This window comes from Streptomyces sp. NPDC002640, from assembly GCF_053592575.1.
Map to the genome: position 1 here is coordinate 1 of NZ_JBSFVZ010000032.1, position 57,671 is coordinate 57,671.

Annotated in this window: 40 protein-coding genes and 3 pseudogenes (1 of these 43 running past the window's edge); 21 read left to right on the forward strand and 22 right to left on the reverse strand. The window is 70.1% G+C overall.

Features of this window, described 5'->3' with window-relative positions; translation table 11 throughout:
• Both ACWD3O_RS30745 and ACWD3O_RS30750 read left to right on the forward strand, forming a co-directional pair.
• The coding region (locus ACWD3O_RS30745) for an acyltransferase domain-containing protein (protein ID WP_451418149.1) at positions 1–1,008 on the forward strand (1,008 nt) is incomplete at its 5' end.
• A 150-nt stretch (positions 1,009–1,158) separates the two neighbouring features.
• A complete protein-coding gene (locus tag ACWD3O_RS30750) occupies positions 1,159–4,050 on the forward strand; it encodes an AAA family ATPase (protein ID WP_451418150.1) in 2,892 nt (963 codons plus the stop codon).
• Positions 4,051–4,188: 138 nt separating this feature from the next.
• Here ACWD3O_RS30750 and ACWD3O_RS30755 read toward each other — a convergent pair whose 3' ends face one another.
• Complete coding sequence (locus ACWD3O_RS30755) at positions 4,189–4,959, reverse strand: AfsR/SARP family transcriptional regulator (protein WP_451418151.1); 771 nt, start codon at positions 4,957–4,959, stop codon at positions 4,189–4,191.
• A gap of 451 nt (positions 4,960–5,410) precedes the next feature.
• On the opposite strand from ACWD3O_RS30755, the gene ACWD3O_RS30760 reads away from it, so the two are divergent.
• The gene (locus ACWD3O_RS30760; protein WP_451418152.1) at positions 5,411–6,160 is read left to right on the forward strand and encodes an SDR family oxidoreductase; all 750 of its coding nucleotides are present in this window, start codon (positions 5,411–5,413) and stop codon (positions 6,158–6,160) included.
• A gap of 554 nt (positions 6,161–6,714) precedes the next feature.
• Here ACWD3O_RS30760 and ACWD3O_RS30765 read toward each other — a convergent pair.
• The 10 genes from ACWD3O_RS30765 to ACWD3O_RS30810 form a co-directional block, all read right to left on the reverse strand.
• Positions 6,715–7,977: a sulfate adenylyltransferase subunit 1 gene (locus tag ACWD3O_RS30765; RefSeq protein WP_451418153.1), complete on the reverse strand. Its 1,263-nt coding sequence runs from the start codon at positions 7,975–7,977 to the stop codon at positions 6,715–6,717.
• Positions 7,978–7,979: 2 nt separating this feature from the next.
• Positions 7,980–8,918 (reverse strand): sulfate adenylyltransferase subunit CysD, encoded by a 939-nt coding sequence (cysD, locus tag ACWD3O_RS30770; protein WP_451418154.1) that lies wholly within the window; start codon positions 8,916–8,918, stop codon positions 7,980–7,982.
• Positions 8,915–9,475 (reverse strand): adenylyl-sulfate kinase, encoded by a 561-nt coding sequence (cysC, locus tag ACWD3O_RS30775; protein WP_451411855.1) that lies wholly within the window; start codon positions 9,473–9,475, stop codon positions 8,915–8,917. Before cysC ends, cysD begins: the two co-directional genes overlap by 4 nt.
• Before the next feature lie 50 nt (positions 9,476–9,525).
• Positions 9,526–10,872, reverse strand: coding sequence for an MFS transporter (locus tag ACWD3O_RS30780; protein WP_451411854.1), 1,347 nt, complete (start codon positions 10,870–10,872; stop codon positions 9,526–9,528).
• A 95-nt stretch (positions 10,873–10,967) separates the two neighbouring features.
• The gene (locus ACWD3O_RS30785) at positions 10,968–11,816 is read right to left on the reverse strand and encodes a class I SAM-dependent methyltransferase (protein ID WP_451418155.1); all 849 of its coding nucleotides are present in this window, start codon (positions 11,814–11,816) and stop codon (positions 10,968–10,970) included.
• Positions 11,817–11,900: 84 nt separating this feature from the next.
• A complete protein-coding gene (locus ACWD3O_RS30790; RefSeq protein WP_451418156.1) occupies positions 11,901–13,049 on the reverse strand; it encodes a hypothetical protein in 1,149 nt (382 codons plus the stop codon).
• 85 nt (positions 13,050–13,134) lie between these two features.
• On the reverse strand, positions 13,135–13,866 hold the full coding sequence (locus ACWD3O_RS30795; RefSeq protein ID WP_451418157.1) for an SDR family NAD(P)-dependent oxidoreductase: 732 nt from the start codon (positions 13,864–13,866) through the stop codon (positions 13,135–13,137).
• Positions 13,863–14,615 (reverse strand): sulfotransferase-like domain-containing protein, encoded by a 753-nt coding sequence (locus tag ACWD3O_RS30800; RefSeq protein WP_451411850.1) that lies wholly within the window; start codon positions 14,613–14,615, stop codon positions 13,863–13,865. Before ACWD3O_RS30800 ends, ACWD3O_RS30795 begins: the two co-directional genes overlap by 4 nt.
• 42 nt (positions 14,616–14,657) lie before the next feature.
• Complete coding sequence (locus ACWD3O_RS30805) at positions 14,658–15,881, reverse strand: transaldolase family protein (RefSeq protein WP_451418158.1); 1,224 nt, start codon at positions 15,879–15,881, stop codon at positions 14,658–14,660.
• A 133-nt stretch (positions 15,882–16,014) separates the two neighbouring features.
• Positions 16,015–16,695: an HAD-IA family hydrolase gene (locus tag ACWD3O_RS30810; RefSeq protein ID WP_451418159.1), complete on the reverse strand. Its 681-nt coding sequence runs from the start codon at positions 16,693–16,695 to the stop codon at positions 16,015–16,017.
• A 298-nt stretch (positions 16,696–16,993) separates the two neighbouring features.
• On the opposite strand from ACWD3O_RS30810, the gene ACWD3O_RS30815 reads away from it, so the two are divergent.
• The 6 genes from ACWD3O_RS30815 to ACWD3O_RS30840 all read left to right on the forward strand — a co-directional run bounded on the left by ACWD3O_RS30815 (position 16,994) and on the right by ACWD3O_RS30840 (position 23,820).
• Entirely contained in the window at positions 16,994–17,818 is an 825-nt protein-coding gene (locus tag ACWD3O_RS30815; RefSeq protein ID WP_451418160.1) for an AfsR/SARP family transcriptional regulator, read from the forward strand.
• Positions 17,819–17,900: 82 nt separating this feature from the next.
• Positions 17,901–19,265: an MFS transporter gene (locus ACWD3O_RS30820; RefSeq protein WP_451418161.1), complete on the forward strand. Its 1,365-nt coding sequence runs from the start codon at positions 17,901–17,903 to the stop codon at positions 19,263–19,265.
• 98 nt (positions 19,266–19,363) lie between these two features.
• Positions 19,364–20,587 carry a methionine adenosyltransferase gene (gene metK / locus ACWD3O_RS30825; protein WP_451418162.1) on the forward strand — a complete coding sequence of 408 codons (1,224 nt, stop codon included), beginning with the start codon at positions 19,364–19,366 and terminating at the stop codon, positions 20,585–20,587.
• 11 nt (positions 20,588–20,598) lie between these two features.
• The gene (metF, locus tag ACWD3O_RS30830; RefSeq protein ID WP_451418196.1) at positions 20,599–21,603 is read left to right on the forward strand and encodes a methylenetetrahydrofolate reductase [NAD(P)H]; all 1,005 of its coding nucleotides are present in this window, start codon (positions 20,599–20,601) and stop codon (positions 21,601–21,603) included.
• 56 nt (positions 21,604–21,659) lie between these two features.
• The gene (locus tag ACWD3O_RS30835) at positions 21,660–22,643 is read left to right on the forward strand and encodes a carbohydrate kinase family protein (protein WP_451418163.1); all 984 of its coding nucleotides are present in this window, start codon (positions 21,660–21,662) and stop codon (positions 22,641–22,643) included.
• 223 nt (positions 22,644–22,866) lie between these two features.
• Positions 22,867–23,820, forward strand: coding sequence for a transaldolase family protein (locus tag ACWD3O_RS30840; protein WP_451418164.1), 954 nt, complete (start codon positions 22,867–22,869; stop codon positions 23,818–23,820).
• A gap of 61 nt (positions 23,821–23,881) precedes the next feature.
• On the opposite strand, the gene ACWD3O_RS30845 is transcribed toward ACWD3O_RS30840, so the two are convergent.
• Positions 23,882–24,574: a methyltransferase gene (locus tag ACWD3O_RS30845; RefSeq protein ID WP_451418165.1), complete on the reverse strand. Its 693-nt coding sequence runs from the start codon at positions 24,572–24,574 to the stop codon at positions 23,882–23,884.
• A gap of 295 nt (positions 24,575–24,869) precedes the next feature.
• Between ACWD3O_RS30845 and ACWD3O_RS30850 the strand changes: the two genes are divergently transcribed.
• Entirely contained in the window at positions 24,870–26,903 is a 2,034-nt protein-coding gene (locus ACWD3O_RS30850; RefSeq protein WP_451411841.1) for a helix-turn-helix domain-containing protein, read from the forward strand.
• Here ACWD3O_RS30850 and ACWD3O_RS30855 read toward each other — a convergent pair.
• Complete coding sequence (locus ACWD3O_RS30855) at positions 26,843–28,042, reverse strand: IS701 family transposase (RefSeq protein ID WP_451418166.1); 1,200 nt, start codon at positions 28,040–28,042, stop codon at positions 26,843–26,845. The genes ACWD3O_RS30850 and ACWD3O_RS30855 overlap by 61 nt on opposite strands.
• A gap of 532 nt (positions 28,043–28,574) precedes the next feature.
• Here ACWD3O_RS30855 and ACWD3O_RS30860 point away from each other — a divergent pair.
• Both ACWD3O_RS30860 and ACWD3O_RS30865 read left to right on the forward strand, forming a co-directional pair.
• Positions 28,575–29,417 (forward strand): alpha/beta fold hydrolase, encoded by an 843-nt coding sequence (locus ACWD3O_RS30860; protein WP_451418167.1) that lies wholly within the window; start codon positions 28,575–28,577, stop codon positions 29,415–29,417.
• A 607-nt stretch (positions 29,418–30,024) separates the two neighbouring features.
• Complete coding sequence (locus tag ACWD3O_RS30865) at positions 30,025–30,609, forward strand: hypothetical protein (RefSeq protein ID WP_451418168.1); 585 nt, start codon at positions 30,025–30,027, stop codon at positions 30,607–30,609.
• On the opposite strand, the pseudogene ACWD3O_RS30870 reads toward ACWD3O_RS30865, so the two are convergent.
• Positions 30,588–31,424 (reverse strand): annotated as a pseudogene (locus ACWD3O_RS30870) (IS5 family transposase). The gene ACWD3O_RS30865 and the pseudogene ACWD3O_RS30870 overlap by 22 nt on opposite strands.
• Positions 31,425–31,534: 110 nt before the next feature.
• Between ACWD3O_RS30870 and ACWD3O_RS30875 the strand changes: the two are divergent.
• From ACWD3O_RS30875 to ACWD3O_RS30900, 6 genes and pseudogenes are all read left to right on the forward strand, one after another.
• Positions 31,535–42,097: a LamG-like jellyroll fold domain-containing protein gene (locus tag ACWD3O_RS30875; RefSeq protein ID WP_451418169.1), complete on the forward strand. Its 10,563-nt coding sequence runs from the start codon at positions 31,535–31,537 to the stop codon at positions 42,095–42,097.
• Positions 42,098–42,333: 236 nt separating this feature from the next.
• Positions 42,334–43,062: a hypothetical protein gene (locus tag ACWD3O_RS30880; protein WP_451418170.1), complete on the forward strand. Its 729-nt coding sequence runs from the start codon at positions 42,334–42,336 to the stop codon at positions 43,060–43,062.
• A gap of 163 nt (positions 43,063–43,225) precedes the next feature.
• A pseudogene (locus tag ACWD3O_RS30885) lies at positions 43,226–43,484 on the forward strand (IS3-like element IS987 family transposase); the annotation flags it as partial.
• A 355-nt stretch (positions 43,485–43,839) separates the two neighbouring features.
• Positions 43,840–44,597, forward strand: a pseudogene (locus ACWD3O_RS30890) (transposase family protein).
• 29 nt (positions 44,598–44,626) lie between these two features.
• Entirely contained in the window at positions 44,627–45,022 is a 396-nt protein-coding gene (locus ACWD3O_RS30895; RefSeq protein WP_451418171.1) for a hypothetical protein, read from the forward strand.
• 137 nt (positions 45,023–45,159) lie between these two features.
• On the forward strand, positions 45,160–45,405 hold the full coding sequence (locus ACWD3O_RS30900; protein ID WP_451418172.1) for a hypothetical protein: 246 nt from the start codon (positions 45,160–45,162) through the stop codon (positions 45,403–45,405).
• Between the two features lie 172 nt (positions 45,406–45,577).
• On the opposite strand, the gene exaC is transcribed toward ACWD3O_RS30900, so the two are convergent.
• Together exaC and ACWD3O_RS30910 are read right to left on the reverse strand one after the other, a co-directional pair.
• Complete coding sequence (exaC, locus tag ACWD3O_RS30905) at positions 45,578–47,101, reverse strand: acetaldehyde dehydrogenase ExaC (protein ID WP_356128190.1); 1,524 nt, start codon at positions 47,099–47,101, stop codon at positions 45,578–45,580.
• 63 nt (positions 47,102–47,164) lie between these two features.
• Positions 47,165–48,484: a GAF domain-containing protein gene (locus ACWD3O_RS30910; protein WP_451418173.1), complete on the reverse strand. Its 1,320-nt coding sequence runs from the start codon at positions 48,482–48,484 to the stop codon at positions 47,165–47,167.
• Positions 48,485–48,688: 204 nt separating this feature from the next.
• On the opposite strand from ACWD3O_RS30910, the gene rpmG reads away from it, so the two are divergent.
• Positions 48,689–48,853: a 50S ribosomal protein L33 gene (gene rpmG / locus ACWD3O_RS30915; protein ID WP_356128184.1), complete on the forward strand. Its 165-nt coding sequence runs from the start codon at positions 48,689–48,691 to the stop codon at positions 48,851–48,853.
• A 236-nt stretch (positions 48,854–49,089) separates the two neighbouring features.
• Here rpmG and ACWD3O_RS30920 read toward each other — a convergent pair whose 3' ends face one another.
• On the reverse strand, positions 49,090–50,277 hold the full coding sequence (locus ACWD3O_RS30920; RefSeq protein WP_451418174.1) for an ROK family protein: 1,188 nt from the start codon (positions 50,275–50,277) through the stop codon (positions 49,090–49,092).
• Between the two features lie 100 nt (positions 50,278–50,377).
• On the reverse strand, positions 50,378–51,805 hold the full coding sequence (gene xylB, locus ACWD3O_RS30925; protein WP_451418175.1) for a xylulokinase: 1,428 nt from the start codon (positions 51,803–51,805) through the stop codon (positions 50,378–50,380).
• 211 nt (positions 51,806–52,016) lie between these two features.
• Here xylB and xylA point away from each other — a divergent pair, with 211 nt between their 5' ends.
• Together xylA and ACWD3O_RS30935 are read left to right on the forward strand one after the other, a co-directional pair.
• Complete coding sequence (gene xylA / locus ACWD3O_RS30930) at positions 52,017–53,183, forward strand: xylose isomerase (protein ID WP_451411763.1); 1,167 nt, start codon at positions 52,017–52,019, stop codon at positions 53,181–53,183.
• Between the two features lie 273 nt (positions 53,184–53,456).
• Positions 53,457–53,636, forward strand: a complete 180-nt coding sequence (locus ACWD3O_RS30935) for a hypothetical protein (protein ID WP_356128172.1) — start codon at positions 53,457–53,459, stop codon at positions 53,634–53,636.
• Between the two features lie 313 nt (positions 53,637–53,949).
• Here ACWD3O_RS30935 and ACWD3O_RS30940 read toward each other — a convergent pair whose 3' ends face one another.
• The 4 genes from ACWD3O_RS30940 to ACWD3O_RS30955 all read right to left on the reverse strand — a co-directional run.
• The gene (locus tag ACWD3O_RS30940) at positions 53,950–55,335 is read right to left on the reverse strand and encodes a tannase/feruloyl esterase family alpha/beta hydrolase (protein WP_451418176.1); all 1,386 of its coding nucleotides are present in this window, start codon (positions 55,333–55,335) and stop codon (positions 53,950–53,952) included.
• A gap of 365 nt (positions 55,336–55,700) precedes the next feature.
• Entirely contained in the window at positions 55,701–56,582 is an 882-nt protein-coding gene (locus tag ACWD3O_RS30945; protein ID WP_451418177.1) for a hypothetical protein, read from the reverse strand.
• A 95-nt stretch (positions 56,583–56,677) separates the two neighbouring features.
• Positions 56,678–56,950 carry a hypothetical protein gene (locus ACWD3O_RS30950; protein WP_451411879.1) on the reverse strand — a complete coding sequence of 91 codons (273 nt, stop codon included), beginning with the start codon at positions 56,948–56,950 and terminating at the stop codon, positions 56,678–56,680.
• A gap of 147 nt (positions 56,951–57,097) precedes the next feature.
• Positions 57,098–57,671, reverse strand: partial view of a methyltransferase domain-containing protein gene (locus ACWD3O_RS30955; RefSeq protein ID WP_451418178.1) — the 3' portion only. The gene runs 71 nt beyond the window's last position; 574 of the gene's 645 nt are visible here — the last part of the coding sequence; the start codon falls outside the window, past its right edge; its stop codon occupies positions 57,098–57,100.

Below are 57,671 nucleotides of genomic sequence, written 5' to 3' on the forward strand. Positions count from 1 at the left end.
GCGATGCTGGCGGTGCAGGCCGGTGAGGACGTGGTGCGGCCGCTGCTGGAAGGTCTCGAGGAGCGGGTGTCGCTGGCCGCGGTCAACGGCCCGGCCTCCGTGGTGGTCTCCGGCGCTGCGGACGCGGTCGCGCAGGTGGCGTCGCAGCTCACGGAACAGGGTGTGCGGACGCGTGAGTTGGTGGTAAGTCATGCGTTCCATTCGCCGTTGATGGATCCGATGCTGGCCGAGTTCCGCACGGTCGCCGAGGGAGTCACCTTCCACACTCCGGTGATCACGCTGGTGTCGACGCTGACCGGTGAGGTGGCCTCCGCGCAGGAGCTTGCCTCCCCGGACTACTGGGTGTCGCATGCGCGTGGGGCGGTCCGTTTCCACGACGCCGTGCGGGCCCTGCAGGGTCTTGGGGTGTCGCGTTTCGTCGAGATCGGTCCGGACGCGACGCTGACCGCGCTCACCCGGACCGCCCTGGGCGACGACGCCGTCTGCGTGCCGTCCGTCCGCAAGGACCGTGCGGAGGACCTGGCCGTTCTGCAGGCGCTGGGTCTCGTCGGTGACGAGGCCGGTGTGGACTGGCGTGCCGTCTACGGCCCGAACGCCCGGATCGTAGACCTTCCCACCTACCCCTTCCAGCGCGAGCGCTACTGGCTGGAGACCGTCCGCTACGGCCGGGTCCCCGCCTCGGAAGCCCTCGGTGCCGCGACCGAGGCAGCGGAGCCGGCTCCGGTCCGCCCCTGGTCGGAGTTGTCGGAGGAGGAGATGGTGGGCCACCTCCTCGCGCTCGTCCGGGAGCACGCCGCGGACGTCCTCGGGCATGCCGATCCGGACGCCATCGGCGCCTCGGAGAACTTCGTCGATATGGGCTTCTCCTCCTTCACCGCCCTGGAGGTCCGTAATCGGCTGTGCGAGGCGACGGGGCTCCTCATACCGCCTGTGGCCATGTACGACCACCCCACTCCCGGCGAGCTGGCTGAATTCTTGCGGAACGAGGTGATGGCCGCCGCGATGTGACGGAGCGTGTCGATAACGCAGAACTACATTTCGGTCAAAGGTTCCCCATGGCCGCCAATCCTCTTCGCGTCGAACATACGATTCCCGTTGACCGGGCGTCCTGCGCTTGGGCCCGGTTCACGCGAGATGCACGGAGGGAGTTGGCGTCAAATGGCCGGAGCAGGTGCGCCCGGTACCAGGAGCGCGCGTCCCGGAGAGCGTCGCAAGCTGATCGAGGCGCTGACGGGCGCGCGCGAGGGCAGACGTTTCGTCGAACTGGTGGGGGACCCCGGGTCCGGAAAGACGAAACTGCTGGCCGAGCTGATGGAAGAGGCCAGAGCCCGGGGCTACGCGGTGGCGCACGGGCGGGCCACGGAACTCGACCAGGCGGTGACGCTGCACTCGATCACGGCCACCTTCGACTGTCGATCGGTACTCGAAGCCTCGCGTGACCTGCCGCATGACGCCGCGGCCCTGGTGCGCGCAATATGGGCGCAATCCAGCGTTCACACGCGCGATCGGAACGCCGATCCGGATGGCGCGGAAAAGGCGTGCGAGAAATCCGGTTCCCATGAGATGGAGTTGTCACGAGGTCTTCTCCTCCCCGCCATGCGCGGCCTTTTGGAGCGGATCGCCCGTGACCGCCCCACCGTGCTGATCCTGGACGACTGTCACTGGGTGGACCACTATTCCGCGGAGCTCATCGATTACCTCATCCGTTATCCCGTGAACGCACAGCTGCTGATCGTGCTCTCCCATCGGCCCCGGCAGATGTTCCCGTGGCTGAGGAGCGCCCTCGCGCAGGGCGTCGCGTCCGGTGTCGTCGAACGGATCACGCTCGGGCAGCTGACGCTCGGGCAGGCGGCGGGCCTGCTGTCCACGGAGGTGTACAGCAGGCGCTGCGTCGATCTGCACCGCGAGGGGCGTGGCGTCCCCCAGTACCTGCTGGCCTTGGCGGACGAGTCCCACGCAGAGGTCTTCGCCTCACTGGTCCAGGGTGAGGTCTCCCTGTTGCGCGGTGAGGAGCGGCGGATTCTGGACGCCGCGGCGGTGCTCGACGGCGGCTTCGACGTCACGGCGCTCGCCGCGGTGGCCGGAGTCGAACGGGACCGTGCCTGTGTCGCTGCCGGCGCTCTGCTGGGTCGCGATCTGTTACGCCGCTCCGATCCGGCCTCCGTGCTGGTGTTCCGGCACCCGCTGGTGCGCGACGCCGTGTACGGGGCGATCGACAGCTGCTGGCGCCGCGAGGCCCACCGGCGGGCCATCGACCACCTGCGGAGAATGCGGGCCCCCGCAGCCGCGCTGGCCGCCCACGTGGCCGCCGCCCCGGACGGGGCGGACCCCGGCGACGTGGACATCCTGCTGCGTGCCGCGGAGGAGGCGCTGCCGGCAGCCGACCAGGCGATCGCCTGGCTGGAGACAGCGCTGCGGATGCCGCTGCCCCGGCTCCTGCTGGGGGAGGTACTGCTCGCCCTGAGCCGCGCCCTCTGCACGGCCGAGAGGTTCGAGGACGCGCTGCCACTGCTCAGGGAGGCCATGGCACTCGGCTCGGCACTGCCACGGAGGACATGGGTGAAGGCCGTCGCGCGCGGCGCCATGATCGAGACCCTGCTGGGGCGCTACTCGGAGGCCGACGCGACGCTGGACGGGGCACTCGCGACCTTCGGTGACGAGGCGTCGCTGGAAGAGGTGGAACTGCTGGTGCGGCGCGGAGTGGTCGGCCTGTTCGACGGCCGCACGCTCGACCCGGAGACGGTGGCCCTGGCGGTCACGCGCGCCCGCGCGTACGACTGCCACACCTCGAAGGCCGCGGCGACGGCCCTGCGTGCGCTGGGAGCGGCGTCCTCCGGCGACATGCACACGGCGGAGACCGCCCTGGAGGAGAGCGCCGCGTGCATCGAGCAACTGGCCGACGCGGAACTCGCGGAGAGCCCCGACTGCCTGGCGCTGCTCGGGTGGGCACAACTGAGTCTCGCCCGCTTCGTGGACGCCGAAGCCACCATGCGCAGGGGAGTGGCGCTGACGAGGGAGTTCGGCGAAACCAGCGTGCTCCCCCTGTTCCTGACGGGGCTGAGCCTCGTGTACACCAAGCTCGGCCGCATCGACGACTCGCGGCGCGCGGCCGTCGAGATGAAGGAGTGGGCCCGCAGGGTGGGCGCCGACCAGGTCAGGGACATGGCACTGGCCCTGGAGGCCAACTGCGCGATCTGGCTGCGCCGCACGGACGACGGCAGGCGGGCCGTCTCCCGCGCCCAGCGGCTCATCAACGGGCTTCCCTCGGGAACGTACTGGTACAGCCTGGGTGCGGCCATGTGCCTGGCGGCATCCGTGGAGACGGGGGAGGACACCGAGTACTGCATGGCCCTCGTGCTCGACGCCGGCGGCGGTGCCGCGCTGCCCAACCTCACCCTGGTGCTGCGCGCCCAGTGCTTCGAGCTGCTGTGCGCGGCGGCGATCGCGCAGGGCAGCCCGTGGGCCGTCGAGTACGCGGAGCGGGCGATGAGGACGGCGGAGGCCGTGGGCCTCACCTACCAGCGGGCGTTCGCGCTCTCCGCACGGGGGCACGTGCTGCGGGCCCGCGGAGAGTTCGACGAGGCGACCATGCGCTACTGGGAGGCGGCGGACCTGTTCGCGGCGCACGGCGCGCTCGGATCACAGGCTCGCGCCTTGACGCTCGCGGCCGAGTGCGCGGCGGCCGCAGGCAGCCCGAACCATGCGGCGGAGATGCTTCGGCCCGCCCGGGAGCTGGCGATGCGATGCGGTTCGCCGGTCCTGATCGCCGCGACGAAGGGATCCGGGGGACGACGCCAGGGAGGCCAGATGCGGGACACCGCCGCCGACGAGCCGCCGGGCGGCCGGGATCACCTCCTCGACCTGTCGTGCCTGACCGACCGGGAAAGGGAGATCGCGGCGATCGCCGGAAGGGGCCGCAGGACCAAGGAGATCGCGGCACAGCTCTGCCTGAGTCCGCGGACGGTGGAGGTCCATCTGTCCCGCATCTACCGCAAGCTGAACGTGCCGTCACGCGCCGCGTTGGTCAGGCTGATGGCACAGGCCGCCTGACGGGTCGCCTTCCTCCGGTTCGGGAACGCCCGGCGACACGTCGCGTGCCGGGTTCCCTCCGCGCCGGAGCGGGATGTCCCGCCCGACGTGGAGGGAACCCGGCACGCGCGGCCCACCCGCCCGGATGTCCGCACCCGATCAGACGGCCGGCCGCAGCTGCAGCCGCTCGTCCGCCAGCAGGATGGCGTGCTGCAGCTCGAACAGCGCTGCGCACGGGTCGAGCCCCAGCTCGGCGCGGAGCGTGCTGCGCGCCGTCTGGTAGGTGCGCAGGGCCTCGGCGCGCCGGTCGCTGCGGTAGAGGGCGATCATCAGCTGCCGGTAGAAGGCCTCGTGGAGCGGGTAGCGGGCGGTCAGTGACTGGAGGGTGCTGACCGACTCCCGGTGACGTCCGAGCACCAGGTTGGACTCGATGAGCATCTCCAGGCTCTCCAGGCGTACCTCCTTCAGCCAGGTCACGAAACCGTTGGTGATGCTGCCGCCCTGGAGCCGGTCCAGCTCCTCCCCGTGCAACAGGTCGAGGGCGCTCTGCAACACCACCGTCGCCTCCTCGTGCCGCTGGGCCCGCGCGTGGGCGCGGCCCTGCTGGGTCAGCCGCCGGAAGACGTGCAGGTCCAGATCACCGTACGGCACCCGGATGAGGTATCCGGGGGGCTGTGTGAGGATCGGGTTCTCGTCGACGTCCGGGCGGGCGAGGAACTTGCGCAGCTGCGACACATAGACGTGCAGGGCCGCCCGGGCGCGACGCGGCGGGTTCTCGTCCCACACCTCGTACATCAACTGGTCGACGGACACCACCTCGTTCGCGCGGATCAGCAGGGCGGTCAGGACTGTGCGGACCTTGTGGGCGCTGGGGACGAGGTACTGGTCCCCGTCGAGGACGCGAAGGCTTCCCAGGATTTCGTACTTCACTTCTCCCCCATCGCGAGTGCGGCCGCGGGCGCGTCGTCGAGTCCGCAACTTCTGGTTCGAGCCTCGCAAGGCCGCCTTCGCCTCCACATCAGGGAAACCACGTACGTGCTCCCGGCCGGCGGCGCACCGCGCCGCCCGGTTGGAAGTCTTGGCCCAGAAAGCTCCGGTATGGGGCCTGGTCGGCCTCCATGTGCTGAACCTCCCGGTTCATCTTGCTATCCTGCCCGGTACAGAAACCGGGGCTTGGAGCGGCGCCCGATCCGCATCCGCGCGAGACCCCGTCGCAGGAGGTGCACGGCGCCATGCCGCGTGGGATCCCCCAGGCGTTCACAACTCTCGTCACCGATGAGGCACTGCCGTATGCCGGGCGCATACGGGAGCCGGGTCCAGCCCTCCGAGCAGTGGCCGGGCCCGGCGTCGGCGGAACCATGACACGGCGAGAGAGGCAACCATGGCGGTACTGGACGGAAAAGCGGCAGTGGTGACAGGGGGTTCCCGCGGCATCGGACGGGCGATCGTGGAGAGACTGGTGCGGGACGGCGCCCAGGTGGTGTTCACGTACGCGCGCGACGAGCGCGCCGCGGCAGAGGTGGAGCGGACGGTCTCCGCCCCCGGAGCCGGCCCGGGAAGCGCCCACGCCGTGCGCGGGGACCTCTCGCGGCACAACACGGCGACGCGGCTCATGGAATACGCCCACCGGAGGCTCGGCGCGCTCGACATCCTCGTCAACAACGCCGCGCACGCCAGCATGACCCCGATCAGGGAACTCGACTGGCACGAGTACGACCGCCTCATGACGCTGAACACCAAGTCGGTCTTCCGGACCGTGCAGTTCGCAGCACGGCACATGCGGGACCACGGCCGCGTCATCAACATCTCCACGGTCGGAACCCGCCGCGCCTGGCCGGGCAGCGCCGCCTACGCCGCCAGCAAGGGAGCCGTGGAGCAACTCACCGCCGTGGCCGCCCGCGAGCTGGGCGACCGCGGCATCACCGTCAACACCGTCTCGCCGGGCGCCACCGACACGGACCTGCTGCGTTCGGCCAACACCGACGAGACGCTCGCGGCCGTGGCCCGCGCGACGGCCCTCGGACGGCTCGGCCTGCCCGGTGACATCGCGGACGCGGTGGGCCTCCTCGCGGCCCCGGACGCCCGCTGGATCACCGGCAAGAACATCCGCGTGGACGGAGGCGAGGTCTGAGCACCGCCCCGCTTGACGCGGGCGAAAGTCCGAGAAAAGTCCCAGAGGACTCCCACGGACACCAGGCGTTCTTCCAGGCCATACGCATACCCCGCGCCAGCGGAGAGGACTGAGCTTCCTCGAGTTGGCCACGATCAGGCGACCCCGGCCGAACGCAACGAGCGAGGCCCCCGGGCTGTTGATCGAGATGTCTGACGTCTCAACCGCGCTGCTCGGGGGCCTCGTTGGTCATCTGTCGTGCCGCACTCGACTGTGCGCGGTAGGTCCCGTACAGCCGGCGCGGAACGCCATCGTCGGGCCCACCCGTCGGCCTCGTCGTGCGGCGAACTCTTGCGGCCCGCCGGGGGGCTTCCCGCAAGGTGCCCGGAGGTCCGTGGTTCGGCCGTGCCGTACGCCGGCCCCCGACCTGGCCGGGCCGCGGGGGTGGCGAGCTCGACCGACACCGGTCGTCCGGTGCGCCGGGCGGCGTCCGGCAGCCGTGCGGACACCAGGGTCCCGGCAGCGTGCGCGCCGACGACCGCGACCCCGCGGTGGTTCACCTGCCGGTTCCCCGGTCACGACGCACCGGCCGCTTCCGCCATGCCCGCGGCGAGGGTGGTGCCGTCGGCGGGGTCGATGAGGAGGAAGGAACCGGTGCGGCGGGAGTCGGCGTAGGTGTCGAGGGCGAGGGGTTCCGCGGTACGGACGACGACTCGGCCGATGTCGTTGGCGACCAGTTGTCCGGGCGCCGGATGTTGGGAGAGGTCGTCGAGGGTGAGCCGGGAGGGGATGTCCTTGACGATCGCCTTGACGGTGCGTGTGGTGTGCTTGAGCAGGACCCGCTGGCCGACCGAGAGAGGCTGGTCGGCGACGTGGCAGACGAGTGCGGTGACGTCCTGCGAGAGGGCGGGCGCCGAGCCGAGCGGGGCGATGAGGTCGCCCCGCGCGATGTCGACGTCGTCACGGAGCCGTACGGTCACCGACTGCGGGGCCCTGGCGAGGTCGACGGCCTCGCCGAGCGCGTCGATGCTCTCGATGGTGGAGGTGCGGCCCGACGGCAGGACGGTGACCTGCTCACCGACGCGGAAGGCTCCGGCGGCGATCTGGCCCGCGTAGCCCCGGTAGTCGGGGTGGGCGGCGGACTGGGGGCGGATGACGTACTGGACGGGGAAGCGTGCGTGGCAGGCGGTCAGGTCGTGGGAGACCGGCACCGTTTCCAGATGCTCCAGGACGGTGGGACCGCTGTACCAGTCCATGTGGGCGGAGGGTTCGACGACGTTGTCCCCGGCGAGGGCGGAGATCGGGATCGCGGTGATCTCGGGAACGCCCAGCTCGCTCGCGTACGCGGTGAGCTCCTCGGCGATCTTCGCGAAGACGGGCTCCGCGTAGTCGACCAGGTCCATCTTGTTGACGGCGAGGACGACGTGCGGGACGCGCAGCAGGGCGGCGACGGCGGCGTGCCGGCGGGTCTGCTCCACGACGCCGTTGCGGGCGTCGACCAGGACGACGGCGAGTTCCGCGGTGGAGGCGCCGGTGACCATGTTGCGGGTGTACTGCACGTGCCCGGGGGTGTCGGCGAGGATGAACCGGCGCCGAGCGGTCGCGAAGTAGCGGTAGGCGACGTCGATGGTGATGCCCTGCTCGCGCTCGGCGCGCAGTCCGTCGGTGAGGAGGGCGAGGTCGGGGGCGTCCTGGCCGCGGCTGCGGGAGGCGTGCTCGACGGCCTCCAGCTGGTCGGTCAGTACCGACTTCGAGTCGTGCAGGAGGCGCCCGACGAGGGTGGACTTGCCGTCGTCGACGGAGCCCGCGGTAGCGAAGCGCAGTGTGTCGATGGTCATGGTCAGAAGTACCCCTCACGCTTGCGGTCTTCCATCGCGGCCTGGGACATCTTGTCGTCGGCGCGGGTCGCGCCCCGCTCGGTGAGCCGGGACGCGGCGATCTCGGCGATCACGGCCTCCAGGCTGGTGGCGTCGGAGTCGACGGCCCCGGTGCAGGACATGTCGCCCACGGTGCGGTAGCGGATCAGGCGGGTCTCGACCGTCTCGCCGTCCTTGGGGCCGCCCCACTCGCCCGCCGTGAGCCACATCCCGTCGCGGGCGAAGACCTCGCGCTCGTGCGCGTAGTAGATCCCGGGGAGCTCGATCTTCTCGCGGGCGATGTACTGCCACACGTCCAGCTCGGTCCAGTTCGAGAGCGGGAAGACGCGGACGTGCTCGCCGGGCGCGTGGCGGCCGTTGTAGAGCTGCCACAGCTCCGGGCGCTGGCGGCGCGGGTCCCACTGCGAGAACTCGTCGCGCAGCGAGAAGACGCGCTCCTTGGCGCGGGCCTTCTCCTCGTCGCGGCGTCCGCCGCCGAAGACCGCGTCGAAGCGCTCCGCCTGGATCTTCTCGGTCAGCGGGAGGGTCTGGAGGGGGTTGCGGGTGCCGTCGGGGCGCTCGCGCAGCACCCCGCGGTCGATGTAGTCCTGCACGGAGGCGACGTGCAGGCGCAGCCCGTGGCGGGCCACGGCCCGGTCGCGGTAGTCGAGGACCTCGGGGAAGTTGTGCCCGGTGTCCACGTGCAGCAGCGAGAACGGGACCGCGGCCGGGGCGAACGCCTTCAGCGCCAGGTGGAGCATGACGATGGAGTCCTTGCCGCCGGAGAAGAGGATCACCGGCCGCTCGAACTCGCCCGCCACCTCGCGGAAGATGTGCACCGCCTCCGACTCCAGCGAGTCCAGGTGGCTCAGCGCGAGCGGACTGTCCACGCCCCGCGCGGCAGTTGCGGCAGTGGTCGTCATGCCAGACCCTTCTCGGTGAGCAGCGCGTGCAGCGCCGCCGCGGACTCGGTCACGGACTGGGTGTGCGAGTCGATGCGCAGGTCCGGATCGGCCGGCGCCTCGTACGGGTCGTCCACGCCGGTCAGTCCGGAGATCTCACCCGCCGCCTGCTTCGCGTACAGGCCCTTCACATCCCGCACGGAGCACACCTCGACCGGCGTCGCCACATGTACCTCCAAGAAGGGCGTGTCACTGGCCAGGTGCCGCTCGCGGACGGCCGCGCGGCTGTCCGCGTAGGGGGCGATGACGGGAACGACCGAGGTGATCCCGTTGCGCGCCAGCACCTCCGCCACCAGGCCGATGCGCTGGACGTTGGTGTGCCGGTCCTCGCGGCTGAAGCCGAGCCCGGCCGAGAGGAACGCGCGGATCTCGTCACCGTCGAGCACCTCCACGCGGCGGCCGTCGGCGCGCAGCCTGTCGGCGAGGGCGTTCGCGAGCGTGGTCTTGCCCGAGCTGGGCAGGCCCGTCAGCCATACCGTGGCACCTGGACGGCAGGTGCAGATCGCTTGGTCTTCCATCGGGAACCTTCCGGTTGCGTGGGCGTCGGCCGTACTGGTCGCCGGGGGTGTCAGCCGGCGGACGGGGCGGTTTCCGTACGGGTCTCCGGGGCCGGGCTCTTCTCCTTGCCCAGGGCGCTCTCCGCGGACCCCTCGCGGGGCAGTTGCAGGGTGAGGAAGCCGAGAACGACGGCGACCACTGCGACCACGACGTAGTACCACATGAAATCGCCGGTGACGTTCTTCAGGAATCCCGCCGTGTAATTTCCGACGATTCCGCCGACTCCCTGGGTCACGTTCGTGACTCCGAAGATGACGGTGGCGGCGGCGCCTGACGCGGATTTCGACACGTAGGCCGGGACCAGCCCGTAGATCGGGTAGAACGCGAGGGCGAAGAGGACCCCGGAGACCATCGGGAGGAATCCGACCGGAGCCAGCACGAGCAGGACGGAGGAGAGGAAGAAGAGCGTGTAGCAGATCACCAGGGACGCCCGGACGCCGATGCGGTCGGAGAGCCAGCCGACGGCGAATCCGGCGAACATTCCGATGACGCCGATGGTGCCCCAGACCTGCGCGGCGAAATCGATGTCGAATCCGAGACCTTCGCGCAGATAGGGCGACAGGTAGTTCTGGAACGGCATGCAGGCGAACCCGTTCAGGAACTTCATGACCCAGACGATGACCACCCAGCGCACCAGCACCATGCGCCAGCCCGCGCGGGCGCTGTTGTCCTTGCCGGCGGCGCCCTCCTTCCGGGAGTCGGAGTCCCCCGCGTCCGTGCCGTGTGCCGCGACGGGCGCCGCCTTCTCGTCGGAGCGGAACAGACCGAGCCGGTGGAAGGTGAAGGCGGCGACCGCGGTCACCATCAGGGTGCCGAAGCCGACCGAGTACCACAGGCCCCGCCAGTTGTCGTCCCGCACGAAGCCGGGGACGAGGACGCTGTTGACGACCACTCCGTAGCTGGTGCCGCTGGAGACGAGGCCGAGGACCTTGCCGCGGTGGCGGTAGTCGATCACCCGGCCGACGATCTCGACCAGCGGCACGTAGACGGAGGCGGCCGTACCGCCCATGATCGTCAGCAGGAGCGCGATCAGCACGATGCTGTCGGTCGTCGGCAGCAGCACCAGGCACAGCCCGCACAGAGCCACCGAGCCGATCGTCACCTGGCCGCCGCCGATGCGGGTGGAGAGCCACGTGCCGAGCAGGGCGAACACCAGGAAGCCGAGCTGGCCCGCCGCGGTGATGGTGCCGACCACCGTGTAGTCGAACCCGAGATCCTTGCGCATGTCGGTGACGAGCTGCGCGAACAGGTAGAAGCCGAATCCGTAGGTCGCCGCCACGAAGCTGGTCAGCAGCACGGTGATGACGAATCCGGCGACGGGCGAGGATCGCTTGCCGTTGGTTTGCTGGGTATTCACTGCCGTTGTGGCCTTTCTGACTGCTGCTTCTCTGCCTGCCCGGGACGCTTGCCGGGACCAGGTGCGAAGGGGTGCGGACGATTCCGCGACGCCTCTCAGGGTTTGCGGGCCACGTGGATGACGAAGTCGACTTCGTCGGTGTCGAAGTTCTCCTGGAAGTCGCCGAAGGTCTGGGTGGTGTCGAATCCGGAGTCGATCAGCAGCGTGGAGAGCTCCGCCGCGAGAATGGGATAGACCTCCAGGTGGTGCGTGCCGCCCTGCTGGAAGTCGTACCGGAATCGGCACAGTCCGGCGTCGATGTGCGCGACGCTCACGGTCGCCCCGGTTCCGCAGTAGTAGTAGTTGCCGCTGCTCCGGTAGCGGTGACGGCGGATGGCGTCGAAGTTGCGGTGGTCGACGATGAGGACGCCGCCCGGGTTCAGGGCCTCGTAGAACTGGGCGAGCACCGCGCGGCGGTCCTCCTCCTGGAAGAGGTGCGGGAACGAGCTGCCGAGGCAGACGATCGCGTCGTACCGCCTGTCGAGGTGCTGGTCGAGGCTGCGCCAGTCGGCGTGCAGGACGTCGAAGGTCTGGCCGTGCCGCACGGCGTTGCGGCGGGTGTGCTCGACCATCCGGGCACTGCCGTCGGCGGCGGTGACGTCGAAGCCGTCCTGCGCGAGGGTCACCGCGTGGTACCCGGTGCCGCAGGCGACGTCCAGGACGTGGCGGGCCTCGACCCCGTGGAGGAGCTCCGTGAAGAAGTCCTGCTCGCCCTCCCGGCGGCGGTCCCAGTCGATCAGCTGGTCCCACAGCTCCACGAGGGTGGGGATGTACTGGCCTTCGAAGTCGTCCGACACGATGTCCCGGGCGGGCGCCGTTTGCCGCAGGCCGGGGCCGCGCGGGGTGCTGGGCGTGCCGTCGGCGGCGGATGCCGAACGGTCGGCGCGTACGGCGGGCGTGGTCATGGTGGTCCTCCGGCTCAGGGTGACGGTGGGCGGGTCCGCGGGGACCCGTGCGGGCTGGGCGGGGTGCTCCCGGGGCAGTGCGGTTCAGCGGAACGTGTCCGCGAAGGCCGTGTACTTGGCGCCGAGTTCCTCGGCCCACTCGCCGGCGTCGCCGAGCTTCATGCTCTGGCACTCGTAGCCGAGCAGGCGCTTCATGACGGCCATCTCCGGCTCGGCGAAGTGCACCGTTCCGTCGTCGTCGATGCGGTCGATGCCGTCGGCCCGCTGGCACTCCTCGTTGATCCGGACGGCCTCGTCGCGGTCCAGGCCCTCGGGCAGGTCGAGGGTGGCGCCGCCGCGGTGGACGCGGACCGGGTAGCCGCCCGGCAGGCCGTCGGGCGCGGGGGCGTGGGCGAGTACGCCGCTGTCGGCGGCCATGCCCCGGAGCACGCGTACCGCGGAGGAGGCGGTCAGCAGCTGGCCGTCGATCCCGCCGATCCGCTTGAGCCGGCCGTCGAGCTGGGCGAAGAGAGCCGCGTGGTCCAGCTCCGCGGTGCCGGGCCGCCCGGTGACGCGCGCGGCGAGGTGGTAACTGCCCTTTCCCGCGTCGCCGAAGCGCGGCACGTAGTGGCTGAAGTAGTGCTGTGCGGTGAGCCGGAGTTCGACCTGCGACGGGTCCGCGTCCAGCAGGTGGGCGGCGCCCAGGGTCAGCGCCGGAACGATGTTGGCGACGTTTCCGACCCCGACCGTCGGGGCCAGGCCCACCTTGTCGAGGACCGGGCCGACCGCGTCGGGGAACGCCGCGTTCACCACCTTGGCGTCGACGCCGGAGTCGCGCACCGCCTTCATCAGCAGGTGGTTGAGGGTCAGGTGCATGGGCAGCCAGGGGCCGAACTGCGCCTCGTCGAGGTCCTCGAAGACCTCCTTGGGGAGCGCGGTGATGACCCGCCAGGACTGGAGCGAGGCGCCCATGAAGATGATGTCGGGGCGGACCCGCGCGAGGGTCTCGGCCGTGGCGTCGATGTCACGGAGGTCGACGCCGACGGTGTCGACGGAGCCGTGCAGGCCGAGGTTGGTGGCCGTGAACAGGGCCAGGTTGCCGCGCCTGCGGATGGCCTCGGTGTCCCGGCCGGCCAGGACGACCCGGTTGGTCGCCGCGTCCGAGAGGAGCATGGTGAGCACCTTGGCGCTCAGGTCGCCCATGCCCAGAAGCATGATCAGGGGCTTGCCGGAACGGTCGGTCGGGGAAGTCAAGGTGTGCCTCCATGGCGTACGGAGAGGGGGGCGGAGTACCGCCCTGCGCGGTGCGTGCGCCGTGCCGGCGTACGCACCGGGCGGGTCATCGCGGGTAGGAGCCGTTGTCGGCGCGCAGCAGCGCGCCGGTCAGGGTCCGGGACTCGTCGCTGAGCAGGTAGGCGCACACGTCGGCCACGTACTCGGGCAGGATGTCGCCGTCGAGCTGTTCCTGGCGCTTGTACTCCGCGTACCGGTAGTCCGGTATCCGGTCGGCGATGGCGGTGTTGACGATGAGCCCGGGCGAGACCACGTTGACCCGGATGTACGGGGCGAAGTTCATGGCGTTGGACTTGGTGAGCCCGATGACGCCGGCCTTGACCGTGCCGTAGAGGGCGTCGGAGCTGCCCACCTCGCCCGCGACCGACGCCAGGTTGACGATGGCGCCGCGCCGTTCGGCGGGCAGCAGGTGGTCGGCGAAGCGGCGGGAGAGCCACACCGGCCCTTTGACGTTCACGGCGATGACCCGCTCGATCGTGGCGTCGTCGTACTCCCAGACCGGCTGTCCGAGGTAGAGACCGGCGTTGTTGACGAGGCCGTCCACCTCGGGGTGCTCGGCTATGACCTGGTCCATGAAGGCGTCGCACTCCTCGTGCGAGGCGACGTCGGCGACGTGGGTCCGCAGGGGACGGCCCGCGTGCTCGTCGGCCAGCGACTTGAGACCCGGCTCGTCGATGTCGCAGGTGATGACGGTCTTTCCGGCGTCCAGCAGCCGGCCCACCAGGGCGCGGCCGACACCGCTGGCCCCGCCGGTGACGATGACGGTGGTCACGCTCACAGGACTGCCTCCTCGGCCGGCTGCAGCCGGTACTGGTCCAGGTGCTCGTAGAAGGGACGGCTGTACCGCTCGAACTCCCGCAGGTCGGGGCGCGTCTCGTAGGTGAAGCGGTAGGAGCGCTGGGGCGCGCTGATGCCGTTGCTCGCGGCGACGTCCGTGTGCCAGCCGGACCAGGTGGACCACTGGGGCTGCTCTCCGGCGCTCCAGTGCAGGGCCTCGGGCAGGAAGGGGATGCCCACCGCGTCGCAGTAGGCGGCGAGGGTCGCCTCCGGGCGGGTGGCGAGGTCCGCCGCGTTCACGACCACCGGGGTGGTGCCGGTCAGGTCGCGGACGGCGTCGAACGTGCGGGCCAGCTGCTCGTAGCCGAGCACCTCCCGGGTGAGTCCGGGGTGCACCGTGGCGTGCGAGAGGACCGCTTCCTCGGGGTCGCGGATCAGGAAGGTGTTGACCTGGCCCCGCAGGTAGTCGGGGTCGTCGAGGAGATGGTCGAGGCAGTGGTAGGGGAAGTCCTTGTGGAACACCGGGCCTTCGAGCCGCGCGTCCTCCATCATCCGCTTGATCTCCGGATAGGTGAGCGGGTGGCTCGGGTCCGGGTTCTTGTGCGGGATGGCGGCCCGTTCCTCGTGCATGAAGAACACGTAGGCGAAGGCCTCGTGGAAGACCTTGAAGTCGCGTCGTTCGATGAACGAGCGCTCCAGCGCGGTCGACATCGACCGGGGGTGGCTCCACAGCGCGATGGACTTATGCATGACACCTCCTTGGGGGTGGGGAAGTACGGGGGAGCGAGGGGGTCAGACGAGCAGCAGGGGGCGCGCCGGGGAGACGGCAGTCTGGAACTGGTGCGCCACGAAGTCGATCAACTTCCGCGTGTTGGACATGACTTCGGCGTACGTCGACACGAACGGCCCGTAGTGGGCGAACTCCTCCGGGCGCATGCCCTTGGGGTCGTAGGCCCGCTGGAAGGACGGAAGCCACATGAGCTTCTCCAGCACGTCCGCGGGGACCTCCTGACCGATGGCCGTGGAGTCGAAGGCCGGCAGTTCGCTCTCCCGTCGCATGACGTCCGCGATGAACTGCGGCTTGCAGGTGTAGGCGACGGCCCCTCCGGCGCTCTGCTCCAGGTGCATGCTCAACGTGCTCCCGTGTCCGGGGTCGTCGACCTCCAGGCTGGACAGCAGCGGCTTGACGGGATGCCCGTTCTGCGCGATGAGCCGGTGGATGCGCTTGAGGACGGCGAGCTCGCCCCACCTCAGGTCGGAGGGCGAGAGGTCGATGTCGCGGATGGCGGCCTCGTACCGCAGGTCCTTGTTGGCGCCGAACCGGCCGATCATGTGCGTGAACACCCCGCGCCACCGGCCGGTGTCGATGCCCCGGGTGTGCGCCTCGGCGAGGCCCGACTCCACGGCCTCGGCACAGGCGATGAACTGCGGGACCGTGTACGAGAGCGTGGAGTTGACGGAGACGCCGCGTGCCACCAGCTGCCGGATCACCTGGTAGCCCTGCTTGGTGCCGGGAACCTTGACCATGAGGTTGGGGGCGATCCGGGCGATGCGCAGGGCCTGTTCGAGCATGAGGTCGGCGTCGAGCATGTGGCGGGGGTCGAGCTGGCCGGACACCCAGCCGAACCGGCCCTCCGTGGCGTGCCACATCGGCAGCATCTCGCGGGCGGCGCGGCGCAGCGCCTCCTCGTAGACGAGCGCGAAGGTGCTCTCGATTCCGGGGGTCAGCTGGTAGCGGATGAGTTCCTGGATGTCGTTGCGCCAGCTCTCCGGAGAGGCCAGGACGCTCTGCGCGACCAGGGAGGGGTTCGTGGTGACCCCGCGGACGAGGGACCGTTCGGGCGTCGCCGGACACAGGAACCGGTCCAGCTGCTCACCCCAGCGGCTCCGGGTGTCGTCGTCGGGTGCGGCGGCCAGCTGCTTGCGCCGCCAGTGGGGGAAGTCGAGGGGCGAGGAGTCCCACCAGATCTCCGCCGACTCACCGGCCTGCTGCAGCTCGTGAAGAACACTCGGCATACGGATCGTGCCTTTCCGTCTTGGTCTCTCTGGAGGGCGGGTCGCGATGGGGCTCTGTGGCGGGCGGTCGTCCTGGAGGGGGCTCGAAGGGGCAGGGCGGAGGGGGGAGTGGGGAAGGGGGGGAGGGGTCCGGTCACGCGGCGGTGGGGTCGTGCAGGAGTCCGGCCGCCCACTCGTCGAGCAGTCCCGGCAGCTCCGCCATGCAGCCGAAGGCGGTAGCCCCCTCGGCGGCGAGGAGGGCGGACGTCCCGCTGTGCGGCGGGGCGTAGGCGAACACGGACATGCCTGCCGCGATGCCGGCCTGCACGCCGACCAGGCTGTCCTCGACGACCGCGCAGCGCCCGGCCGGTACCCCGCGGTCGGCCGCCGCGTGCAGGAACAGCCCGGGGTCCGGCTTCCAGGCGCCGACCTCGTAGGCGCTGTACACGCGGTCCTCGAAGTGCGGCAGCAGGCCGGTCAGCCCGAGGGTGTGAAGGATCTTCTCGCGGGGTGCGCTGGAGGCGGTGCAGAAGGGCAGTACGAGCCCTTCCAGGACCTCCTGGACCCGGGGGACCGGCAGGAGGTCGGTGGAGAAGAGCTCCGAGCATCCCTTCCGGAACGCCGGGACGAAGTCCGCCGGCAGCGGCCTGCCGAGCATGGACTCCAACTGGTCCACCCATGCGGCGACCTTCCGGCCCCGGATGAATTCCAGCGCCTGTTCCGGGGAGAAGTCAATACCCTCCTCGGCGGCCATTCCCCGCATGATCCGAGCGCTCAGGGGTTCGCTGTCGACCAGAACCCCGTCGCAGTCGAAGATGACCAGACCCTTCGTCATGAAGAAACCTCTCCTTGTCCTGGGGGTCGTCCTGGGCGCGGTGCCGAAATGCATCTTCGAGGGCGACCGGCGTTCTTTCCACGCTCTTCGGCGGCGGGACCCGACCAGTGAAGCAAGGCGTTCTTACGATTCGCTCACTGCTCGATACCGGACCCCTTCCCCGGCCCCGCAAAACGTGTCAAATCGGGCGTGGATGACAGAGTCTGCCGGCCTTTGTGGGCACGGTCCGGCGACGGGGATACGTTCCTCGTGTGGACACGGACGGCAGCTCACCAATGTGCACGTGAGAGGGAGTTCAATGAAGTTCGCAGTTCTCGGCCCGCTGTCCCTGACGGGCCCCGGGGGTTCGTTGCTCCCGACTCCGCCCAAGACCCGGCAACTGCTGGCGCTGCTGGTGCTCCACGCGAACTCCCTGGTCACGCTGGACACCTGTGTCCGGGAGCTGTGGGGCGACTCGTCGCCGCGCAGCGCCGTGCAGAGCGTGCACACGCGCGTCTTCCAGATCCGCCAGGCGCTGTCCGGCGACCTCACCGGCCCGACGACTGCCGAGAGCAAGCGCACTCTCGAAACGCACCACCAGGGTTATTCGCTGCACATCGAGAAAGGAAATCTCGATCTCGACGTGCTCGACGCGCACATGGCGCGGTTCCGGCTGGCCCGTCCGCGGAACGACGACCTCGAGATTTCCACGGAGCTCCGGTCAGCACTCGGACTCTGGCGCGGGCGCCCACTGGTGAACATTCAGCAAGGGCCGTGCATCCAGGCCCGAGTGGCGGGTCTGGAAGACCTGCGCATGACGACTCTGGAACAGTGCATCGAGGCGGAACTCAGGCTCGGAATGCACCACAGGTTGCTTTCGGAATTGAGGACGCTCGTCTCGCAGTACCCGGTGCACGAGAACCTGCACGCCCAGTACATGGTCGCCCTCTACCGTTCGGGCCGTACCGCGGAAGCCCTCGGGACCTATCAGCGGCTCCACCGGACCCTCACCCGGGAACTCGGCATCGAACCCTCGCACCGGATGCGTCAGCTGCAGACCGCGGTGCTCACGGAGAGCGAGGTGCTCGACGTGGCCACGCCGCACCGGGCCGTCCTGTCCGTGGACCTCATGGCGAGCCCTTGAGTCCCGCGGGCGCGGGCGGCGTGGAATCCCGCCGCCCCGGCATCGCTTCCCCCCGCCCCGTCATCGACCGAGGAGAACCCACGTGTCAGCCGTGGAAGCCCACGCGTCGCCGAGCCGCGGCACCGGAACCGGCCCCACCGGAAAGGACGCCCGACGGGTCCGCCGGTTCGAGACCAGGATCGCCGTCTGCGCCGGCGGCGGCGAGGTCTGCGACGGCTGGGTGCTCGGCGTCGTCGGCGCGGCCCTGCCGCTCGCACGCGAGGACCTCCAGCTCACCTCCGCGTGGGCCGGACTGATCGGCGCCGCTTCGCTCATCGGCCTGTTCTTCGGCGGCCTGATCTTCGGATGGCTCACCGACAAGGTGGGCCGCCAGAAGATGTACCTCATCGACCTGCTGGTCTTCCTCATCGGTTCGTTGCTGCAGTTCGTGGTCCAGGACCCCGTGCAACTGCTCGTCGTGCGGCTGGTGATGGGAGCGGCGGTGGGCGCGGACTACGCGATCGCCGGTGCGTTGGTCGCCGAGTTCGCACCGCCCGCGCGACGCGGCCGTCTGCTGGCCTCCCTGATTGTCTTCTGGTACGTCGGCTACACCCTGGCCACCGGGTTCGGCCTCGCCATGACCTCCCTCACCGACGACCCGACCGCCTGGCGCTGGATCCTCGCCAGCAGCGCACTGCCCTCCCTGGTGGTGCTGCTCGCCCGGCTGGGCACCCCGGAGTCCCCGGCCTGGCTGGCCGGAAAGGGCCGGATCGCGGAGGCCGAGGAGATCAGCCGGCGCTGGCTCGGCCGGGAGCTGGAGCGGCCCGCACCGGACGGTGCGACCGTGCACACCCGGCACAGCACCCTGTTCGCCCCCGCGTATCTGCGCCGTACCGCCTTCACCAGCCTCTTCTGGCTCTGCCAGGTGACCCCGTTCTTCGCCGTCTCCACCTTCGCCCCACAGGTGCTCGGCCTGCTGGGGGCTCCGGGCGGCGGAGTGGGCGAGCTGCTGCTCAACGTGTTCCTCCTGGTGGGCTGTCTGACGGGCACGGTCGTCATCAACAGGGTGGGACGGCGGGCCCTGCTCCTGTGGCCGTTCTGCGTCACGGCCGCCGCCCTGCTGCTCCTCGGCCTGTGGCCACAGGCGCACCCGGCGGTCGTGGCGATCGGCTTCGGCGTCTTCGCGTTGTTCCACGCCGGGTCGAGCGTGCTGCAGGCCGTCTACCCCAGCGAGGTCTTCCCCACGGAGATCAGGGCCACCGGCATCGGCTTCGCCGCGGCGGTGAGCCGGATCGGCGCGGCCCTCGGCACCTTCCTGGTCCCCCTGGGACTCGACGCCTGGGGGGTCGGCGCGGTCATGCTGCTCGGCTGTGCGGTCTCCGTACTGGGCGCCCTGGTGACCGCGGCCTGGGCCCCGGAAACCGGTGGCATGGAACTGTCCCGGGCGAGCAGCCCCGGAGCCTCCTGACAGGCGTACCGCCCCTGTCGCCCCGACCAGGTCCTGACGGCCGGCCACATCCGCCCGCCGAAACCACTCTCGTCTCTCTTTCCTTACTGAGGAGTGTCATGTCCCGTCGTCTGTTCACCTCGGAGTCCGTGACCGAGGGCCACCCCGACAAGATCGCTGACCAGATCAGCGACACGATCCTCGACGCGCTCCTGCGGGAGGACCCGGCTTCCCGGGTCGCCGTGGAGACCCTGATCACGACGGGCCTCGTGCAGGTCGCGGGTGAGGTCACCACGAAGGCGTACGCGCCGATCGCGCAGCTCGTGCGCGACAAGATCCTCGAGATCGGTTACGACTCGTCCAAGAAGGGCTTCGACGGCGCTTCCTGCGGTGTGTCGGTGTCCATCGGCGCGCAGTCCCCGGACATCGCGCAGGGCGTCGACACCGCGTACGAGAAGCGTGTCGAGGAGTCCGCCGACGGTGAGGAAGGCGACGAGCTGGACAAGCAGGGCGCGGGCGACCAGGGCCTGATGTTCGGCTACGCGTGCGACGAGACACCGGAGCTGATGCCGCTCCCGATCCACCTCGCGCACCGTCTGTCGCGCCGTCTGTCGGAGGTCCGCAAGAACGGGACGATCCCCTACCTGCGTCCCGACGGCAAGACCCAGGTCACCATCGAGTTCGACGGTGACAAGGCGGTCCGCCTGGACACCGTGGTCGTCTCCTCGCAGCACGCCTCGGACATCGACCTGGACATGCTGCTGACCCCCGACATACGGACCCACGTCGTCGAGCACGTGCTGGCCGCCCTGGAGAGCGACGGCATCAAGCTGGACACCGAGGGCTACCGCCTGCTGGTGAACCCGACCGGGCGCTTCGAGATCGGCGGCCCGATGGGCGACGCGGGTCTGACCGGCCGCAAGATCATCATCGACACGTACGGCGGCATGGCCCGCCACGGCGGCGGCGCCTTTTCCGGCAAGGACCCGTCCAAGGTCGACCGTTCGGCGGCGTACGCGATGCGCTGGGTCGCCAAGAACGTGGTGGCCGCGGGTCTCGCCGCGCGCTGCGAGGTGCAGGTGGCGTACGCGATCGGCAAGGCCGAGCCGGTGGGCCTGTTCGTGGAGACCTTCGGCACCGCCACCATCGACACCGACAAGATCGAGCACGCCATCGCCGAGGTCTTCGACCTCCGCCCGGCCGCGATCATCCGCGACCTCGACCTGCTCCGCCCGATCTACGCGCAGACCGCCGCCTACGGCCACTTCGGCCGCGAGCTGCCCGACTTCACGTGGGAGCGCACCGACCGCGTCGAAGCGCTGCGCGCCGTCACGGGGGTGTGAACGTGGTGCACATCCGGCAGCAGACGGCGTCCGGCCCGCCGCCGTTTCCGCGGCCCGGCGCACCGTACACCTTCTCCTTCGAGTTCTTCCCAGCGAGGACAGCGGCGGGCGACCGGGCGTTGTGGCGGGTGATCCGGCGCGCGGAGGCGCTGTCGCCAGCGTTCGTGTCCGTCACCTACGGAGCAGGGGGCTTCTCCCGCGACCGCACCGTCGACGTCACCCGGCGCATCGCGGCGGAGACGACGCTGCGCCCCGTCGCGCACCTGACCGCGGTCGGCCACTCGGTGGCCGAACTGCGGGCCGTCGTCGGCCAGTACGCGGACGCCGGCATCCGGGACGTCCTCGTCCTGCGGGGCGACCCGCCGGGCGACCCCATGGGCGAGTGGACTCCGCACCCGCAGGGCTTGCGCCACGCCGGTGAACTCGTCGAACTGGTGCGGTCCCTGGGCGACTTCACGATCGGCGTGGCGGCGTTCCCCGAACGTCACCCCCGGTCCCCCGACTGGGACAGCGACATCCGCCACTTCGTCGCCAAGTGCCGGGCGGGGGCCTCCTACGCGATCACACAGATGTTCTTCGACGCGGAGGACTACCTGCGACTGCGCGACCGGGTGGCCGCCGCGGGCTGCGACATCCCGATCGTCCCGGAGATCATGCCCGCCACCGACGTCCGGCAGATCGCCCGGTTCGCGCAGCTCAGCGGGGCCACCTTCCCCGCCGGACTCGCCCGCCGCCTGGAAGCGGCCCGTGACGATGCCGAGGCGTCCCACCGCGTCGGCGTGGAGCACGCGACGGCGATGGGCCGCCGGCTGCTGGCGGAGGGCGCGCCCGGCCTGCACTACATCACCCTCAACCGCTCCGCCGCCGCCTTCGACGTGCACCGGGGCGTCCTCGCCGCGATCCGGGAAGGCACCGCCCCGCCCGCCGACGCCGCCCGGCCCGCCGACGCCGCCCGGCCCGCGGGCCGGGACGGCGGCCCCGTCCTCGCGGCCACCGGACAGAGGCCCGCCGGTTGAGCCCCCCGGGGCCCCGACCGCCCGCGACGACCACCGAGAGCACTCTGGGGAATGCTGTGCGCCTTGCCATCAGCGGTTCCATCGCCACCGACCACCTCATGACCTTTCCCGGCCGGTTCACCGACCAACTGGTGCCGGGTCACCTCGATCACCTGTCGCTGTCGTTCCTCGTGGACGACCTGGAAATACGGCGTGGAGGGGTCGCCGCGAACGTCGCCTTCGGTCTCGGCCGCCTTGGGCTCGCCCCCCGCCTCGTCGGCGCCGTGGGGGCGGACTTCGACGAGTACCGCGTCTGGCTCCGGGCGAACGGCGTCGACACCGATCACGTCCGCGTCGTCGAAGAGCGGCGGACAGCACGCTTCATGTGCACCACCGACCAGGACCAGAACCAGGTCGCCTCGTTCTACGCCGGAGCGATGTCCGAGGCCGTACGGATCGACCTCGCCGACCTCGTCGACGGATCGAGCGGCCCGGACCTGGTGCTCGTCGCGCCCAACGCCCCGGACGCCATGCTCCGGCACACACGGCAGTGTGCGGAGTTGGGCCTGCCGTTCGCCGCCGATCCCTCGCAGCAACTCGCCCGGCTCGGCCGGGAGGAGGCACGGCTGCTGGTCACCGGGGCGCGCTGGCTGTTCACCAACGCCTACGAGGCCGCTCTCCTGCGGGAGGTGAGCGGCTGGAGCGAGCAGGAGATCCTCTCCCGGGTGGGCACGTGGATCGTCACGCACGGCGCCGACGGCGTCCGCACGGCCACCGCCGACGGCGTGCGGCAGTCCTTCAGGGCCGTGCCGTCGCACAGCGTGGTGGACCCGACCGGTGCGGGCGACGCCTTCCGGGCCGGTTTCCTCGCCGCCACCAGCTGGGGGCTCACGCCCGACGCGGCGGTCCCGCTCGGATGCGCCCTGGCCACCGAGGCGCTGGAGACCGTGGGCTGCCAGCTCTACCGGGCGACTTCCAAGGACCTGCTGGCCCGGGTCACCGCGACGTACGGACAGTCCGTGGGCGACGCACTGGCCGTGCACCTGGGCCGGTGTCGGTGAGCGAGGTGGACGCCGAACGCCCCGACCGGTGCGCACGGACGCCGGCCGGGCGGAACGCGGACCGGAGGACGGGATGAGTGAGCACGCGCGGAACACCCGGGCGACACACACCGGTTCGGCGTTGGGGGCCTTGGCCCACGAAGGCGTTGCCGTGTGGATCCAGGGGCTTTCCCGCCGGTCGCTCGCAAACGGCACCCTGGCCCGGCTGGTTGCCCGGGGAGCCGTGGGCGGCGCCGTGCTGTCCCTGCGGGACCTGGGGCGGGAGACACGCGAGGGGACCGCGTACCGGGCGCAGATCGGATCGCTCCGCGCGCGTGGCGTCGGTGCGGAGGATGCCCTGAAGGCGCTGCACCGCTACGACACCCGGTGGGCCTGCGACGTGCTGGCGGCGCGTTTCGCGGCGACCCGGGGCGCGGACGGCTGGGTCTGTGCCGAGGTGGACCCGCGGTCGGCCGGCGACGCACCGGGCCTGCTCGCCGAGGCGAGGGCCTTGGCCGGCGCGGTGGCCCGCCCCAACCTGCTGGTCTCGGTGCCGGCTACCGCGGCGGGCCTGGCGGCGGCGAGCGACTGCCTGGCGGAGGAGATCGGCGTCAACATGACCCACCTGTACGCCCCGCGCCACTACCGGGACGCCGTTGACGCGTACTTCGAAGGACTCGGCCGGACACTCGCGGCGGGGCGTCCCCCGACGGGCAGCTCGGTGGCGTCCTTCGACGCGACCCGGACGGCGAAGGTCCTGGTCGGCCGGCCCGGCACGGCCGCACCGCCCGCCCGGCCCGCGCAGGCCCTCGCCCGTGCCGCCTACCTGCTGTACGAGGAGAGCCTTGGCACCCCCGCGTGGCGCAGGTTGCGGCACGCGGGCGCCCGGCAGCAGCGGCTGCTGTGGCCGGACGCCGGTGAGGCCGACCCCGCGGCCGCGGTTCACCTCGCCGAGGATCTGGTGGCCTGGAACACCGTCCAGGCGATGTCGGAGCGGACGCTGGACGCCGTGGTCCGGCAGGGCCACCCGCAGGGCGACACCCTCTCGCACCGGCCCGCCGACGCGCTCGAGCGCCTGGCGCAGTCCTGGGCGACGAGCGCCGACGTGGAGCGCGTCGCCACGGCTTTGGCCGCCGCGGAACTGCGCGAGCGCGCGCGGGAGACCGAGGCACTCACCGGTGACTGGCGGAACCTGTAGGAGCGGGCCGCGGTGTCCGGGGAAGGGGAGTTCCGCTGGAAGCCGATATCCGCGGCGCGTTTCAGACGGGTTGCCCGGCGCCGGAGCAGCACCGCCTGCTCCCCACCGGAACCACTTCCAGCAGGGAGTGCTCGATCGGATCGGTTCCCTCGAGCACCGTGCGGCGGCGCAGCACCCGCAGCTCACGGCCGCATTCCCGCGCGATCTCCGCCAGTGCGCCAGCGTCGCCCCGCTCGCAGAAGTGCAGCAGAGCGGAACCGTCGTCGGTCAGATGGTGCACCGCCTGTTCCAGATACCGGCGGTGGGTCCGGTACCCCGCGTCCATGTAGGCGCGCTCGTGCATCGAAGCGTAGGAGAACCGGTCGGGAGCGAGCACGTAGTTGGAGCTCCAGAAGACGCGGTCGAAGCGGGCGTCGTCGTCGATGGCGTCGAACAGGTCGCTGTGCAGCACCGTCAGACGATCCGTCACCCCGTGTCGTTCGGCATTCATGCGGGTGTTCTCGACGGCGCTGCGGTTGATGTCCGTCGCCAAGGTCGTGCAATTGGCCAGAGCGGCCTGGACGGAAATGACTCCCGCTCCACTGCCGATCTCCAGCAGGGAGGACGGTGCGGCTCCGGGGTCGGGATCGGTGAGCCCGAGAAACTCGAGGGCCGTTGCCGTGGACGGCGAATAGACCGGTGCGAACACCTCGTCCAGCAGGTCCCATTCACGGCCCGCCATCGAGAAGACCCGGGGGCGATCCGGATCGGTCATCGAAAGCCTGCTGCGGTCACGGGACTTGAGGTGGCATTGGACGTGGGACATCGGACCTCCGGGCGACGGGGGCGAGTGGTGTCTCGTGGTCACACTCCTACGGCTCCGGTCTGCCGGGAAGGTGACCCAGTGACATGCCGGGCCCTGCCGATGGTGGCGGGAACACCACCCATGACATGTGACGCTCGCCACAGTGGGGGATATCCGTGCCGGTCGGGGCAGGGGCTGAAGCTGAGGGCTGATGCCGACGTGCGTGAACGGCAGTTGCGCACTTCCTGACGAGGTAGCCACATAGATGGAATCAAGTGAGCATTCCGGCATAAGTGAGATCCTCGGCGTTCTGGAACTGCTCGCCGCGGAAGCGCCGTTGACCGAGATCGAGGAGCGGCTCCGACACGCTCGCGCCACGCTCCCGGGCACGGAGGCGGAACACCTGGAGCGTGCGGGCCGCATGGCTGCCGGCATCCACGCCCTGTTCTCGCGCCGCCAGCAGCGTGAGACCGAGCTGTCCGGGCTCGTGGACACCGCGCGCGACCTCACCCTTCCCTACGACCTGGACTCCCTGCTGTCGACGATCACCCGTCGCACCCGGACGCTGCTCGGCCTGGACATGTCGTACATCACCTTCCGCGACCCCGACGCGGGCGACAGCTTCGTCCGCACCGCCGATGGCCACGCGTCCGCACTGACCGTGGGCTACCGCGTCCCGCACACCGCGGGCCTGGGCGAAGAGGCCATTCAGCAGGCCGTGCCGATGTGGAGCGCCGACTACCTCGCCGACAGACGGATGCGGCACTCCGAGGTCCTGGACGAGGTGGTCCGCGCCGAGGGGCTGAAGGCCATCATCGCGGCTCCGTTGAGGTTCGGCGACGACGCCTTCGGCGTGCTGTACGCGGCGGACCGCAACGTCCGGCACTTCACGGTCGGCGAGGTCTCCCTGATGAGTTCACTCGGAGACATGGCCGCGGTCGCCATCGAGAAGACACGCACCCTGGAGCGCAGTCACGACGAGGTACTCCACCTCCAGTCCGACACCTGCCGCATCGCCGCCGAACTGCGCGAACTGCGGAGCCGGGCGGAGCAGCACGCCGCGCTGGTGGACCGAGCGCTCGGCGGAGGCAGCCTCGGCGCCCTCGTCGACGACGTCGCCCGGGTCTTCGGCGGCGCAGCGTCCGTCTGGGACATGGCGCACCGGCCGCTGGCGGCGAGCGGCACCGTGCCCTCGGCCGTGGAGCAGGAGATGGGGGAGGCGACCCGTACCGCCTTCGCACGGCGCACACCGGCAGCCCTCTCCACGGGCGCCTGGGCCGTGCCCGTCGTCGCGGGTGACGAGAGCCTCGCCGTCCTCCTCATCCACCCGGGGGAGCCCCTGCGGGAAACGGAGAAGACCGCCCTGCGGCTGGCGGCCCAGTCGGTCGCGGTGCTCCTCCAGATGCAGCGGGGGGAGGCCGCCGCGGCGAGCCCCTTCCGGGACGAACTGTTCGAGGATCTGCTGGTCGCACCGCACCGGTTCACCCAGCAATTCGTCGAGCGGGCGCACCGGCTGCGCATCGACCTCGAACGGCCGCACGTGGTCGTGGTGGTGCAGGTGGAGGGCGGCGCCCAGGGCCGGGCGGCCGGCTGGGCCGCGGCGTACGCACGGCGGATGGACGGCTTACGCAGCATCCAGAACGGCTGCATCGCCCTGCTGCTGCCCGGCACCGACTCCAGCGCGGCGGCCGCCGCCGTCTCCGCCGAACTCGGCCCCCTGCTCGACCACCCTGTCACGGTGGGGGCGGCGGGCCCCGTCTCCAGCCCCGACCTGATCCAGCAGACCCACCAGGAGGCGCTGCGCTGCCTGGACGCGCTGGTCTCGCTCGACAGCGTCGGCACCCACGCCGCCACCGAGGACCTGGGCTTCCTCGGCGTGCTCCTCTCCGACAACCACGACGCCGCGAGCTTCGTCCACACCACCATCGGCCTGGTGCTCGACTACGACGACCAGCGGTCGACCGAACTCACCAAAACCCTGGACGCGTACTTCGCCGCGGGCGGCAGTCCGCGCCGCGCCGCCGAGGTACTCCACGTCCACCCCAACACCGTCTCCCGCCGGCTGGAGCGGGTCACGGAACTGCTCGGCGAGAACTGGCTCGCACCGGAGCGGGCCTTGGAGGTCCAGTTGGCCCTCAGGCTCCACCGCACGAGCGACGTCCTGCGGAGAAGGGACCCGCCGTCACGGGACGCGCCCGCCGGACTCGCAGCGCGGGCGGCCAATGTCCCGGAGACCGTTCACGCGGCCCGCGACGCGTTACCCGGCGCCTCGGACGATGCGAGTTCGGCCACTGCATAGGCGCAGGACGCCAGCGTGACGTGTCGGTGCCAGCCCTGGAGCGAGCGCCCCTCGAAGTCCCGAAGCCCCACGTTCCTGCCCCGGTCCCGCCAGCCCGCACCGACCTCGCGCATCAGCCGGGACGCACGCAGGAGGGCGGCCGGCGACGCGTCCCGGGCGTTGGTGAGCCACCATTCGTCCGGGACGCGTCGCGTGCCCCGCCACATGCCGAACAGCGTCACCCTCCCGGGGGAGCCCCCGGCGGCGGCGCCGTACGCTCCAGGCAGCCGTACGTGCGCCGTCGCCGTCACGGGCGGGAGCCCGCCGTGCCCGGCGTACGGCACACCGTCCATGTGTCGTGTCCGGCGGGCCGCGCCGAGCGCGTCACGCACGGGCACGAGACGCTCCTTCCGGCCCCCCGGCTGCCGCTCGTCCACGGCGAGCAGGGTATGACCACTGACGCGTACGGCGACGGGGGACGCTCCGCACAGCAGCCGGGCGACGTCCTCCTGCTCGCCGTCGCCCCGTACGTCCGTCACGCACAGGCTGGAACCGCCCTGCCAGGTCCGTACGTCGTCGAGCAGGCCGGCCACGCACTCCCGGGTCGTGGACGGGGCGCGGCCGCTGTCACCCGGCAGGGCCAGCCGCCAGCTGACCGGGGCGACCAGGTGCTCGGACGCGTACCACATGCCATAGGCTCGCTGCCCGACGACCCGGTGCCCGTCCTCCGCGGAGTAGTGCGGGGCCACGCCCACGGTGCGGCTGCCGGTCTTGGGGATCGACACCGGCAGCGCCACCCAGGCGGCGCTCGGGGAAGTCCCGTCGAGGAACGCCGTGAGCGCCCTGCGCACCGGGCCGACGGACCAGCGCGCACTGTTCACGAAGTGGTGCAGCCGTTGTTCGTCACCGGGCGTGCCGACCGAAGTGGCGATGTTGGCGATCGACTTGCGCCCCTCGGCGGTCAGCAGCCCGTCCATGTACTGCCGCGCCCTGATCCGCTGGTCGTAGCCGCGGAATCCGGCGAAGAGGGCGGTGCAGAGGTCGGTGACGCGATCGGTGCCGTGACCGGCGAGGCGGCGGACGGGAGCCAGGGGACGGCGGCCGGCCGGAGGCCCCGACGCGGGGACCGGCTCGTGAAGGGCTGTGCTGCTGCGGGCCATGGGGGCGCCTCCTGGTGCACGGGGAGTTCAACGCACTGACACCACATTCGGGGCTGCCGCCGCTTCAGGCGATGTGCGACGGAGACACCGCACCGGACGCGGATGGTGACGAGGTCACCATCACTTCCCCTGACGCCCCCATCGGGAGAGGACTCCGCGGGCTGGGGGTGGTGCTCGCGTCACCATGCCCGACTCGCCGCCCTGGGCGTCGACACCGACCCCGGCCGCGGCACCGGCACCGACTTCCGCCACTGCGACCCGAGGCTCCCGTCGACACACGGCCACCCCACCTCCGGCGACCCGCACCGCTTCGCCGAGGCTCCACGGCCACCTACCTGGGCATCTCCATGGCCGTTGACACGCGGCGAGAAGAGCGTCCGACGGGGCGGCAGACCGCTAGCATCCGCCGAGTGACCAGGCACAAGGTGAGTTCACCGTCCGGGCGCGGCGCTGCCGCCCGTGCCCACGCTGTCCGACCACGCCCGGCCCGAGCACCGCTTGACCGCTAGCACAGCCGAGAGGAACAGCACCCGTGAGCGAATGGCAGCTGGCCGAGACTTTCCGCAGCACGTCGGGCGACGTCCGCTGGGGCAGCCTCGGACAACCTGGCCAGGATCCGGTCGTGCTACTGCACGGAACACCCTTCTCCTCGTACGTCTGGCGTGCCGTCGCCCGCTCACTCGCGCGCGGTCACCAGGTGTTCGTGTGGGACATGCCCGGTTACGGGGCATCGGAGATGTCCGTCGGACAGGATGTCTCCCTGGCTGCCCAGGGCCGGGTCTTCACCGAGCTCTTGGCGCATTGGGGCCTGGAGGAGCCTCTGGTGGTCGCCCACGATTTCGGTGGGGCCGTCTCCTTGCGGGCGCATCTGCTGCACGGCGCCCGCTATCGCGCGCTCGCTCTGGTCGACCCCGTCGCGCTGGCGCCGTGGGGGTCGCCGTTCTTCCGGCTGGTCGGTGAGCACTCCGAGGTCTTCGAGCAGCTGCCGCCTGCGCTGCACCACGCTTTGGTGCGCGAGTACGTGGCGTCGGCCAGCAGCCCCGGCCTGCACCCGGCAGTCCTCGACCGGCTCGTCCAGCCCTGGCTCGGCAAGCCCGGCCAGGCGGCCTTCTACCGGCAGATCGCCCAGGCCGACCAGCTCCACACCGACGAGGTGCAGGACCGGTACGGTGAGATCGGCATCCCCACACTGGTGTGCTGGGGCCAGGACGACACCTGGATCCCTGCGGCGAAAGGACGGGAGCTCGCAGCCCGCATTCCGGGCGCGCGACTTGAACCGATCGCCGGTTCGGGCCATCTCGTCCAGGAGGACGCGCCCGCCGAGCTCACAGCCGCTCTCATCGTCTTCCTCCAGAACCACGCTCGGAGGTCCTGACAAGGGCGCTCCGCTGTTCCAGGTCGTGGACGGAAGGGTGCCCGACCTGCATTTCCCGCAGGTCAGGCACCCTTTTCGCGAGACTCTCAGAAGAGCCCGACCTCCTTGGCGGAGTAGGAGACCAAGTGATTGCTCGCTGGTCCGGGAATGGTCCGGATCTTGGTGCAGCCTCGGCCGAGACGGGGTCCTGGACGCGCCTGCTTGGCGTGCCGGCATGAAGGCGCCCGTTGCGATCACCCTGAGGTGCTCAGGACGGGGCCGACTCGATTTGATGCAGTGCATCTGCAATGGCGCGGGCCGACGGCCAGGCGTACTGCCTGAGACGTTGAGGGCTCCGGAGTGGGCGCGGAATCTTTCTCGAAGTGGGCCGCTGTTGGGGGAGTCGTCGAGAGTCGTCGCAAATGGTCATCAGGACGCCACGTTCGTGGTGGCTGAGGTCCGCCCAGGATGCCGCGTCCGTCCGACGGACGGTGCAGGTACCGAAGGGGCGCTGGTCACATGTCGCAGAAGAGACCAGTCATTCGACTGACCTAAAAGGTCGTCTTATTTGGTTGGGCGCAGTCCGAATTCGGTGGCTCTGGACTGGGCGTGGACGCATGATCGCTTCATGACGTCTCCTGCTGCCTTCCGGAATCCGACCAACTGGTCCGACGGCTTCTATGAGCTGGCGATCGAGGTCGGGGCCACCGATGATGCACGCTTGCAGGATGTACTGACTGCCATGTGGGCTGCGGCAGGCATCCAGGGGTGCTTCGGGCGAAACGACCTCGAGCCTGAGGAGCAGGACCCGGTGCCGTGCGGAGTCAGTTCTCTGACCGAGTACGGCCACCTTTTTGGTCAGGCCCGTCTGCCGACGAATCAGCTGGCCGTGTGTGGCTGTGTGGCCATCCGTGGCGGCGATGACAGCAGTGACTGGCTGGACTTCTACATTCCGGTGGGCGCCCTGGGCAATGCCGGCATTGCCTACTGGGATGGCCGGCCATTCTTCAGATCCGACGTGATGGACGACTGGCTGGCTGCCATCGCCAGGGAGACGTTCACCAGAGCCGCCTTCAGCCTGGGGGTTGTCGGGTTTGAGGTCTCCGGATGCGCGGACGCTGGAGCGTTGGCAGGGCACATGCCGCAGGAGCGGGGCGTTGGATACTTGCTGCCCCTAGATGGCGTCCTCCACTACGGAGCTGCCAATACCTGAGCGCTCGAGCGGCCTCTCCCAGACTTGAGTCTGCGGAAGCACATGAGGGTGCAGGCGAGGCTGGTGAGGGCGAGGGAAGTGCTCGGCCCTGCGTTCGTAGCGGCGGTGGAGTCGGCGGCAGCCGGCAAGCCAGGCCATGGTCCGTTCGATCGTCCAGCGGTCTCGGCCGAGTCGCTGTGAGGTTTCGACGCCCTTGCCGGCTACGCGGTGCCGGATGCCTCGCTGTGCCAGCCAGTTCCGCAAGTGGCGGTAGTCGTAGCCCTTGTCGGCGTGGAGCGTGCCGGGCTTGCGCCGACGGGGCCCGCGGCGGGACCGGATGGGAGGTACGCCTTTCACGAGCGGGACCAGCGCCTGGCTGTCGTAGACGCTGGCGCCTGAGATGCCGACGGAGACGGGCAGACCGGTCCGCTCGGTGATCACATGGATCTTCGAGCCGCACTGGCCTCGGTCGACAAGATTCGGATCTGTCAAGTCCCCCTTTGCAGGGCCCGCATGTTCACCGAGTCGATCGCGCACCGCGACCAGTCCAGGTCGCCGCAGGCACCGAGCTCATCGAGGACCAGGCGGTGGAGCTTGGCCCACACCCGGGCCTTGGCCCATTCGGTGCACCGGCGGTGGGTCGTCGCGCCAGATGGGCCGAAAGAGGCCGCCGGCAACTGCTGCCGCGTGCAGCCCGAGGACACAACGAACACGATCGCGGTCAGAACCTCACGGTCGCCATGGCGACGCCCGCCGCCACCCTGCCGTCGGGACGGTGCATCAGGCACGAATCGCTGGAACAGCTCCCACAGCTCATCCGGCACCAGCCGCTCGATAACCCCGCCACGGCGGCAGCCTACTGAGCCAGCTGCGAGTGATCATATTCACACGATCTTCGTCAACTCTTGTGCACCTTCTTACTTGTTCCTTACAAATCTTCCCACTGTTGCTGAAGTGGGAGTTTCACGTGCGTCCGGGTCGCTCGCTGGTTGTTCTGCTTGCTTCTGTCATGGCTGTGCTGGGGGGCGCCGAACTGCCCGCGGGCGCGGAGTCCTTGCGATTCGCTGCCGCCCCGGAGCAGCGCTGGGGTGAGGCCGACGGGCTTCGGCATCTCGTCTCCGGGGCTGCCACCAGTGCTGCGGCCGGAGGGGGACGTGCAAGTGCGCTCTCAGGCAAGGGGCAGGTGCCGGCTGCGGGTGATGCCGGGCGGGTGAAGCTGGACGTCTCACCGGATCTTCCGGGTCCCGGCCCGTTGAAGAAGGCGGATGTCCCGGGGGCAACTGCACCTGCCGGCTTCGATGAGAAGCGGAGCAAGGAGGTACCTGGTGAAAGGTCGAAGAGGTCCAGCACCTACTTGAATGCCGACGGTACGTTCACGACTCGCTTCTTCACTGAGCCGGTCAATTACCGAGACACGAAGGGTAACTGGCGCAGAATCGACACCACTCTGGTTCCTCAAGAGGCTTCTGGTCTGCAGACCATGAGCGCAGTGGGAGAGGGGTGGGAGACCAAAGAGACTGCCTCTCCCATCGAGTTCGCCACCACTGCAGACGCTGAGTCGATCGTGCGGATGACCCTTGGCGACGGCTTGTCGATTGCCTACGGGGTGGAGAACGCCGGGCCTTCCGTCGGTGAGGTTGCTGGCAGCGTGGTGACCTATCGCGGCGTCATCGGCGACGCTGACCTGGAGTTCGTGGCGGGCAGCAGCTCGGTGAAGGAGACCATCGTTCTGCACGAGGCGAACGCGCCCACTGAGTGGCGGTACCCCCTAAACCTCAAGGGCCTGACGGCACGCGTCGACGAACATGGCGTCGTTGTCTTTGAGGACACCGACGGCCAAGTCCGGGCGTGGATGCCCGCAGGGTGGATGCAGGACTCCAACCATGCGGAGAATGCCAACGAGGGCGAGATATCGACAGGCGTCACCTACGAGATTGAGCAGAAGGACGGCCGCCAAGTTCTAGTCGTCTCTCTCGACAGGGAGTGGCTGAGCTCGTCCGACCGGGTCTTCCCCGTCAGGGTTGACCCCTCGGTCAAGTCGATCGATGCCACATCGGGTACCTACGTCCAGTATCCGTACAACCAGAACTTCGCGTCGGACACCGTTCTGAAGGTCGGCACCTATGACGGTGGTGGTCACAAGGCAGCGGCCTTCATGCGCTTCACTGGGCTTGAAGACAACCTGAAGAACGCCTGGGTCGTCGATGCCCGTCTTGCTCTCTACAACACGTGGTCTTCTTCCTGCACGGCCCGGCCGGTCACCGTGCACCCGATTACGTCGAGCTGGTCCGAGTCGACGACGTCGAAGTACCCGGGGCCTGCCACTGGGTCTTCGCTCGCCTCGAAGAGCTTCGCTCATGGATGGCGGCCGGATGGGGCCACGAGCTGGACGTGCGGACCGGCATGGGAGTCGATCAAGCTGGGGTCCGCCGGCCGGAAGCTGGTCGACGACTGGACCCACGGTCGTAAGAAGAACTACGGGCTTGCCGTGAAGGCGTCGACGACCGACTCCAAGGGATGGAAGCAGTTCGGGTCCGACGACTACCCGAACGGCAAGCCCAGTCTGGATGTGACCTGGACCAAGTACGGGGCCACATACAAGCTCGGCGACCTCGTTGCTCCGGTGACCGCTACCACTCAGGGAGTGCAGAAAGTCACCGTCACCAACCAAGGCCAGGAGACGTGGCCTCAGGGCGGGGCCTACAAGCTGCGGTACAACCTGTTCGACGCATCGGGCAAGGAGATCACCGACAGTTCCAAGATCGCGTACACCGAGATGCCCGAGGCGATCTCGCCTGGCGAGTCGGTGACCCTGGACGCCAAGATTGCTCCTCTTCCTCTGGCGGACTACACCCTCCAGTGGACGATGACCGAATACGGCGTCAGCCGGTTCACCACGGCAGGAGTCCCCGGGCCGGCTGTCAAGATCTCCGCTGTCAACATCCCGCCCCAGCTGACTGCCGAGAAGCCCGCGAGCGGTGTCACTGTCGATTCGCTCACCCCGACCCTCTGGGCGGCAGCCTCGGACGCCGACCGCTACCCGAAGGCTTCCCTGCAGTACTCGTTCGATGTCTGCGAAGTCGAGGGCGCCGACGCGCGGAAGAACTGCAGAACCAGCCCACGTGGGGACGACCAAGCATGGGCAGTCCCTACCGGGTGGCTTTCCTGGGGCAAGACGTATGCCTGGTACGCCTACGCCTACGACGGGGCCGCGACCTCGACGCGTCCAGGACCGGCCTTCTTCACCACGCAGGTGCCCCAACCTGCTGTGACCAGTCACCTCGGTGGCGCTGGCGGTTCCACCGAGGTCGGTGTCCGTGCCGGCAACTACGTCACCGCGGCAACGGACGCGTCTGTGTCCACCGTCGGCCCGCGGCTGGCAGTAGACCGCACCTACAACTCTCTCGATCCTCGCGTGGACGGCGCGTTCGGTACCGGTTGGTCGACGCCATGGGACATGGCGGTCCGTGACGAGCCCACAACGAAGACCGTCCTCGTGACGATGACCGACGGTTCCCAGCTGCGGTTCGGCGTGAACCCGGACGGCGAATACGCAGCTCCACCCGCCAGCGGGCTGGATCTCCAGCGACCCACGGGCCAGACCACCGGATGGGTACTCCGCACGTCTGAGGGGACCACCTACACCTTCCTCGCCGGCGGAGATCTCGCTCGCGTCACGGACAGCGCCGGCCGCACTCAGGAGATCACCCGAACCAGTGCCGACGGGGGAGACCTAAAGAAGGTCACGGACACGCTTTCCGGACGCTCCCTCACCTTCGGATGGACCGACGGACACATCACCTCCGTCACCACCAGCCCGATCAGCTCCACGAAGCCCGGACCGACCTGGGCCTACACCTACGAAGGCAATCGCCTCAAGACGGTGTGCCCGCCGGACAGCACCACACGGTGCACCAGCTACTCCTACGAGAACGGCTCGGTGTACCGCAGTAACGTCCTTGATGCGGCACCGAGCTTCTATTGGCGCCTCGGGGAGAACGAGGGGTCGGAAGCGACCAGCGAGGCCCCGTCCGTGGAGGGGCTGAACAGCGGCGTCTACCGGGACGTCCACCTCGGAGTGGACGGGGCTTTGGCGGGCACCACCGACTCGGCCGCCAGCTTTGACGGCACACAGTCGGCCGTGGAACTCCCTTCCGCGACCCTCAGAGGTGCCGCCTTCCCGACCGTCGAGCTCTGGTTCAAGACGAGCACGCCCAGTGGCGTCCTCGTCGGGTTCCAGAACGAGGAAGTGGGCGGTGCGCCCACTTCGTATCGCCCCGTCCTCAACATCGATGTGAATGGGAAGCTGCGCGGCGAGTTCCGGCGGGTCGGCGAGGTCGGCGCGACCGGACCCATCACCTCTCCCCAAGCCGTCACCGACAACACCTGGCATCACGTCGTCCTGACCGCCCACGCCTCAGGGCAGACGTTGTACCTGGACGGTGCGAAGGTCGGGTCAATCAGTGGTCCGGTCTCCGATCAGTCGCGGGACTTCGCCTATCTCGGCGCCGGCCATGCCAATACGAGCTGGCTGGGCCTCCCCAGCGGCGAATATCGCTTCACTGGTCAGATCGACGACGTCGCCATGTACGGGCATTCCTTGGACGCCGCGACGATCGCCGACCACTACGCGGCCCGTGCGGTCACCGGGCGTGTCAACAAGGTCATCCTTCCTTCCGGTCGCACGCACTCCACCGTGTCCTACGACCCGGTGGACGGCCGCGTCACCGAGTACACGGACAATAACGGCGGTACGTCCAAGATCTCAGCACCCAGCTACTCCAACGCCTCGAGCTCCTACGCGCAGACGATCCAGGCCTCACGGCCCACGGGGTACTGGAGGCTTGACGAACGCAGCGGTGCGGTCGCCGCAAGTCCCATCGGTGAAGACGTGAACGGCACCTACCAGGGCGGCGTCAGTCTCGGCCATCCTGGCGCCTTCGCCGACGGGGATGACACAGCGGTCCACTTCGACGGCGACAGCGCCGTCGAAGTTCCCACCGAGGCCATGGGCACCGGCACCGCGTCAACAGTTGAACTCTGGTTCAAAACACGCTCGCCCGGAGTACTGGTCACCCATCAGAACGCCGAACTCGGAGAGACGCCGACCGGCTGGCGACCAGTCCTCCTGATCGACGCCGACGGAAAACTCCGCGGCAAACTCACCAGCAGCGCCACATCAATCCTCTCCAAGGCGGCCGTTACCGACGGCTCCTGGCACCACGTCATGCTGACCGGCAACGAAGGTGCCCAGGCCCTTTTCGTCGACGGTGTGCACCAGGGCTCCGCAGCCACCGGCGTCGAAAACGTCCGCCACCCCTACGTGTACATCGGTGCCGGCTACGCCTCCAGCGGATGGGACGGTGTCGCAGGCGGGTACCGCAACTTCACCGGTGAAATCGACGAGGTGGCCTTCTACGACAAGCCACTGGTGAACTTCGTCAAGTCCGGCACAACCTGGTCGTACAAGGCCAACGCCACCACGGACACACCTGCCCTGAGGATGCAGGCCCGCCGCGTGCTCACCGCCGGCAGTGCAGACCAGTACCGAGGGGTTGCCGTCTCCGACGCCCCGACCGGCTACTGGCGACTGGGGGAGAGCGAAGGCACGACCCTGCGGAGTGTGACAGGGGACACGGACAAGGCCGCCACCTTCACACCGGACAGCGGAGGCAAGTCCGCCCTCGGCGCCGCAGGAATCTTCGGCACCGGTGAGAACAGGGCGGTCAGCCTGTCCAACGGCGGAGTCCTCAGACTTCCCTCCACGGCACTCGCCGGAACCACCCACCTGTCGATCGAAATGTGGTTCCGCACAACCTCCAAGAACCAGGTACTTTTCGCCTTCCAGAACACACCCGTAGGCGAGAAGCCGACCACCTGGCGTGCCGCGCTGAACATCGACAAAGACGGCAAGCTCGCTGGTCAATTCCTTCTCGACGGCATCAGCAGCGCCACGCCCATACGTTCCGCAGCCGTTGTCAACGACAACGTCTGGCACCATGCGGTGCTCTCCGGCGCGGGCGACACCCAGTCGCTCTACCTCGACGGCGTCAAGGTCGGCACCCTGGATGGCGGCATCGGTGAGCAGTCTCGTCCCTACACGTACGTGGGCGGAGGCTGGGGCACCTCCGGCTGGCTCGGCGAGGGCACCACCGCCAACACCTACTACTTCACCGGCGACATCGACGAGGTGGCGGTCTACCGCAACGCCCTCGATGCGGACGCTGTCGCTGCTCACTACCGTGCCCACGCGGAGAGCGCCAGCTCCGGTCTCACCTCCACCTATAAGGTCACTGACGCGCTCGGGTACACCACGACCCGTCACTACGACGTCCTTCACGGCCAGCGCCCCACCGCTGTCACCGACGAGGTCGGCGCCACGACGACGTACGCATACGACATCAACGGCAACCTCCACACGGCCACCGACCCCAATGGCCACACCACGGTGACAGGGCATGATGCCCGGGGAAACGCGGTGTCGACCACGACCTGCCGGGACGCCGACTCCTGCTGGACCAGCTTCTCGACGTACTACCTGAACGCCGACGATCCGCTCGACCCGCGCAACGACAAGCCGCTGACCTACCGAGACCAGCGCTCCAGCGACAGGAGCGACTCCCGGTACCTCACGCAGTACACCTACAACAGCCGCGGACTGCTGCAGGACACGATCGCAGCCGACGGAAGCACCACGAAGACGGCGTACACCACCGGCACCGAGGCCGCAGTCGGTGGCGGCACAGTGCCGGCCGGCCTCGTCGCCACGGTCACCAGCCCCGAAGGCTCGGTGACCACCTACCGGTACCACGTCAACGGGGACCTTGCCGAGTCCACCGCGCCGTCTGGCATGACCACCCGTTACACCTACGACGGGCTGGGGCGCGTGCTCACCGAGACGGAGCGCTCCGACAGCACATCGGAAGACGTGACCACGATCTACGCCTACGACTCCGCCTCCCGCGTGGTGTCCGAGACCGGCACCGGGGTCAGAAACGAGATCACCAATGTCATCCACACAGCCGCAATCACCCGAACCTACGACGAAGACGGCAACCTGCTGACCGAAGCAACCGAGGACACGACCGGCACAGACCCCAAGCGCACCACGACCTACCACTACGACCAGTTCGGCCTCAACGACACGATCACCGACGCCGAGTCCCGCACTACCGTCATGGCCCACGACAGACTCGGCCGAGTCACCACGATGACGGACCCCGCCGGCAACCGCTTCGAGCACCAGTACACGCCCCGAGGACAGCACGCCGAAACGATCCTCAAGCACTGGACCGGACACCCCTCCGGTGAGGTCCAGGACCTTGTCCTCGAATCGCACGCCTACGACCCGGCCGGCCGGCTCGCCTCCACCACGGACTCCATGGGCGCGACCACCAACTTCACCTACTTCGACGACGGCCTCCCCGCCGCCACGACCGCGCTCCAGGTAACGCAGCAGGACGGCAGCCGCCGTGACATCGTGCTCGAGGAGAACCGGTACGACGCTGCGGGCAACCTGATCCGTCAGACCACCGGCGGCGGCCGAACCGTCGAGACGTACACGGTGAACGCCCTCGGACGGACCACACACAGCATCCTTGACCCGGACGGCCTCAACCGCGGCGAATCCTTCACCTACGACCGCGACGGCCGCATCAAGACCCACACGGCCGCCATATCCCAGGACAAGAACCTCACCACCAACTACGACTACGACCCCGCCGGCAACCCCGTCGAGGAAGAAGTCACTGACGGCACCACCACGCACATCACCACCTACGCATACGACGACCGTGGTCTGCTTCGCAGCCAGACAAGCCCCCGAGGCAACACCACTGGCGCGGACCCGGCAGCCCACACCACCTCCTACCGCTACGACGCTCTCGGACGACTGGTCGAAGAGAAGCTCCCACCCCTATCGGCGGAGGAGAACGGGGAAGAACCCCGTACCGTCCGGCCCACGACCCTCATCGGCTACAACACCTTCGGCGAGCCCACCGAGGAGAAGGACGCACGCGGGCAGGTCACCCGCGCCCAATTCGACCGCGTCGGCAACACCGTGGCCGTAACCCTGCCTCCGTACACTCCGCCGAACGGCACTGCTCTCACACCCGTCGTCCGGACCGACTACGACTCCCTCGACCGTCCTCAGACGGTCACCGACCCCCTCGGGCGCATCATTCGATACGGCTACGACCAGCTCGGGAACCTCGTCACGCGCACCGACCCGGTGGCCGACGCAGCCCAGGCGGCCGCCGCGTTCAGCACCCAGCTGCCGGGACTCGCCGACCCGGACCTGCCTGAGTCGGCCGGCGGAGTCACCCGGTACACCTGGACCCCGACCGGGCTCCAGCTCTCGGTCACCGACCCGACCGGAGCACGCAGCGAAGCGACCTACGACGAGCTCGGACGCCAGCTGACCGCCACCACCGTCGAGCGCTTCCCGACACTGCAGAACCTCACCTCGCGCTACCGATGGGACGACGCAAGCAACCAGACCTCGTCGAGCACGCCGAGCGGTGTCACCACAACCGCTGTCTACAACGCGGCGGGTGAGATCCGCGAGGTCACCGACGCGGCAGGCACTGTCCGTATGGGCTTCGACCGCCTTGGACGCCAGACCGAAACGGTCGACGCCACCGGCCGCAAGACCGTCAACGTCTACGACGCCCTGGGCAACGTCACCGAGACGATCGACTACGGCAACAGCACCACCGCGCTGCGTACCGTCCAGGACGAGTTTGACGTTGAGGGCAACCGGACCGCGTCCATCTCCCCGGAGACCGGTGCACGTACGACATTCGCCTACAACGCCATGGGCCGGATGATCCGGCAGGTCGAACCGGTGAACGCCACCAAGTCCATCACGAGCACCTTCGGTTACGACGCCGCAGGCAACCTGACCAGGATGACGGACGGCCGCGGCAACTCAACTGTCTACACCTTCAACTCCCTGGGCCTGCCGGAATCCACCATCGAACCCTCCACCGCACAACACCCGGACCGGGCGGACCGTACCTGGACCACCGTTTACGACGTAGCAGCCCAGCCCGTTCTCCAACTCCTGCCCGGTGGAGTGAAGCGGCAGAGCACCTACGACGGCCTTGGCCGTCTGATTCAGGAAACCGGAACCGGAGCCGAGGCGGCCACCACCGACCGCACCCTCTCCTACGACCTCGCAGGCCGCCTCACCTCCGCCGGCGGCGACGGCCTGAACCCCAACACGTACACGTACAACGACCGCGGACTGCTCCTGACCACCGCCGGCCCGGGTGGCAACACCCGCTACACCTACGATGCCGACGGCCGGATGACCTCGCGTATCGACGACCACAACACGACCGAGTACGCCTACGACGCCGCAGGCCGACTCGACAGCCTGTGGAACCAGATGACCGGCACCAGCATCTGGTATGACTTCGACGCGGCCGGCCGCCCCCGCCTCGAGCAGTACGTCACCCCCGGGACCGAAACGGTCTCCATGCGCCGCAGCTACGACTACGACAGCCTCGGCCGCCTCACGACCGACATGATCACCAAGCCGGACGGAAGCGGCACCCTCACCTCCGTCACCTATGACTACGACCTCGAGGACAACCTCACACGCAAGGAGACCACCGGCACCATAGGCGCCGGCATCAACACCTACGCCTACGACCATGCGGACCGCATGACCTCCTGGACCGAAGGCACGAGCACCACCGCCTACGAGTGGGACGACGCCGGCAACCGCACCACGGCAGGCGACGCAACCGCCACCTACGACGCACGGAACCGCCTTCTCACCGACGGCGCCAACAGCTACACGTACAGCCCGCGAGGCACCCTCGCCACCGTCAGCCACGGCACAGACCTTCGCAAGCTGTATTTTGACGCCTTCGAACGCAAAATCACCGACGGCGACTCTGCCTATACTTACGACTCTCTCGACCGGGTCGCCACCCACAACGAAACCTCCTTCGCGTACGACGGAGGCTCCAACAATCTCCTGCACGACGGCACCAGCAGCTATGCCCGCCTGCCTGACGGCACCCTGCTTTCCACCGCCATCGGCGATGACATGCAATGGAGCCTCCTCGACAGGCACACCGACCTGGTCGCCGGCCTCTCAGCCGATGGCACTGTTGTCAAGAGCTCCACCGCTTACTCCCCGTTCGGCGAGGAATCCGCCACCAGCGGCACCACTCCCGCCGTGGGCTACCAGTCCGGCTGGACCGACCCCGAAACCGGCGACGTCAATATGGCCGCCCGCTGGTACCAGCCGGACACGGGGGCCTTCGCCTCACGCGACACCTGGCAACTTGCCGCCACCCCCTCCGCACAGGCCAACCGCTATTCATACGCAATGGGGGATCCACTCGGCGGGATTGACCCGAGCGGCCACAAGTCGATGCATCTCGGCGGCGGTCGTCCCTGCCTGTGCTCTTCATCCCTGTCGTCTCGGAGCTCGAGCAAGAGCCGGGGCAACTCGTCTACTCGACCCGCGCCGAGCAAGGAGAGGGCCATTCAGGTCAAACGAGCGACCGGCAACTCGCAGGGCGGGCGAGTCCAGCGGGATCTGCACAGGCTGGACTCTCGGGTAACAAGACCTACCACCAGGTCTGCGTACAACGGCGGAACTGGCCGCCTGGGCAACTCGTACAGGGGCGGGAACTCCCAGTCCCGGGGGTCTTCCGGCAAGCACGCACCGAACCAGGGCGGAACCACTCGGACGACCACGCCCAAGCCTCCTCAGAACCCCAACAGTGGTTCGAATCCCAGACCTGCCCCGACAAGGCCGGCGCCTAAGCCGCGTGTGGACGTCGCACGAATCCAGCAGGCGTCTCTCAATGGGGCCGTTAAGGTCAGCCCTGCGCGGCTCACGGTTGCCCAATACCAGGTATCCGTGGCAACGGCCACTACCAAGGTGAAGCAGCGACGTGACCCGGACACGGATGAGAATGAGGACGAGGCTGATTGCACGGCGCATCTGAACCAATCGAACGAGGAGCGAGGAACGGAAGGGATTGTATGTTTTCGCGCTCCTGTGGGAGCTACGAGCGATCAGATTGAAGAGCTAAAGGATCACATAGCAGCGCTAAATGCCAGCCAGCATTATCTTTCCCCGACGGGAAGGGTTTCTACCGGACCTAAAAGTCAGTCCATGGGGAAACAGCAGAGCGGCTCTGCTGGAATAACCTTGGGGTTTGTTGCGGAGCGCTATAAGGAACAGCATATGCGAGAGGTGCGAAATACTCAATTCACCTATGCGGGGTCGGGCAAGGTGGCTGGTCACCTACCTGACACTACATGGTCTGGAAAATGGTCGCCGTATTGCTGGCATCAGCAGGACGGGCGCGTTAATTCCCTGGTCGGCTCGTATTCTCAGAAATACGTAGTCGGATACAAGCCCACTGGGTTCTATTATGCAGGTGTGCACAAAGACCCGAGCACGTACGCGACAGAGAAAGTTACAGGCTCAGTTTCGCGTGGCGAGTATGGACTCTGTAGCATCATCCGCTTCGGATGATGCGAGGTTCCGGTGTATGTGGATTGGGGATTCGATTCAGCGAGGTCACACACGTTCTAGATGGGTGCTCTGTGCAACCGATACTCGGGCGGCGAAACGGCCGAAGAGCCTGTAACCGATGCGGGTGAGCGGCAGGTGCAACCCCTGCAGTCCCGGCAGCTGGGAGGCGAGATATGGTCCGTCTCTACGGTGCCACTCGCCGATGACATATCGGCACCGTGTTGTACGGTCATGCCATGATGTTGCGACCTACGGGGCAAGCTGTCGGCCCTTACGATGCTGCTTTTTTGCCGCGACTGGAGATGATCTTCCGGGAGCCCGAGGGGCCGGTGGCGCAACCGGTGACCAAGTTCGGCGGGCAGCCAGTGTGGCTGGAGGAGCCGGCGTGGCCGGTGGAGCCGCGGACAGGAGAGCCGCTGACGTTCGTGGCTCAGTTCCGGGTGCCGGGGGAAGAAGTGCGGCTCGCGTATCTGTTCCTGGATGCGGAGGAGGGCGGTTTTGAAGCAAACAGCGGGGATGCAGTCGTGCTCGTCCAGCCTGGTGGGAGGGTTCCCTCCTTCGCGGTGATCGGGCCGCCGGACACTCAAGGTCCCTCATTGTGGCGCAGGGGCGAAAGCGGGGAGACGATTCCTGTCGAGTGGCTTGTCGACCTGACTCCAGTGTCACCGGAATCGGACGCGGAGGCGGACGTTCACGCGGCGTGGTCGATGTACATGCGTGGTGAGGGCCCGGAAATGGACCCGCCGTCCGGGCGAGGACCGGGTGACTTTTTGGGTGGCGCACCAGTGTTGCCCAACTGTTGGGTTCGAGGCCTTGATGACGGTTGCTGGCAGTTCCTCTGCCAGTTCACGGACCGGGGCGAGTGCCCGGGTGACCCGTTTTCCATCAATTTCGGTTATGGCAGCGGCTTCGTCTTCCTTAGCCCTGATCACCTCGAGGGTCGATTCATGTCCGATTGCGACTGACCCAGCGTGGAGCTGACGGGCTGGCCGGGAGCTCTGCCGTGGCCCCGGCCAGCCGGTTGAGAGTAAATCGATCCGGGTCTGCTGGAGGCTCGATAACCTGAGAGATAATCAAGTTCCCTATCATTCCCCTGGCCCTGCCGAGCTTCGTGAGCGTGCGGTGCGCATGGTTGCGGAGGTCCGCCCCAACTGCCCGACGGAGTGGTCTGCAATGAAGGCGGTCGCTGCGAAGCTGGTATCGGTGCCGCCGAGACGGTGCGGATCTGGATCCGCAAGGCCCAGGTGAACGCCGGCCAGTGCCCCGGAGTGACATCGGATGAAGCAGCCGAGATCAGCGTCTGAAGGCCGATAACGCCGAGCTGCGGAGGGCCAACAAAATCCTCAAGGCGGCCTCGACTTTTTTCGCGGCCGAGCTCGATCGGCCGTCGAAGCGCTCGTAGCGTTCATCGACGAGCGCCGGCAGGTGTTCGGGGTAGGCCCGGCCGGGTTCCCGGCTCGGTCGCGGATACCTTCATGAAGACAACGGATCGGTCTGGCAAAGCACCGCCTGGTGGCGGCATCTATGTCGGCGCCGTGCTTCTCCAGTACGTGCACGGTCTCGTCAGCCTTCTTGTCGACGGCGTCCTCGACCCTGTCCATGACAATGCTTGCCGCGGCTATCAGTGAGCATTCTCAGCGTGGTCACCGATCGGGTGATGGCATCGGTGCCCGCAACGGACAGGGCTCCTGCGCCGTTGGGTGAGGTGTTCGAAGTCGCAATCTGCCGGTCCGGGAGCGCTGTTGGTTCCCTATCCTGCCGCACTCGACCTGTCTCATGCGCTGGTCGCGTGGGGCACGATGCTCATCGTCACCCGTGAGGGTGACCGCCGCTGCAAGCTCCACCCACATCAGCGGGCCCTCGTCGCTCTCGCCTACCTGCGCAAGCACGACACCCTCGCCCAGATCGCCGCCCGGGTTCGGCATATCCGTGGGCACGGCCCACGCCTACACGACCGCGGTCGTGCGACTCCTCGCGGACCGAGCGCCGGGCCTGCTCAAGACCCTGCGCGAGCAGGACCCGGACTGCGTACTACGTGCTCCTGGACGGCACCCTCAGCGAGTGCGACCGCCTGGGCGACGGACGCACCGACTACTCGCACAAGCACCGACGCCACGGTGTGAACGTGCAGGTCGTCACCGACCCCGAAGGCCGGCTGCTCTGGATCTCACCGGCCCTGCCGGGCTGAGCCCACGACCTGACCGCCGCCCGCACCCATCGGATCATCCGGATCTGCGAACGCCAGGGCGTCCCGATTGTCGCTGACCGCGCCTGCATCGGCGCCGGCTCCTGTGTCACGACCGCAATCCGCCGCCCGCCCAACGGAGAACTCACGCCAGCCGAACGGACGCTGAACCGCGCACTCGCCCACGCCCCCGCTCCCGTCGAACGAGGCGTCGCCCGACTGAAGTCCTGGCGGATCTTTCGCCGAAGCAGCTGCAGCCCGAACCGCATGACGGGCATCGCCAAAGCGGTCCTCAGCCTCGAGAGGCAACGCTAAATACGCTCAGTGAAGGGCTTAAGGGGGCGGTGGAGAAGGGGTACTTCCAGAAGAATCCGCTGATCGGCATCCGTTGGAACGCACCGGCGGTCAGCGACGAGGTAGATCCTGCGGGCGTCCCGAATCCCACACAGGTGGCGCGCCTGCTGGATGCGGTCTCGCAACTACCGGGGCACGGCCCTCATCTCGAGGCGTTCTTCGGCTGCATGTACTACGCGGCCATGCGTCCTGCGGAAGTGATACACCTCCGGATAGCGCAGTGCCACCTGCCGCAAGAAGGATGGGGGCTGCTCAACCTGACCCGGGGGGTGGTGACCGCAGGCAAGGAGTGGAGCAACAACGGTTCCGTGTACGAGGTGCACTCGCTGAAGAGGCGGGCCGAGAAGGCGACGCGCCCTGTTCCCCAATACCGCCTGTGTTTGTGAAGTTGCTGAGGGAGCACGTTGAGCGATTTGGAGTAGCGGATGACGGCCGGCTGTTCCGTAATGCGGAGGGCAATTACGTCGAGGCGGCAGCCTATGGGAGGACGTGGGCGCGAGCGCGGCGGGCGGCTCTGACTCGGATGGAGCTGGCCGCGGGGCTCGTCAAACGGCCGTACGACCTCCGGCATGCCGGCATCTCCTTCTGGCTGTACTCCGGCGTCGATCCCGCGGAGTGCGCCAGGCGGGCGGGGCAGAGCATCGAGGTTCTCTTCCGCAACTACGCGAAGTTCCTCGACGGTGTCCAGGAGCATGCCAACCAGTTGATCGACCACTCGATGCGCGAGTGGGACCGGGTGTCCCAGCCTGCTCCGAGGCGACGTCGATGACCCTGGGCAGGGCCATCTTGGACCGGAAATAGACCGGGACAGCTAGTCCGGGATGAGAAACCAGTGGGAGGAATCGGGAGTAGCCGGTCATCCCCGCTCCGCTGTTCCAGGTCGTGGACGGAAGGGTGCCTGACCTGCGTTCCCGCAGGTCAGGCACCCTTTTCCGAGGCTCTCAGAAGAGCCCGACCTCCTTGGCCGAGTAGGAGACCAGCAGGTTCTTCGTCTGCTGGTAGTGGTCCAGCATCATCTTGTGGGTCTCGCGGCCGATGCCCGAGCCCTTGTAACCGCCGAAGGCGGCGTGTGCCGGATAGGCGTGGTAGCAGTTGGTCCAGACGCGGCCGGCCTGGATGGCACGGCCGGCGCGGTAGGCGGTGTTGACGTCGCGGGTCCAGACGCCCGCGCCGAGGCCGTAGAGGGTGTCGTTGGCGATCTTCATGGCGTCGTCGAAGTCGCCGAAGGAGGCCACCGAGACGACCGGGCCGAAGATCTCCTCCTGGAAGATCCGCATGCGGTTGTCGCCCTCGAAGATGGTGGGCTGGACGTAGTAGCCGCCCTTCAACTCGCCCTCGTGCTCGATGCGTTCGCCGCCGGTGAGGACCTTGGCGCCCTCCTGGCGGCCGATGTCCAGGTAGGAGAGGATCTTCTCCAGCTGGTCGTTGGAGGCCTGCGCGCCGATCATGGTGTCGGTGTCCAGGGGGTGGCCGGGGACGATCCGCTCGGTGCGCTCGACCGCGGCGGCGAGGAAGTCGCCGTAGTGGCCGCGCTGGATGAGGGCGCGCGAGGGGCAGGTGCAGACCTCGCCCTGGTTGAGGGCGAACATGGCGAAGCCCTCGAGCGCCTTGGTCAGGAAGTCGTCCTGGGCGCGGGAGACGTCGTCGAAGAAGATGTTCGGCGACTTGCCGCCCAGTTCGAGGGTGACCGGAGTGATGTTCTCCGAGGCGTACTGCATGATCAGGCGGCCGGTGGTGGTCTCGCCGGTGAAGGCGACCTTGGCGACCCGCGGGCTGGACGCCAGCGGCTTGCCGGCCTCCACGCCGAAGCCGTTGACGATGTTGAGGACGCCCGGCGGGAGCAGGTCGGAGACCAGGCTCAGCCAGTAGTGGATGGACGCGGGGGTCTGCTCGGCCGGCTTGAGGACCACCGCGTTGCCCGCCGCCAGCGCCGGGGCCAGCTTCCAGACGGCCATCAGGATCGGGAAGTTCCACGGGATGATCTGTGCGACCACGCCCAGCGGCTCGTGGAAGTGGTAGGCGACGGTGTCGTCGTCGATCTCCGCCAGCGAGCCCTCCTGCGCGCGGACCGCGCCCGCGAAGTAGCGGAAGTGGTCGACGGCCAGCGGGATGTCGGCGGCCAGGGTCTCGCGGACCGGCTTGCCGTTCTCCCAGCTCTCGGCAACCGCCAGCTTCTCCAGGTTCGCCTCCATCCGGTCCGCGATCCGCAGCAGGATGTCGGCGCGGGCCGCCGGGGAGGTGCGGCCCCAGGCCGGGGCGGCGGCGTGCGCGGCGTCCAGGGCGCGCTCCACGTCCTCCGCGGTGCCCCGCGCCACCTCGGTGAACGGCTGCCCGTTCACCGGGGACGGGTTCTCGAAGTACTGGCCGCGGGCCGGCGGCACGTACTCGCCGCCGATGAAATGGTCGTAGCGCGCCTGGTAGGAGACGATCGCACCCTCGGTGCCCGGCGCTGCGTAACGGGTCATCTGTCTGCCTCCCGGAGAAGTGCCGCCCGCCGTTGGACGGCTCATCGGCTTCGGTCGCGCAGGCTAGGCGGGCCGACGTTGCGCGGACGTTGCGACCGGGCGGCGGCGGTCGAACGACGGGAGCGGGACGCCGAGTACGCCGAGTTCGCTTTCCAGGGCGGCGAGTCGGGCCCGTACCGGGGCGGTGGGGCGGACGGCGGCGAGAGCCCGCCAGACCTCGAGGTCGTCCTCGCCCCACGGGGCGTGCGCCCAGTCGGTCAGCAGGTCCGGGTCGCCGCGCGCGATCAGCGCGGCACGCAGCGCGTCCGCCGCCCGGCGGCGCAGCCGGGTCACCGCGGGCGCCTGCGAGGAGGGCAGCAGCGGTCCCGCGTACGCGGCCGCCGCCGCGGCGACGGCCCCGGTCTCCAGCCGCCGCTCCACCAGACCCAGGTCGCAGTCCACCGGCGAGGTCAGCCGGTAGGGCCGGGAGGCCAGCACGCCGGCTCCCAGCACGCGCCGCAGGCGGGCCAGTTCGGCGCGCAGGGTGACCGGCGGGACGGCCTCGTCGGGGTAGAGGGCGCAGGCCAGTTCGTCGCCGGTCAGGCCCTCCGGGTGGCGGGCGAGCAGCACCACGATCTCGGAGTGCCTGCGGCTCAGCCGGACCCGCCGTCCGCCGCCGGTCCGCAGCAGCGCCTCGTCCCGGCCGAGCGCCGTCAGCTCCAGCGCGCCGTCGCCGCGTGACGGCGGTTCCAGCAGGGCGAGCTGGGACTCGACGGCGCGGGCGACGGCCTGCACGAAGCCCAGGGAGTGCGGGTGGGCCAGCCCGTTGCCGCCGGTGATGTCGACGGCGCCCAGGATCCGCCCGGTGCGGGGATCGTGCACCGGGGCGGCCGCGCAGGTCCACGGCTGGACCCGGCGGCTGAAGTGCTCGGCGGTGAACACCTGCACGGGCCGGTCGACGGCGACCGCGGTGCCGGGCGCGTTGGTGCCGACGGCGGTCTCGGACCAGCGGGCGCCGGGGACGAAGTTCATCGCGTCCGCGCGCCGCAGCGTCGACGGGCAGCCCTCGACCCACAGCAGACGCCCGTGCGCGTCGCACACGGCGAGCAGGTGGCCGCCGTCGTCGGCGAAGCCGCCGACCAGTTCCCGGATCAGCGGCATCATCCGGGAGAGCGGGTGCTCGGCCCGGTAGGCGTGGAGGTCGGCGTCGGCCAGTTCGACGTCGGCGGTGCGGTCCGGTCCCACCCCGGCCCGGGCGGACCGCCGCCACGAGTCGGCCACCACCGCCCGCACGGGGCGGGGCACGGTTCCCGCCCGGGTGAACGTCTCGTGGGCCCGGCGCAGCGCACGTGTCCGCTCCGCCGGATCGGCTCCCGGCTTCAGGGCCACCCATGGATCGGTCAACTCGGCCTCCCGCAGGGCGACGACGGCATGCGGTCCGCGTCACATCCTCATGCGGGGCGGGACGGGCGACAAGGCGTCGCACCGAAGGGATTCGGTGGAGAACGGGCGGGTGGGGACGGGATGCGCGTCCCGGGGCGCGCGTCCCGTCCCGGGAATGCGGAGACCCCCGCCGCCGTTGGCATGAACCGAACGGAAGGAGGACCCATGGCACGCAGTACCGCGCGTCCCGTGGTGAAGCTGAGGTCGACGGCCGGGACGGGTGTCACGTACGTGACCCGGAAGAACCGGCTGAGCGATCCCGACCGGCTGACCCTGCGCAAGTACGACCCGGTGGCCCGGGAGCACGTCCTGTTCCGCGAGGAGCGGTAGACCCTGGCCCGCCGCCCGGGCGCGGGAGCACCTGGCCGCGGCGTGGACGAAGGGGCGGCCTTGGCATGCACGACGCCGGGGCCGCCCCTTCGCATGCCGCCCTGGCCCGCGTGCCGTCCCTGACGGCCGGCCGTCCCTGACCGCCGGCCGCCACGGGCCGGCGGGCCGCTCCGGCCTGCGGGTGATCGCGGACGGCCGGCGGTGGTCGCGGACCGTCGCGGACGGCCCGCGGGTGGTCAGGAGTCGCGTTCCGCCACCGAGGCGGGGTCGTCGAGGACGCCGCGGATCACCGAGTGCGCCGCCCCCAGCAGCGGCCCCTCCGGGCCCAGAGCGGAGACCGACACCTCGCAGGAGCGCCCCGCCGTGCGCCCGGACAGCTCCGCACGCAGCGAGGGGAGCAGCCACGGGGCCAGCGCGGAGAGCTCGCCGCCCAGGACCACGGCCTGCGGGTCCAGCAGGTTGACCGCCCCGGTCAGGGCGATGCCCAGGGCCGTGCCGGCGTCGTGCAGGGCGGAGCGGACGGCCTCGTCGCCCGCCCCGGCGCGCTCCGCGAGCAGGCCCACCCGGCCCTCGCCCGGTTCCAGACCCACCCTGCGCAGGACCGCGTCCTCGCCGGCGTACTGCTCCAGGCAGCCGATGCCGCCGCACCCGCACGGCGGCCCGTCCGGACGCACCGGCACATGGCCGAGCTCACCGGCGAAGCCCCGCACACCGCGCAGCAGCCGGCCGTCCACCACCAGGGCCGCGCCGATGCCGATCTCCGCTGAGACGTGCAGGAAGTCGGGCGGCGTGTCCTGGCCGAGCCACAGCTCGGCCAGGCCGCCCAGGTTGGCCTCGTTGTCGACGACCGGTTCCAGTCCGCAGGACAGCAGCGCGCCCAGGTCCGTGCGGTGCCAGCCCAGGTTGGGCGCCCTGACCACGGTCCGCGCGTCGCGGGCCACCAGGCCGGGCACCGCGACCGTCAGCCCAGCCGCCCACAGCCCCTGCTCCGCGGCCTCCGCCACCACCTGGCGGACCAGCGCGCCCAGCTCCTCCAGGACCGGCTCCGGCGGACGCCCCCGGTTGGGGCCGTAGCGGACCGCGCGGGCCCGGACCTCGCCGCGCAGGTCGACCGCGCACACCGCCAGGTGGTCGACGCCCACCTCGGCGCCGATGCCGGCCGGGCCGTGCGCGCTCACCGTCAGGGCCGAGCCGGGCCGCCCGCGGCCGGACGCGCCGTTGCGCTCGGGGCCGAGCTCCTCGAGCAGCCCCCAGCGGACCAGGTCGTCGACGAGGGTGGAGACGGCGGCCCTGGTCAGGCCGATGCGGGAGGCCACCGCGGCGCGCGAGAGCGGACCCTCGTCGCGCACGGTGTGCATCACGCGGCCGAGGTTGCGGCGGCGCATGCCGGCCTGGGTGTCGGGGAGCTGCTTGCGTGCGGTCATACCTCTTCCTGGGCCCGGCCGCCGCGCGGGTGCGGGGCCGGGCGGTCGTCCGCCTGGCTGCCGTCCGCGCGGTCCCTCCGTCGGGACCGCGCGGGGCCGGTCAGGGGCGGTCCAGCAGCGGATTCGCCGTGGCCAGCACGGAGCCGATCCGCTCCAGCGCGGCGTCGTCCCGCTCCACGGCGTCCAGCACAGGACCCTCGGCCGTGTTCCAGCGGCGTGCGACGGCGGCCGGGTCCTCACCGGTGAGCAGGCCCGCGGCCTGCGCCGCGGCGCCCAGCGCCACCAGCTCCTGGGCCTGCGGGATCTGCACCGGACGGCCGGACAGGCGGCGCACGGTGTCCCGCCACGCCGTGCCGCGGGCGCCGCCGCCGATCAGCAGCAGCGGCGCGGCCGGGTCGGCGTCCTCGTCCAGGACCAGGTCGAGCGCGGCCAGCAGCGCGTGCACCGCGCCGTCGTAGGCGGCCTGCAGGAGCTGGCCGGCGGTGGTGTCGTGGCGCAGGCCGTGGATCAGGCCGGAGGCGTGCGGGAGCGCGGGGGTCCGCTCGCCGTCCAGGTACGGCAGCATCGTCACGCCGGAGCCCGGCTCCACCGCCTGCCGGTCGATGCCCAGCAGGTCCGCCATCCGGTCGACGGCCAGGGTGCAGTTCAGGGTGCACGCCAGCGGCAGCCAGCCCGCGTTGGCCGCGGCGAAACCGGCCACCGTGCCGGTCGGGTCGGCCGGACGGCGCCCGGTGACCGCGTACACCGTGCCGGAGGTGCCCAGGCTCATCACCGGGGTGCCCGGACGCACGCCCAGGCCCAGCGCCGCGGCGGCGTTGTCACCCGTGCCGGGGGCCACCAGCACGCCCTCGGCCAGCGGAAGCCCGGCGCGGACCGTGCCGGCCGCCTCGCCGGGGCGGACCACCCGGGGGAGCAGGGCCGGGTCCAGGCCGATGTGCTCCAGGGTCTTGGTGTCGTACTCCTCCGTGGCGGACGCCCACCAGCCGGTGCCGGAGACGTCGCCGCGGTCGGTGGTGCCCTCGCCGGTCAGCCGCCCGGTGAGGTAGTCGTGCGGCAGCCGCACGGCGGCGACCCGGGCGGCGGCCTCCGGCTCGTTCTCCGTCAGCCAGGCCCACTTGGTCACCGTGAAGGAGGTGCTGGGCACGCTGCCGGTGCGCTCGGCCCAGGCCTCCGGGCCGCCGAGCTCCTCGATCAGGCGGCGCGTCTGCGGCGCGGAGCGGACGTCGTTCCACAGCATCGCGGGGCGGACCGGCTCCCCGGCGGCGTCCAGCGTCACCAGACCGTGCTGCTGACCGCCGATCGAGATCGCCTTCGCCTCGCGGACCACGTCGCCGCACTGCTCGAGGGCCGAGCACAGGGCGTCCCACCACTCGCGGGGGTCGCTCTCCCGGCGGTCGCCGCCGGTGACCGTGTGCCGGGCCTGTCCGCTCGCCACGACGTGCCCGGTGGCGACGTCGACGACCAGCGCCTTGGTGGACTGGGTGGACGTATCCACACCGACGACGTACATACCCTCGGTGGCTGACATCGGGCTCTCCCTGTGATTCCGCGGCTTGCGGGATTCTGCCTGGTGGACGGCGGTACCCGCGACCCCCGTCGGTCACGGTCCCCCCTGCGTCGCCGGGCTCGACGGGCCTTCGTAGGTCCGAGCCCCGGGTTGTCTCTTCCCAGCGACGTGGTTGCATACTAATTTGTAAACCGGCCTGACGAAATAGTCGATCCGAGCGAGGAGCCACGTCATGAGCACCCGGCCCACCCCTGAGGACAAGTTCACCTTCGGTCTCTGGACCGTCGGCTGGCAGGGCAAGGACCCCTTCGGCGACGCGACGCGTCCCGCCCTGGACCCGGTCGAGACCGTGCAGCGTCTCGCCGAGCTCGGCGCCTACGGCGTGACCTTCCACGACGACGACCTGATCCCCTTCGGCTCCTCGGACGCCGAGCGCGAGGCCATCGTCAAGCGCTTCCGCGAGGCCCTCGACGCCACCGGCATGAAGGTGCCGATGGCCACCACCAACCTCTTCACCCACCCGGTCTTCAAGGACGGCGGCTTCACCGCCAACGACCGCGACGTCCGCCGCTACGCGCTGCGCAAGGTCATCCGCAACATCGACCTCGCCGTCGAGCTGGGCGCCACCACCTACGTCGCCTGGGGCGGCCGTGAGGGCGCCGAGTCCGGTGCCGCCAAGGACGTCCGCGTCGCCCTCGACCGGATGAAGGAGGCCTTCGACCTCCTCGGCGACTACGTCGTCTCCCAGGGCTACGACCTGCGCTTCGCCATCGAGCCCAAGCCGAACGAGCCCCGCGGCGACATCCTCCTGCCGACCATCGGCCACGCCCTGGCCTTCATCGAGCGCCTCGAGCGCCCCGAGCTGGTCGGCCTCAACCCGGAGGTCGGTCACGAGCAGATGGCCGGCCTCAACTTCCCGCACGGCATCGCCCAGGCGCTGTGGGCGGGCAAGCTCTTCCACATCGACCTCAACGGCCAGTCCGGCATCAAGTACGACCAGGACTTCCGCTTCGGCGCCGGTGACCTGCGCCAGGCGTTCTGGCTGGTCGACCTGCTGGAGAACTCCGACTACGCCGGCCCGAAGCACTTCGACTTCAAGCCGCCGCGGACCGAGGACTTCGACGGCGTGTGGGAGTCCGCCGCGGGCAACATGCGCAACTACCTCCTGCTGAAGGAGCGCGCCCTCGCGTTCCGCGCCGACCCGGAGGTCCAGGAGGCGCTGCGCGCCGCCCGCCTCGACGAGCTGGCGCAGCCGACCGCCGCGGACGGCCTCGAGGGCCTCCTCGCCGACCGCTCCGTCTTCGAGGAGTTCGACGTCGACGCCGCCGCCGCGCGGGGCATGGCGTTCGAGCGCCTCGACCAGCTGGCCATGGAGCACCTGCTCGGCGCCCGCGGCTGATCCTCCTCGTCAGGCACGGCCCCGCATCGCCCCGTACCGCTTCGGCGGTGCGGGGCGATCCGCGATTGTGGCGCGGCACGCGTCCGGCAGGCGTGCGTGCGCGTCGGCGTGCAGGTGTGCGTGCAGGCGTGCGGGCAGGGCCGTCTCAGGGTTTTCTCAGGGTCGCGTCGGGGCCGCGTCGGGGCCGAGTGGGGGACCCGGGAGGAACCGTCCGGTCGTCCGAAGGCGTTCACTGGAGGAGAGCGGCAACGCGCCGCGGAGGAGGCGACGAAGATGTCGAGGAACGCGAAGATCGCCGCAGGGGCCACGGCGGCCGGGCTGGTCCTGCTGTTCTGGCTGCCGTGGTGGGTGTCCCTGCTCATAGTGCTCGGGGTCCCGGCCGCCTACTTCGCCCTGGACCCGGGCCAGCGGCGCCGGCTCCGCCGGGTGTCCCGCAAGCAGCTGGGGCGCTGAGTCCGCCTGCCGGTGCGGGGGCCCTCCCGGTGCGGGGGCCCTCCGGTGCGGGGGCCCGCCCTGACCGGCCGGCTCGGGCCGGGACGCCCGGTGCGCCCGGTGCGCCTGGTGCGCGGTCGGGAACAGCCCGGGTTGTTCGGGTCGTACGGCGGAACGGAGTACGGGCTGGTGCTGCGCCCGTTGCTGCCGCGACGCTGCCGCACGAGAGCGTCCGCGGTGATCCGGAGGTGTTCCGACGCTCCGACGCTCCGGAGCGGAGGCCGGGCGCCGGGGGCGCCGGTCTCCGCTCCGGAGGGTGGTGGGTGGGGCGCCGCTAGCCGTTCAGCGGGCAGGTGTTGACCACGTCGCCCTCGGCGGGGCGGGCCACGTCGTGGTCGGCGGGCGGCCGGACGCCGTCCTCCACCCAGGCGGTCAGCGCGTCGAACGCGGAGCGGTGGCAGGGCAGGATCGGACGCAGGGACGCCGGGTAGGTGTCGTACAGACCGTCGACGTGGGTGCCGCCCTCGATGCCGTAGTAGCGGTGCAGGTGGCCGCGGCCGGCCTTGTCGATCATGCGGGCGTACACGTCGGAGTCCGCCGCCTTGGGCAGCAGGGTGTCCAGGTCGCCGTGGAGCGTGATCATCGGACGGCCGATGCGGCCGGTGAGGGACACCCGCTTCACCGCGTCACGCACCGCCCGGGGGCGGGAGGCGTAGTCGTACTCCGCGTCGGAGGCGCACGGCGCGAGGATCTCCGCCACGGTGGATCCCGCCGACGGGCCCGGGCAGGCCGGGTCGTACGACGGGTCGAACTCGGCCCGGTAGGTCTTCTGCGTCACGCCCCAGTACGCGGTGGCGTGGTACGGCCAGAGGAACTCCGAGCCGTGGGCGAAGCCGACCGAGTAGAGGTCCTCGTCGTCGGCCGCGCCGCGCATGTGGGCGACGGTCGTCGGCAGCGAGGTGAAGATGTTGGGGCCGTCCGCCGTCCACAGCGTGCCCTCCCAGTCCACGCCGCCGTCGTACAGCTCCGGGTGGTTCTCCAGCTGCCAGCGGGTCAGGTAGCCGCCGTTGGAGATGCCGGTGACGTACGTCCGGCGCGGGGCGGTGCCGTACCGCTGGGCGACGGTCGCCTTGGCCGCGCGCGTGAGCTGGGTGACGCGGTCGTTCCATTCGACGACCGCGTCGCCCGGGCGCTTGCCGTCGGTGTAGAAGTTCGGCGTGCTGTTGCCCTTGTCGGTGGCCGCGTAGGCGTAGCCGAGGGACAGCACGTGGTCCGAGATGGCGGTGTCCGAGGCGTACTGCTTGCGGGTGCCCGGGGCGCCGGCGACGACCAGCCCGCCGTTCCAGTCGTCGGGCAGGCGGATCACGAACTGGGCGTCGTGGTTCCAGCCGTGGGTGGTGTTGAAGGAGGACGTGTCCGGGAAGTAGCCGTCGATCTGCACGCCGGGGACGCCGGAGGGCTTGCGGGTGGCCACGGAGGTCAGGCCCGCCTGGTCGGCCATGTCGGTGTACGGGGTGCCGGCCAGGCCCGTCGTGGTCAGGTCGTCGAGGCAGGCGCTCCTCTGGTGGTCCGCGGCGGGCACCTTCAGGAGGGCGTGACGGGCGCAGTGGCCCGGGGCGCCGGCCTGCGCGGAGGTGCCCGCCGCGGCGGGCGAGGCGCCGAGTGCGGTCACGGCCAGCAGGGTCGCGGCGACCCAGGGCACACCTGGGGACAGACGCATGAACGGCCTCCAGAGGCTGAGGAGCGGAACGGGCGGCGGCCGGCCGGCGCCGCAGGGCGCGCACGGGCGCGGTTGCGACGGGGCGGCGGGGCCGCGGGCTGCCTCATGGTGGTGTCCTGGCGGCCCGTCAACCATGTGGCGGGCCACCAGGGATGGGGGTGCGCGGGTGGTGGCAGCCGCCATGTAGCCCCTGCAGCGGGGCTGTGGCTCCTCCGACGGCGACGGCGACGGCGACGGCGGTGGCGGCCGTCGCCTACCGCCGACCGGGCGGGAAGGGCACGCGGCCCCGGTGCGGGCGTGAGGCGGCGCCCGGTTGCCGGTAGCGCGTCCGAGCCCGGCCGGGGCCGCCGGGCCGGGCGCCGGGGTCAGGCCGGGGCGGTGGCCAGGTCGGCCAGGGCCGTGAGGAGGGCGGGGAGTTCGGGGCCGCGGCCGACCGGGATGATCTGGCCGGGTTCCTCGTCGAGGAGGACCAGCGCGATGTCGTCGGTCCGGGCGGCGAGGGACCAGCCGGGGCCGTCCGCCCGCACCGTGCGCGCGCCGCCGTCCGCGAACGCGGCCCGGACCCGGCCGGGCGGGGGAGGGGTGTCGAGGTACCCGCGCGCCTCGGCGAGGACGCGGCGGATGCCCTGGTGGGAGGGGCCGCCACCACCCGCGGGACCGGGAGCCGGCGCGGCCTCGCCCGCCCCGCCCGCCACCGGGACCGGGGCGAAGTCCGCATCGTCGAGCTGCCCCCGCCAGTGCCCCCAGTGCGCGGCGATCTCGTCCGCGCCCAGCCGGCGCTGGGCGGGCCCCCACACCGTGGTGTCCGGCGGGGCCAGCGCCGGTCCCGCCTCCTCCGGGTCGGGATCGTGCGGTGCGGGCAGGCCCGGCGCCTTCACGGCCACCGACAGCGGCCACCCCGGCAGCGCGACCACCATGGAACGCTCGTCGGGGGAGAGGTCGTACTCCATGCCGCAGTCCCAGGAGGCGATGGCCGTGGCGACCAGCGACACGTCGTCGACCACCACGGTCCAGCGGGCGCCGTCGCCGTCCTGGCCGAAGACCAGCCCGTAGCCGCCCCGCGTCGCCTCCAGCCCCAGCGCGGCGCAGGCCGCCGGGTAGTCGTCGCCCAGGACCCCGGGGAACCGTGCGGGGGTGAGCAGGACGGCCGTCAGCACGGCCAGCGCGTCCTCGTCGCCCTCGAGGGCGCCCGCGCCCGCCTCGTCGAAGCCCTTCGCGCCGACCGCGGACCCGTCCGTTCCGGCCATGCGGCAGCCTCCTTCGTCACCGTTCGTCGGCGCACCCTAGACCGAGGGTGGCGGCCTTGTCACCTGGCCCCCGTCACCTGGCGAGGAGGGCCGTCTCAGGACCGCGGGGCGGGCAGGCCGAGCAGGTCGCGGGCCATCACGTCCGGGCTCACGCCGCGCTCCCGGGACAGGGTGAGCACCGCGCGGCAGGCCAGCTCGTTCACGCCGAAGGACAGCGCCTCGGGGGAGACCCAGGACGCGGCCTCGTCCATGGCCTCCTCGTCGTCCGTCGCCGAGGCGGCGACGTACGCAGCGGCCGCGTCGAAGAGGTTGTGGGCCCGCGGCCTCGGCCCCGGGGCCGCCGGGGCGGGCGTCGCGGGGCGGGTCAACCGGGCGAGTACCGTACGCAGCTTGCCGAGCACTGCGGACCACCTTCCTCCGGGTCTGTCCGTGACGTGTTTGCCTGGCGTTCGGCCTTCCGTCTCCAACGTATGCCCTCCCAACCTAGGCTCGGAGCGGCCGGAGCAGTAGAGGGCCTACCGCCCCTGTCCGCCGGACCCCTCCCGCACGGCCAGCGCGAGGAAGCGCGACGGCTCGTCGGCGTACTCGGTCAGCCGCCACCCGGCCGACTCCAGCAGGGGCCGCAGGTTCGCCTCGGCCCGCAGATCGCCCGGGGTGAGCTCCCGCCCCTGCCGCGCGGCCAGCGCCGCCCGCCCCACCGGGTGGAAGAGCGCGAGCACGCCCCCGGGCCGCACCGCCCGCCCCAGCGCGGCCAGATCACGCCGCGGCTCGGGCAGGTGCGCCACCAGCCCCGCCGCGAACACCGCGTCCAGCGCCCCCGCCCGCACCGGGGGAGCGGCGGCGTCCGCCAGCAGCAGCACCCCGTGCCGGTCGCGTCCGGCGCGCGCCGCCGCCCGCAGCATCTCCTCGGTGACATCCGCCCCCAGCACCACCCCGGACGGCCCCACCGCGGCCCGCAGCGCGGCCAGAGCGCGCCCCGTGCCGCAGCCGGCGTCCAGCACCCGGTCGCCAGGACGCAGCCCCATGGCCGCCACCGCCCGGTCGAACGCGGGCCCGTCGTCGGGGAACCTGCGGTCCCAGTCGGCCGCC

What these genes read in the sequence shown, in the direction of transcription:
- cysC (WP_451411855.1), bottom strand. Translation starts at nt 9,475, where the DNA reads ATGGAAGACCAAGCGATCTGCACCTGCCGTCCAGGTGCCACGGTATGG.
- ACWD3O_RS30845 (WP_451418165.1), bottom strand. Translation starts at nt 24,574, where the DNA reads ATGACCGATCCGGATCGCCCCCGGGTCTTCTCGATGGCGGGCCGTGAA.
- cysD (WP_451418154.1), bottom strand. Translation starts at nt 8,918, where the DNA reads ATGACGACCACTGCCGCAACTGCCGCGCGGGGCGTGGACAGTCCGCTC.
- ACWD3O_RS30785 (WP_451418155.1), bottom strand. Translation starts at nt 11,816, where the DNA reads ATGACCACGCCCGCCGTACGCGCCGACCGTTCGGCATCCGCCGCCGAC.
- ACWD3O_RS30850 (WP_451411841.1), top strand. Translation starts at nt 24,870, where the DNA reads ATGGAATCAAGTGAGCATTCCGGCATAAGTGAGATCCTCGGCGTTCTG.
- ACWD3O_RS30865 (WP_451418168.1), top strand. Translation starts at nt 30,025, where the DNA reads ATGACGTCTCCTGCTGCCTTCCGGAATCCGACCAACTGGTCCGACGGC.
- ACWD3O_RS30900 (WP_451418172.1), top strand. Translation starts at nt 45,160, where the DNA reads ATGGAGCTGGCCGCGGGGCTCGTCAAACGGCCGTACGACCTCCGGCAT.
- ACWD3O_RS30920 (WP_451418174.1), bottom strand. Translation starts at nt 50,277, where the DNA reads ATGACCGCACGCAAGCAGCTCCCCGACACCCAGGCCGGCATGCGCCGC.
- ACWD3O_RS30815 (WP_451418160.1), top strand. Translation starts at nt 16,994, where the DNA reads ATGAAGTTCGCAGTTCTCGGCCCGCTGTCCCTGACGGGCCCCGGGGGT.
- xylA (WP_451411763.1), top strand. Translation starts at nt 52,017, where the DNA reads ATGAGCACCCGGCCCACCCCTGAGGACAAGTTCACCTTCGGTCTCTGG.
- exaC (WP_356128190.1), bottom strand. Translation starts at nt 47,101, where the DNA reads ATGACCCGTTACGCAGCGCCGGGCACCGAGGGTGCGATCGTCTCCTAC.
- ACWD3O_RS30810 (WP_451418159.1), bottom strand. Translation starts at nt 16,695, where the DNA reads ATGACGAAGGGTCTGGTCATCTTCGACTGCGACGGGGTTCTGGTCGAC.
- ACWD3O_RS30880 (WP_451418170.1), top strand. Translation starts at nt 42,334, where the DNA reads ATGATGTTGCGACCTACGGGGCAAGCTGTCGGCCCTTACGATGCTGCT.
- ACWD3O_RS30940 (WP_451418176.1), bottom strand. Translation starts at nt 55,335, where the DNA reads ATGCGTCTGTCCCCAGGTGTGCCCTGGGTCGCCGCGACCCTGCTGGCC.
- ACWD3O_RS30945 (WP_451418177.1), bottom strand. Translation starts at nt 56,582, where the DNA reads ATGGCCGGAACGGACGGGTCCGCGGTCGGCGCGAAGGGCTTCGACGAG.
- ACWD3O_RS30765 (WP_451418153.1), bottom strand. Translation starts at nt 7,977, where the DNA reads ATGACCATCGACACACTGCGCTTCGCTACCGCGGGCTCCGTCGACGAC.
- rpmG (WP_356128184.1), top strand. Translation starts at nt 48,689, where the DNA reads ATGGCACGCAGTACCGCGCGTCCCGTGGTGAAGCTGAGGTCGACGGCC.
- ACWD3O_RS30805 (WP_451418158.1), bottom strand. Translation starts at nt 15,881, where the DNA reads ATGCCGAGTGTTCTTCACGAGCTGCAGCAGGCCGGTGAGTCGGCGGAG.
- ACWD3O_RS30800 (WP_451411850.1), bottom strand. Translation starts at nt 14,615, where the DNA reads ATGCATAAGTCCATCGCGCTGTGGAGCCACCCCCGGTCGATGTCGACC.
- xylB (WP_451418175.1), bottom strand. Translation starts at nt 51,805, where the DNA reads ATGTCAGCCACCGAGGGTATGTACGTCGTCGGTGTGGATACGTCCACC.
- ACWD3O_RS30760 (WP_451418152.1), top strand. Translation starts at nt 5,411, where the DNA reads ATGGCGGTACTGGACGGAAAAGCGGCAGTGGTGACAGGGGGTTCCCGC.
- ACWD3O_RS30855 (WP_451418166.1), bottom strand. Translation starts at nt 28,042, where the DNA reads ATGGCCCGCAGCAGCACAGCCCTTCACGAGCCGGTCCCCGCGTCGGGG.
- ACWD3O_RS30935 (WP_356128172.1), top strand. Translation starts at nt 53,457, where the DNA reads ATGTCGAGGAACGCGAAGATCGCCGCAGGGGCCACGGCGGCCGGGCTG.
- metK (WP_451418162.1), top strand. Translation starts at nt 19,364, where the DNA reads ATGTCCCGTCGTCTGTTCACCTCGGAGTCCGTGACCGAGGGCCACCCC.
- ACWD3O_RS30750 (WP_451418150.1), top strand. Translation starts at nt 1,159, where the DNA reads ATGGCCGGAGCAGGTGCGCCCGGTACCAGGAGCGCGCGTCCCGGAGAG.